Origin of the sequence: Kitasatospora sp. NPDC058478 (genome assembly GCF_042720345.1) — a bacterium.
GTDB lineage: Bacteria > Actinomycetota > Actinomycetes > Streptomycetales > Streptomycetaceae > Kitasatospora.
This window is the reverse complement of the sequence record NZ_JBHXML010000032.1, coordinates 1-57,008: the sequence shown is the minus strand read 5'-3', so window position 1 is coordinate 57,008 and position 57,008 is coordinate 1. Positions and strand designations below refer to the sequence as shown.

General features: G+C 72.7%; 48 protein-coding genes and 1 pseudogene (1 of these 49 running past the window's edge). 27 read left to right on the top strand and 22 right to left on the bottom strand.

Features of this window, described 5'->3' with window-relative positions; genetic code table 11:
• The 4 genes in view from ACFWPT_RS19360 to ACFWPT_RS19345 are tightly spaced (at most 36 nt apart) and all read left to right on the top strand, a layout consistent with a single transcriptional unit that may run on beyond the window.
• Window positions 1-623, top strand: partial view of an NAD-dependent epimerase/dehydratase family protein gene (locus ACFWPT_RS19360; protein ID WP_380483014.1) — the 3' portion only. The gene continues 373 nt to the left of window position 1, outside the view; 623 of the gene's 996 nt are visible here — the last part of the coding sequence; its start codon lies beyond the left edge, outside the window; its stop codon occupies window positions 621-623.
• Window positions 624-659: 36 nt separating this feature from the next.
• On the top strand, window positions 660-932 hold the full coding sequence (locus ACFWPT_RS19355) for an acyl carrier protein (RefSeq protein WP_079136475.1): 273 nt from the start codon (window positions 660-662) through the stop codon (window positions 930-932).
• Window positions 929-2,152, top strand: coding sequence for a beta-ketoacyl-[acyl-carrier-protein] synthase family protein (locus ACFWPT_RS19350; protein ID WP_380369311.1), 1,224 nt, complete (start codon window positions 929-931; stop codon window positions 2,150-2,152). Before ACFWPT_RS19355 ends, ACFWPT_RS19350 begins: the two co-directional genes overlap by 4 nt.
• Window positions 2,124-4,376, top strand: a complete 2,253-nt coding sequence (locus ACFWPT_RS19345) for an MMPL family transporter (RefSeq protein WP_380483011.1) — start codon at window positions 2,124-2,126, stop codon at window positions 4,374-4,376. The genes ACFWPT_RS19350 and ACFWPT_RS19345 overlap by 29 nt, the downstream gene beginning before the upstream one ends.
• Window positions 4,377-4,500: 124 nt before the next feature.
• On the opposite strand, the gene ACFWPT_RS19340 is transcribed toward ACFWPT_RS19345, so the two are convergent.
• Entirely contained in the window at window positions 4,501-5,568 is a 1,068-nt protein-coding gene (locus tag ACFWPT_RS19340) for a hypothetical protein (protein WP_380483009.1), read from the bottom strand.
• A gap of 225 nt (window positions 5,569-5,793) precedes the next feature.
• The gene (locus ACFWPT_RS19335) at window positions 5,794-6,354 is read right to left on the bottom strand and encodes a hypothetical protein (protein WP_380483007.1); all 561 of its coding nucleotides are present in this window, start codon (window positions 6,352-6,354) and stop codon (window positions 5,794-5,796) included.
• Between the two features lie 224 nt (window positions 6,355-6,578).
• Between ACFWPT_RS19335 and ACFWPT_RS19330 the strand changes: the two genes are divergently transcribed.
• Window positions 6,579-7,496, top strand: a complete 918-nt coding sequence (locus ACFWPT_RS19330; RefSeq protein ID WP_380483005.1) for a hypothetical protein — start codon at window positions 6,579-6,581, stop codon at window positions 7,494-7,496.
• 170 nt (window positions 7,497-7,666) lie between these two features.
• Here the strand turns inward: ACFWPT_RS19330 and ACFWPT_RS19325 are convergent, their stop codons facing one another.
• Together ACFWPT_RS19325 and ACFWPT_RS19320 are read right to left on the bottom strand one after the other, a co-directional pair.
• Window positions 7,667-8,386: a hypothetical protein gene (locus ACFWPT_RS19325; protein WP_380483003.1), complete on the bottom strand. Its 720-nt coding sequence runs from the start codon at window positions 8,384-8,386 to the stop codon at window positions 7,667-7,669.
• 51 nt (window positions 8,387-8,437) lie between these two features.
• Window positions 8,438-9,748: an MFS transporter gene (locus ACFWPT_RS19320; protein WP_380369294.1), complete on the bottom strand. Its 1,311-nt coding sequence runs from the start codon at window positions 9,746-9,748 to the stop codon at window positions 8,438-8,440.
• A 619-nt stretch (window positions 9,749-10,367) separates the two neighbouring features.
• On the opposite strand from ACFWPT_RS19320, the gene ACFWPT_RS19315 reads away from it, so the two are divergent.
• The gene (locus ACFWPT_RS19315; RefSeq protein WP_380483001.1) at window positions 10,368-11,441 is read left to right on the top strand and encodes a hypothetical protein; all 1,074 of its coding nucleotides are present in this window, start codon (window positions 10,368-10,370) and stop codon (window positions 11,439-11,441) included.
• A 38-nt stretch (window positions 11,442-11,479) separates the two neighbouring features.
• Here the strand turns inward: ACFWPT_RS19315 and ACFWPT_RS19310 are convergent, their stop codons facing one another.
• Window positions 11,480-12,808: a tol-pal system YbgF family protein gene (locus ACFWPT_RS19310; protein WP_380482999.1), complete on the bottom strand. Its 1,329-nt coding sequence runs from the start codon at window positions 12,806-12,808 to the stop codon at window positions 11,480-11,482.
• Between the two features lie 336 nt (window positions 12,809-13,144).
• On the opposite strand from ACFWPT_RS19310, the gene ACFWPT_RS19305 reads away from it, so the two are divergent.
• The 12 genes from ACFWPT_RS19305 to ACFWPT_RS19250 all read left to right on the top strand — a co-directional run bounded on the left by ACFWPT_RS19305 (window position 13,145) and on the right by ACFWPT_RS19250 (window position 24,771).
• Entirely contained in the window at window positions 13,145-14,236 is a 1,092-nt protein-coding gene (locus ACFWPT_RS19305) for an acyltransferase domain-containing protein (RefSeq protein ID WP_380482997.1), read from the top strand.
• Complete coding sequence (locus tag ACFWPT_RS19300) at window positions 14,233-16,212, top strand: hypothetical protein (RefSeq protein WP_380482995.1); 1,980 nt, start codon at window positions 14,233-14,235, stop codon at window positions 16,210-16,212. The genes ACFWPT_RS19305 and ACFWPT_RS19300 overlap by 4 nt, the downstream gene beginning before the upstream one ends.
• 17 nt (window positions 16,213-16,229) lie before the next feature.
• Window positions 16,230-17,312, top strand: a complete 1,083-nt coding sequence (locus ACFWPT_RS19295) for a 3-oxoacyl-ACP synthase III family protein (RefSeq protein WP_380482993.1) — start codon at window positions 16,230-16,232, stop codon at window positions 17,310-17,312.
• A 29-nt stretch (window positions 17,313-17,341) separates the two neighbouring features.
• Window positions 17,342-18,181, top strand: a complete 840-nt coding sequence (locus ACFWPT_RS19290) for an SDR family NAD(P)-dependent oxidoreductase (RefSeq protein ID WP_363630894.1) — start codon at window positions 17,342-17,344, stop codon at window positions 18,179-18,181.
• Window positions 18,178-19,278 (top strand): beta-ketoacyl-ACP synthase 3, encoded by a 1,101-nt coding sequence (locus tag ACFWPT_RS19285; protein ID WP_380482991.1) that lies wholly within the window; start codon window positions 18,178-18,180, stop codon window positions 19,276-19,278. The genes ACFWPT_RS19290 and ACFWPT_RS19285 overlap by 4 nt, the downstream gene beginning before the upstream one ends.
• Complete coding sequence (locus tag ACFWPT_RS19280) at window positions 19,275-19,586, top strand: acyl carrier protein (protein WP_380334520.1); 312 nt, start codon at window positions 19,275-19,277, stop codon at window positions 19,584-19,586. The genes ACFWPT_RS19285 and ACFWPT_RS19280 overlap by 4 nt, the downstream gene beginning before the upstream one ends.
• A complete protein-coding gene (locus ACFWPT_RS19275; RefSeq protein WP_380369275.1) occupies window positions 19,583-20,827 on the top strand; it encodes a beta-ketoacyl-[acyl-carrier-protein] synthase family protein in 1,245 nt (414 codons plus the stop codon). Before ACFWPT_RS19280 ends, ACFWPT_RS19275 begins: the two co-directional genes overlap by 4 nt.
• Before the next feature lie 81 nt (window positions 20,828-20,908).
• Window positions 20,909-21,262 carry an antibiotic biosynthesis monooxygenase family protein gene (locus tag ACFWPT_RS19270; protein WP_380334514.1) on the top strand — a complete coding sequence of 118 codons (354 nt, stop codon included), beginning with the start codon at window positions 20,909-20,911 and terminating at the stop codon, window positions 21,260-21,262.
• A 139-nt stretch (window positions 21,263-21,401) separates the two neighbouring features.
• Complete coding sequence (locus ACFWPT_RS19265) at window positions 21,402-22,220, top strand: maleylpyruvate isomerase family mycothiol-dependent enzyme (protein WP_380482989.1); 819 nt, start codon at window positions 21,402-21,404, stop codon at window positions 22,218-22,220.
• 130 nt (window positions 22,221-22,350) lie between these two features.
• Window positions 22,351-22,917: a Uma2 family endonuclease gene (locus tag ACFWPT_RS19260; protein WP_063352015.1), complete on the top strand. Its 567-nt coding sequence runs from the start codon at window positions 22,351-22,353 to the stop codon at window positions 22,915-22,917.
• 204 nt (window positions 22,918-23,121) lie between these two features.
• Window positions 23,122-23,463, top strand: coding sequence for a hypothetical protein (locus tag ACFWPT_RS19255; RefSeq protein WP_380482987.1), 342 nt, complete (start codon window positions 23,122-23,124; stop codon window positions 23,461-23,463).
• 201 nt (window positions 23,464-23,664) lie between these two features.
• Window positions 23,665-24,771: a hypothetical protein gene (locus tag ACFWPT_RS19250; protein ID WP_380482985.1), complete on the top strand. Its 1,107-nt coding sequence runs from the start codon at window positions 23,665-23,667 to the stop codon at window positions 24,769-24,771.
• A gap of 135 nt (window positions 24,772-24,906) precedes the next feature.
• Here the strand turns inward: ACFWPT_RS19250 and ACFWPT_RS19245 are convergent, their stop codons facing one another.
• From ACFWPT_RS19245 to ACFWPT_RS19225, 5 genes are all read right to left on the bottom strand, one after another.
• A complete protein-coding gene (locus ACFWPT_RS19245; RefSeq protein ID WP_380482983.1) occupies window positions 24,907-29,217 on the bottom strand; it encodes a trypsin-like peptidase domain-containing protein in 4,311 nt (1,436 codons plus the stop codon).
• Window positions 29,217-29,588 (bottom strand): CU044_2847 family protein, encoded by a 372-nt coding sequence (locus ACFWPT_RS19240; protein ID WP_380369261.1) that lies wholly within the window; start codon window positions 29,586-29,588, stop codon window positions 29,217-29,219. The genes ACFWPT_RS19245 and ACFWPT_RS19240 overlap by 1 nt, the downstream gene beginning before the upstream one ends.
• A gap of 253 nt (window positions 29,589-29,841) precedes the next feature.
• On the bottom strand, window positions 29,842-30,717 hold the full coding sequence (locus ACFWPT_RS19235) for a pyridoxal-phosphate dependent enzyme (RefSeq protein ID WP_380482981.1): 876 nt from the start codon (window positions 30,715-30,717) through the stop codon (window positions 29,842-29,844).
• 702 nt (window positions 30,718-31,419) lie between these two features.
• On the bottom strand, window positions 31,420-33,156 hold the full coding sequence (locus tag ACFWPT_RS19230) for an amidase (protein WP_380482979.1): 1,737 nt from the start codon (window positions 33,154-33,156) through the stop codon (window positions 31,420-31,422).
• A 151-nt stretch (window positions 33,157-33,307) separates the two neighbouring features.
• Window positions 33,308-34,183 (bottom strand): APC family permease, encoded by an 876-nt coding sequence (locus tag ACFWPT_RS19225; RefSeq protein ID WP_380483063.1) that lies wholly within the window; start codon window positions 34,181-34,183, stop codon window positions 33,308-33,310.
• Between the two features lie 284 nt (window positions 34,184-34,467).
• Between ACFWPT_RS19225 and ACFWPT_RS19220 the strand changes: the two genes are divergently transcribed.
• Entirely contained in the window at window positions 34,468-35,097 is a 630-nt protein-coding gene (locus ACFWPT_RS19220; protein ID WP_380482977.1) for a TetR/AcrR family transcriptional regulator, read from the top strand.
• A gap of 209 nt (window positions 35,098-35,306) precedes the next feature.
• The gene (locus ACFWPT_RS19215; RefSeq protein WP_380482975.1) at window positions 35,307-37,622 is read left to right on the top strand and encodes an LPXTG cell wall anchor domain-containing protein; all 2,316 of its coding nucleotides are present in this window, start codon (window positions 35,307-35,309) and stop codon (window positions 37,620-37,622) included.
• A 174-nt stretch (window positions 37,623-37,796) separates the two neighbouring features.
• On the opposite strand, the gene ACFWPT_RS19210 is transcribed toward ACFWPT_RS19215, so the two are convergent.
• From ACFWPT_RS19210 to ACFWPT_RS19195, 4 genes are all read right to left on the bottom strand, one after another.
• Complete coding sequence (locus tag ACFWPT_RS19210; RefSeq protein WP_380482973.1) at window positions 37,797-39,161, bottom strand: nitrate/sulfonate/bicarbonate ABC transporter ATP-binding protein; 1,365 nt, start codon at window positions 39,159-39,161, stop codon at window positions 37,797-37,799.
• 30 nt (window positions 39,162-39,191) lie between these two features.
• Window positions 39,192-40,868, bottom strand: coding sequence for an ABC transporter permease (locus ACFWPT_RS19205; protein ID WP_380482971.1), 1,677 nt, complete (start codon window positions 40,866-40,868; stop codon window positions 39,192-39,194).
• A 690-nt stretch (window positions 40,869-41,558) separates the two neighbouring features.
• Window positions 41,559-42,104: a hypothetical protein gene (locus tag ACFWPT_RS19200; RefSeq protein WP_380482969.1), complete on the bottom strand. Its 546-nt coding sequence runs from the start codon at window positions 42,102-42,104 to the stop codon at window positions 41,559-41,561.
• Window positions 42,105-42,178: 74 nt separating this feature from the next.
• Complete coding sequence (locus ACFWPT_RS19195) at window positions 42,179-42,577, bottom strand: hypothetical protein (protein WP_380482967.1); 399 nt, start codon at window positions 42,575-42,577, stop codon at window positions 42,179-42,181.
• Window positions 42,578-42,848: 271 nt separating this feature from the next.
• Between ACFWPT_RS19195 and ACFWPT_RS19190 the strand changes: the two genes are divergently transcribed.
• The 3 genes from ACFWPT_RS19190 to ACFWPT_RS19180 all read left to right on the top strand — a co-directional run bounded on the left by ACFWPT_RS19190 (window position 42,849) and on the right by ACFWPT_RS19180 (window position 44,681).
• Complete coding sequence (locus tag ACFWPT_RS19190; protein WP_380482965.1) at window positions 42,849-43,139, top strand: hypothetical protein; 291 nt, start codon at window positions 42,849-42,851, stop codon at window positions 43,137-43,139.
• Window positions 43,140-43,691: 552 nt separating this feature from the next.
• Window positions 43,692-44,084: a hypothetical protein gene (locus tag ACFWPT_RS19185; protein WP_380482963.1), complete on the top strand. Its 393-nt coding sequence runs from the start codon at window positions 43,692-43,694 to the stop codon at window positions 44,082-44,084.
• A gap of 285 nt (window positions 44,085-44,369) precedes the next feature.
• A complete protein-coding gene (locus tag ACFWPT_RS19180; RefSeq protein WP_380482961.1) occupies window positions 44,370-44,681 on the top strand; it encodes a transposase family protein in 312 nt (103 codons plus the stop codon).
• Between the two features lie 581 nt (window positions 44,682-45,262).
• Here the strand turns inward: ACFWPT_RS19180 and ACFWPT_RS19175 are convergent.
• From ACFWPT_RS19175 to ACFWPT_RS19155, 5 genes are all read right to left on the bottom strand, one after another.
• The gene (locus tag ACFWPT_RS19175; RefSeq protein WP_380482959.1) at window positions 45,263-45,601 is read right to left on the bottom strand and encodes a hypothetical protein; all 339 of its coding nucleotides are present in this window, start codon (window positions 45,599-45,601) and stop codon (window positions 45,263-45,265) included.
• Between the two features lie 303 nt (window positions 45,602-45,904).
• Window positions 45,905-46,165 (bottom strand): hypothetical protein, encoded by a 261-nt coding sequence (locus ACFWPT_RS19170; protein WP_380482958.1) that lies wholly within the window; start codon window positions 46,163-46,165, stop codon window positions 45,905-45,907.
• 400 nt (window positions 46,166-46,565) lie between these two features.
• Window positions 46,566-46,787 (bottom strand): hypothetical protein, encoded by a 222-nt coding sequence (locus ACFWPT_RS19165; RefSeq protein ID WP_380482956.1) that lies wholly within the window; start codon window positions 46,785-46,787, stop codon window positions 46,566-46,568.
• A 445-nt stretch (window positions 46,788-47,232) separates the two neighbouring features.
• Window positions 47,233-47,679 carry a transposase gene (locus ACFWPT_RS19160; protein WP_380482954.1) on the bottom strand — a complete coding sequence of 149 codons (447 nt, stop codon included), beginning with the start codon at window positions 47,677-47,679 and terminating at the stop codon, window positions 47,233-47,235.
• A 363-nt stretch (window positions 47,680-48,042) separates the two neighbouring features.
• Window positions 48,043-48,507, bottom strand: coding sequence for a hypothetical protein (locus tag ACFWPT_RS19155; RefSeq protein ID WP_380482952.1), 465 nt, complete (start codon window positions 48,505-48,507; stop codon window positions 48,043-48,045).
• 796 nt (window positions 48,508-49,303) lie between these two features.
• On the opposite strand from ACFWPT_RS19155, the gene ACFWPT_RS19150 reads away from it, so the two are divergent.
• The gene (locus ACFWPT_RS19150; protein ID WP_380482950.1) at window positions 49,304-50,050 is read left to right on the top strand and encodes a glycine-rich domain-containing protein; all 747 of its coding nucleotides are present in this window, start codon (window positions 49,304-49,306) and stop codon (window positions 50,048-50,050) included.
• A 262-nt stretch (window positions 50,051-50,312) separates the two neighbouring features.
• Here the strand turns inward: ACFWPT_RS19150 and ACFWPT_RS19145 are convergent, their stop codons facing one another.
• Window positions 50,313-51,467, bottom strand: a complete 1,155-nt coding sequence (locus ACFWPT_RS19145) for a hypothetical protein (protein WP_380482948.1) — start codon at window positions 51,465-51,467, stop codon at window positions 50,313-50,315.
• A gap of 694 nt (window positions 51,468-52,161) precedes the next feature.
• Between ACFWPT_RS19145 and ACFWPT_RS19140 the strand changes: the two genes are divergently transcribed.
• From ACFWPT_RS19140 to ACFWPT_RS19130, 3 genes are all read left to right on the top strand, one after another.
• The gene (locus tag ACFWPT_RS19140; RefSeq protein ID WP_380482946.1) at window positions 52,162-52,572 is read left to right on the top strand and encodes a hypothetical protein; all 411 of its coding nucleotides are present in this window, start codon (window positions 52,162-52,164) and stop codon (window positions 52,570-52,572) included.
• Between the two features lie 590 nt (window positions 52,573-53,162).
• Window positions 53,163-53,885: a glycine-rich domain-containing protein gene (locus ACFWPT_RS19135; protein ID WP_380482944.1), complete on the top strand. Its 723-nt coding sequence runs from the start codon at window positions 53,163-53,165 to the stop codon at window positions 53,883-53,885.
• Between the two features lie 448 nt (window positions 53,886-54,333).
• Window positions 54,334-54,882 carry a hypothetical protein gene (locus tag ACFWPT_RS19130; protein WP_380482942.1) on the top strand — a complete coding sequence of 183 codons (549 nt, stop codon included), beginning with the start codon at window positions 54,334-54,336 and terminating at the stop codon, window positions 54,880-54,882.
• A 235-nt stretch (window positions 54,883-55,117) separates the two neighbouring features.
• On the opposite strand, the gene ACFWPT_RS19125 is transcribed toward ACFWPT_RS19130, so the two are convergent.
• Window positions 55,118-56,305, bottom strand: coding sequence for a hypothetical protein (locus ACFWPT_RS19125; RefSeq protein WP_380482940.1), 1,188 nt, complete (start codon window positions 56,303-56,305; stop codon window positions 55,118-55,120).
• Between the two features lie 368 nt (window positions 56,306-56,673).
• Window positions 56,674-56,872, bottom strand: a pseudogene (locus ACFWPT_RS19120) (IS5/IS1182 family transposase); the annotation flags it as partial.
• Window positions 56,873-57,008: the final 136 nt, after the last annotated feature.

Below are 57,008 nucleotides of genomic sequence, written 5' to 3'. Positions count from 1 at the left end.
AGTCCCTGCCCGGGCCCCGGCACCACTCGGCCGCCTACCCCCGTACCAAGGCCGAGGCCGAGGCGGCCGTCCTCGCCGCCAACGGCCCGGACCTGGCCACCACGGTGCTGCGGCCCCACCTGATCTGGGGGCCCGGCGACCCGCACTTCCTGCCCGCCCTGCTGCGGGCGACCGAAACCGGGCGACTGCTGATGCCGGGCCGCGGCACCAACCTCGTCGACACCTGCCACCTCTCCACCGCGGCCCACGCCCACCTGCTCGCGCTGGACCGGCTGCGACCGGGCCACCCGGCGGCCGGGCAGGCCTACTTCATCGCCCAGGGCGAACCGCGACCCCTGCGCGAGGTGGTGGCCAGGCTCCTCGCCGCAGCCGGACGCCGCGCGAGCTGGCGCCCGGTGCCCTACCCCGTCGCCCTGGCCGCCGCCGTACTGGCCGACGCCACCACGACGGTGCTCCGCCGCCACACCGACCACGGCCTCAGCCGGTTCCTGCTCCACCAGCTCACCCGGCCGCACTGGTTCGACCTCACGTCGGCCCGGCGCGACCTCGGCTTCGAGCCGCCCACCACGTTCGACCAGGCCATGGCCGAGCTGACCCGTCACCACCGCACCACCGGCGGCTGAGCCCGCCCCCTCACACTCCGGAAAGGAACCACCGCTATGGACACGACGCTCTCCGTGGACGACGTCTGCGACACCGCCCAGACCCTGCTCGTCGAGCGGTTCGGCGTATCCGCCGACGCCATCAGCCCCGACGCCACGTTCGAGGAGATGGACGTCGACTCGCTCGCGCTGGCCGAGTTCGCCTTCGTGCTCCAGGACGAGTTCGGCATCCTGATCAGCCAGGAGGACGCCGACCGGCAGAGCACGCTCATCGACGTCGCCCGGATCGTCCAGGCCCGACTCGGCGACGCGACCGAACCGGTCGCGTGAACCGCCCCGAGATCGCCGTCACCGGCCTGGGGCTGGTCACCCCGGCCGGGTTCGGCGCTGAGGAGACCTGGCAGCGGGTCTGCGCCGGCACACCCACCGCGTCACCGGACCCGGACCTCGACGCCGCCCCGGTGGCGTTCTCCTGCCGCATCCCCGCCATGGACCTGGACACGGCGGTCGGGCGCAAGAAGGCCTGGCGGATCGGACGGTTCAGCAAGCTCGCGCTGCTCGCGGCCCGGGAGGCCGTCCAGAACGCGGGACTGGACACCGGCGGGTGGGACGGCGCCCGGGTCGCCGTCGTGCTCGGGGTGGGCTTCGGCGGCGCGCCGCACTGGGAGGACCAACTGCGCCGACTCCACCAGCGCGGGCCGGCCCACGTCTCGCCGACGGTGATCCCGATGGTCATCGGCAACATGGCCGTCGGCGAGGTGGCCCAGGAGTTCGGCGCGCGCGGCCCCACGCTCGCCTGCGCCACCGCCTGCGCCTCCGGTGCCACGGCGCTGGCCATCGCCCACGACCTGCTGGTCGCGGGGTCCTGCGACATCGTCCTGGCCGGTGGCGCCGAAGCCGCCCTCAGCCCGCTGGTGGCGACCGGGTTCCACCGGATGGGCACCCTGTCGGCACGCGGGCACGACGTACCGGGCGCCTCCCGGCCGTTCGCCGCCGACCGGGACGGCTTCGTCCTGGCCGAGGGCGCCGCCGTGCTCGTCCTGGAGCGCGCCGCGGACGCGAGGGCGCGCGGCGCCCGGGCGCGCGCCGTGCTCGCCGGACACGGCGCCAGCAACGACGCCCACCACCCGACCGCGCCGCCCCAGGGCGCCGCCGGTGCGGAACAGGCGCTGCGCACGGCGCTGCGCAGCGCGGGCCTGGGCGCCGGCGACATCGGCCACGTCAACGCCCACGGCACCTCCACCCCACTCAACGACGCCGCCGAGGCCGGCCTGATCGCTCGCGCCCTGCCGCACCAGCCCAGCGTCACCGCCCCCAAGGGCGTGCTCGGCCACAGCCTCGGCGCGGCCGGCGCGATCGAGGCGGCGCTCACCGTGCTGACCATCGAACGCGGGCTGGTGCCGCCGATCGCAAACCTCACCCCCGACATCGCCGAGTTCGACATCGACTGCGTCACCGGGACGGCGCGCCGGCAGCGCATCGACGCGGCGCTCAGCCACTCCTTCGGCTTCGGAGGCCACAATGTCGTCCTCGCCCTGCGCCGGGACTGACCCCCGGGCGGGTACGGTCCGAGCCACCCCGGCGCCGCCCGACGGCACCGGGGCCCGGCTCGGCGCACTCGTCGCCCGCCACCGCTGGGCGGTGCTGTGGACCACCGCCCTGCTGCTGGCCGTCGCCGCGGTCGTCGGGGCCGGGCTGCCCGCGCGGCTGTCCCACGGCGGCTTCACCAACCAAGGGGCCGAGTCCAGCCGGGCGCTCGAAGCCATCGAGCACCACTACAACGCGGGCGGGACCAGCACGATCGTGGTCTTCCGCAGCGAGACCCTCACCGTGGACGACCTGGAGTTCGGCGAAGCCGTGCGCTCCGCGCTCGCCGAGGTGCCCAGATCCGTGCTGACGGGTGCCCAGCACTACTGGAACACCGGCAAGCGGGAACTCCTCTCCACCGACGGGCACGCGGCCTGCGTGGTCGTCGGACTGGCCGGCACCGGCGACCAGGCCAAGACCGCCTCCTACGAGCGGCTGCGCCGGCTGCTGCACGCCGACGGACTCACCGTCGCCTACGCCGGGCAGGTCCCGCTCCAGGCCGACCTGGACCGCACCGTCGACGACGACCTCACCCGGGCCGAACTCTACGTCTTCCCCCTGCTGTTCCTGCTGCTGCTGCTCTTCTTCGGCAGCCTCGCCGCGGCCCTGCTGCCGCTGGCCGTGGCCGGCGCGAGCCTCACGCTGTCCTTCGCGGTGCTGCGCGTGCTCGCCCCACTGGTGCCGGTCAGCTACGTCACCCGCAACGTCGTCGTCATGATCGCTCTCGGGCTGTCCGTCGACTACGCCCTGTTCGTCGTCGTCCGCTTCCGGCGCGAGCTGCGCCACCGGGGCGACCCGCACCGGGCCGTGGCCGCCACCATGGCCACCGCCGGGCACACCGTGCTCTACTCCGCGACGGCCATCTCGCTCGCCGTCCTGGGCCTGACCCTGCTTCCGTTCCCCATCACCCGCTCCCTCGGCATCGGCGCCGCCGTCACCGTCGCGCTGGCCGGCGCCGTCAGCCTCACCATGCTGCCCGCCGTACTGGCCGTGCTCGGCCCGGGCGTCGAGGCCGGGTGCGTCCGGCTGCCGGGCTTCGGACGGGCCGGTCTCGGACGTGCCTGGGCGGAGGGCGAGGAGACGGGGTTCTGGTACCGGCTCGGCCGGAGCGCCGTCACCCATCCGTGGGCCTGGCTCACCGCCGCCGTCGCGATGATCGCGGTGCTGAGCGCCCCGGTCGTCGGCCTGCACCTGGCCGCGAGCGATCAGCGGACCCTGCCCGCCGGGGCGGCCAGCCGCAGAGCCCAGGAACTGCTGCACGAGGACTTCCCGGCGGCCGCGCTCGACCAACTCCAGGTCGTCGCCCACCTGCGGGACGACATCGGCGGCCAGCCGGGCAAGGCCGCACTGGCCCGCTGGCAGCAGCGGCTCGCCGGACTGCCGAACGCCCAGGACGTCCGGCTGCGCGTCAGCACCGCGCACAGCGCCATACTGACCGTCACCACCGACGCGGCTCCGGACGCTCCCGCCGCCGGGCAACTGGTGCGCGCCGTGCGGGCGCTCGACCCGCCCGACGGCGGCCGCGTCCTGGTCGGCGGACCGGCCGCGGCCAACGTCGACGTCCTGGACACCCTGAAGGCCAGGCTCCCGGCACTGGTCGGGTACCTGCTGGTGGTCACGCTCGGCCTGCTCTTCCTGGCCTTCCGGTCGCTGCTGGTCCCGCTCAAGGCGGTCATCACCACGACGATGTCCCTCGGCATCGCCTTCGCGGCCGTCACCTGGACCGTCCAGGACGGCCATGGCGCCCGGCTGCTGGGCCTCCAACCCACCGGGTACGTCGGCGCGTTGGAGGCCGCCATCATGCTGATGTTCGTCTTCGCGCTCTCCGTCGACTACGAACTCTTCCTGATCGCGCAGATCCGCGAGCTCCACCGCGGCGGCATGGACAACGCGAGCGCCGTGGTGACCGGCCTCGGGCGCACCGGCGGGCTGATCTCGGCCGCAGCGGCCCTGATCGTGCTGGTCGCCGCGGCCTTCGCGACCAGCCCCGTCGTCACCGTGAAGGAGATCGCCCTCGGTGTCCTGGTGGCCGTCGCCGTCGATGCCACCGTGGTGCGCATGCTGCTGGTCCCCGCCACCATGCGCCTGCTCGGTGAACTCAACTGGTGGGCACCGCGCTTGCGGCGGCAGGCGGCGCCCAGCGGGCCCCGTCCGGCGCCGTTGCCGGGCCTGGAAGCGGTGGAGTGAGCGCGCGAGCGGGTTCCGAGAGGGCCCGGCGCTCGGAGGCGTGCGGAGCGGGCTCGGAGTACTGGTGTCCTGCGCCGGAGGTCCGGCGCAGGACACCGGGAGCAAGGCCGGTGATCCGACCGGGCTACACGGCGGTGTTGATGACGGAGACCATGCCGAAGTGGTGGTGGGCGATGGTGAGGTCGCCCTGGGTGTCGCCGCCGGTGGGGGTGATCATGGCGGAGGAGACGGTGTACTCCCTCGGGCCGCCGCTCTGCATCAGGAAGGGGATGCCGATGGTGGCGGGGGTCTGCGGGCCGAGGGAGCCGAGTCCCGGGGGGACGGAGAGCCGGTAGACGGAGGGGATGGCGGGGTCGTTGTTCTCGTAGAGCGCGGTGAGGCCGGGCGGGCGGCCGGCGGTGGGGACCTGGGTGTAGAAGGGGGTGGAGAAGGTGAAGTTCGCGGGGCTCTGGGTGCCGTCGAACAGGGTGCCGGCGCCGTTGAAGAAGTGGAACGGGATCTCGGCCGACGCGCCTCCGGCGATCAGGGGCAGCTGGGGGGAGGTGAAGTAGAGGTTGGCGTTGCCGGGGGGCGGGGTGGCCAGGCTGGAGCGGACGAAGCCGAACTCCCACACGTTGCGGGTCAGATCGCTGTCCATGTCGGTGGTGTTGTTCGCGTCGGTGGTGAAGATCGCCCGGCCGATCGGGGGGATGTTGGGGGCGGCGGGCAGCAGGGTGAAGGTGACGGGCACGGTCACGGCCGCGTTCGCGGGGAAGCCGTTGAACGAGACCTGGATGACGGAGGGCACGTCGGGCGCGCTGTTCTGGTACAGCCAGCGGGAGGTGGCGCCGCTGACGGAGGGCAGCGACGCGACGTTGGCGTGGAACGGGGTGATGACCTTCAGCGACACCGGTCCGGTGGCCGCGGCGCTGCTGAAGTTGCCGACCGTGACCTGCACGGTGGCCGTCCCGCCGCCCATGTAGGTGCCCGCGTCCGCCGAGCAGTACAGGTTCACGCTGTTCAGCACATCCGGCCGGCGGGTGGTGCCTGCGGGGGTCGCGGACCGGTCCTCGGCTGCGGCTCCCGCAGGCACGGCTGCGCCCAGGCCCACCACGGCGGCACCCAGTCCTGCGGCCCGGAGGAGGCTTCGGCGTGCCACCGGTGCTGCCCCCGGCCCGCCGGACTCGTCCTCTTCGCGGATTCCATCGACCATGTCTGCACCTCCATCGGCACGTAGCGGTGAAGCGGGCTCCAGCCCAACGGTTCGTACCATGACACGTAGTCATGTCGCAGCTCGGTCAACGCGCTTGACGGCATCCGGTCCGTCACCGTGCCGGAGTCGACGCGGCAACGGTGCCCTTCCGAGCAGTGGCCACTGGAATGGCGAGCCCCCGGGCGTCGGACGGTGCCCGGGGGCGCGGGAGCGCGTGCTGTGCGCTCAGAGCGAGGCGAGGCTGAAGTCCACCTCGTGCTTCCCGGTCAGGGCCGTCACTCCGGTGTCGCAGGAGCCGGTGATGCCGGACAGGTCGAAGCTGCCCTGGTAGCTGTTGAGGGGCAGGAGGGTGCTGGTCACGTCCGAGATGCCGGTCTCGTCGTTGGTCACCTCGCTGCCACCCGAGTTGCCCTTCTCCCCGCCCTTGAAGGAGACGGTGGTGCGGCCGAGGACCCTGTTGTTGACGTCGTACCAGGTGAAGGTCGCCGTTCCGGAGAAGGGATGGTAGGACTCGCAGGAGAACGTCCCGGTGGCGACCGAGGAGATCGTGCCATGGCCGACGTTCGAGTTGGTTCCGGCGGCGCTGTAACAGTCGTCGAGACTGCCTTCGAGCGTGTACGAGTTCGATGCCGCCGCGTCGGTCACCGGGTTCTTGAACGTCAACGTCGCCGGCCCTGTGCAGGTCAGGTTGTCCAGGACCTCCGTCGCCTGTGCGGTTCCGGCCACGCCGGGGATCGCCACCGACAGCAACCCGCCCACGAGGGCCGCCACCATCAAACGTCTCATCAGTCGTCCTTACTCTCTGTCCATCGGCGCTGTGCCTTGGGGCCAAGGATCGTCGGTACTCGATCAACCGGCATTTGTGCGGCACCGGCGCGCTCCGTGTCTCACTCGGACAGCGGGACGGGGCGGCCAGGTGGCCGGTGCGGGCGCCCCGCCGCGGACGGGTCGGGTCACCCGATCCCCACTCCGGCGTCGCGGGAGGACCGCGGCCACAGCACTGTTTGAGCATGAGCTACGACGATTGGGTGACAGCCGGAGCCCGTGTGAGGCCTGCCCGCCCCCGGAGGGTGCGCGCCGCCCTCGGTTCCGGCTGCCTCGCGGGGGCGCTGGTGCTGCCCGTCGGTGCAACCGCGCCCGCCCGGGACGCGACCACCCGGACCTTCACCACCGACGCCACGTTCACCGTCCCGGACGGTGTCACCGGCATCACCGTCACCCTCGTCGCGTCGGGTGCCGGGGGAGGCGGCGGGGGCGGCGGAGGTGGCACCGGCCTCTTCAAGAGCGGCGGCGGGGGCGGGGCGGGAGGCGGCGGCGGAGGAGGGGCCCGGGTCACCTGCACCCTGGCCGTCACCCCCGGCGACGTGCTGACCCTCACCGTCGGCAGCGGCGGAGCCGGTGGAGCGGGAGGTGTCGCCGGTGAGGAGACCGACCCGGGCGCCGACGGCGGCGCCGGGGGCGCCGGGGGCCGATCCACCCTCACCGGCGGCGCAGTCGTCCTGGCAGCCGTGGACGGCGGGTCAAGCCCCGGTGGCGGGGGCGCGGGCAGTGTGCTCGGAGGCGCCCGGGGCGAGGGAGGCCACGGCGGAGGGAGCGTCCCCGCCTCCGCCTGCAAGGGCGGAGGGCCCAGTGGCACGGGCGGATCCGACGGTGACCTCGGCGCCGGTGGTGAGGAAGGCGTCGACGTGACACCGGCCACCGTCGGCGACACCGTCCCCGGCAGCACGGGCGGCGTGGGCGGCGAAGGCGGTGCAGCGGGGGCTCCTGTGTCGGCCGCCTGCCCCGTGGGCACCGGCGACGGCGGGGACGGCGGGGACGGTGGCGACGGCCAGGACTACGTCGGCAACTTCGACGACCCCCAGACCCCCGGCGAGGACGGCACCGAGGGCGCTGCGGGCGGCAACGGCTGCATCACCCTCACCTTCTAGAACAGCGGACTGGGCCCCGGCGCCGCTTGATCGGCGTCGGGGCCCAGCGCTTCGTCAGGCCGCCGTGTCCAGGAGGCTCGTCCCGCCCGGCCCGAGTTCGCCGGGCACCGCCCTCTCCGCAGCGAGGGGCGGGGCTTGCGGGAGCGCGGCGGTGGGGCGCCCGTTCGGGATCAGGCGTCCTGCGCGGGGACGAAGGGGACGGGCATGGGCCTGGCCGTGGGGGTGGCCGTGGGTGTGGCGGTGGGCGTGGGGGTGGCGGTGGAAGTCGGGCTGGAGGTGGAGGTCGGTGTCGGCGTGGGGGACTGCGTGCCGGTGGGCAGCGTGATGGTGACCGTCCCGTCCAGCGTCATCGACTTCAGGCCGGTCGGGGTGCTGCAGGCCGTGAGGTCGATGTTGGACTTGACCGGGTCGAGGACCACCGTCCAGGTGGCGCCCTTGTAGCGGCCCGCGGTGATGCCGCCGCTGAGGGGGTTGCTCGACTTGAGCAGGTCCTGGATCGGCTGCATGTCCCAGGTGAAGTCGGTGGTGCCCGGGTCCTCCGTGGTGGGCTGGCCGTTCGCGGTCTCCCAGGTGACGCGCTGCAGGGTGCCGGGCGCGTTCTGGTAGCTGCCGGCCGCGCAGGTCACGCCGTTGCCGAGGCCGGTCCCCACGTAGTCCGCCTGGGTGATGGGGGCGTCACCGGTGCAGTTGAGCAGTTTGGGGTTGCCGAGGGTGGCCGTGATGTTGTCCTGGGGGACGAGGGTGAGGCCGGAGCTGAAGGTCATCGTGAAGCTGTCCTCACAGGTGATGACCTGGGGCACTCCGACGGCGGAGGTGTCGAACACGAGCAGTCCGCCGACCAGGGTGCCGGCCGTGAGGGCGGCGGCCGCGATACCGATGGGGTGTTTCATGGGGTCGTGCCTTTCTTGGGGTGGGGGAGCCCGGTGGTGCTGGGGGCCGGCTCACCCGGGGAGTCCGGGGGCCGGGGCTGTGGGACGGCTCGACGGGGTGGGGAACCCGGAGTCCGAGGGCCCGGCCGCTGCGGGGGAGCCGTCGTCCTCGCCGTGGCGCGCGAGGGTGAGGAGCGCCGTACCGCTGACCACCAGGACGGCGAGGACGTAGAGCGGGGTCACGGACGGGGACTTGAACCAGTCGGTGGCCTCGGCGGTCAGGTAGGTGGCGAGGGTGCCGCCGAGGAGTCCGCCCAGTTGGTAGCCGACGGCGGTTCCGCTGAGGCGCACACGGCTCGGGAAGAGCTCGGAGACCAGGGCAGCCTGGGGGGCGTACATCGCGGCGAAGCCCACCAGCGACAGCAGGTAGGCGAGCACCAGGACCGGAGGAGAGCCGAAGCGCAGCAGGGGCGCGAACGCGGCGGCCCAGACCGCCGTGGTGATGGTCCCGGCCAGGCAGACGCGCCGTCTCCCGTAGCGGTCCGAGAGCGCGCCGAAGAACGGGATCAGGGCGATCAGCGCGAGCGGGGCGAGGAGCGAGAGCGCGATCAGGGCGTTGAGCGACAGGCCGGCGACGCGCAGCAGGGTGAGGACGTAGTTGAACGAGAAGCCGAAGAGCACGACGTCGGCTCCGGCGGTGATCGCCGTGGTGATCAGCAGCTTCCTGCGGTGCCGGGCGATCAGTTCGATGACCGGCCGCCTGCTGCGGGCCCCGGTGAGGGTGAGCGCCCGGAAGGCGGGGGTCTCCTCGATCCGCGCCCGGGCCCACAGCCCCACCACCACCAGCACGGCGGAGAGCAGGAAGGGCAGTCGCCAGCCCCAGGTCATGAACTGGGCGGGGGTCAGCGCACCGGAGACCGCCGTCATGGCCCCGAACGCCAGCAGGTTGCCCGCCGGCGCGCCGATCTGGGCCCAGCTCGACACCAGCCCCCGGCGACCCGGTTCGGCGCACTCGTGCGCGACGACGGTGGCGGCCCCCCACGCACCGCCCAGGCCGAGCCCCTGGAGCAGGCGCAGCGTGACCAGCAGGAGGGGGGAGGCGAAGCCGATCTGGCCGTAGCCGGGCAGCAGCCCGACCAGGCCGGTGGAGGCCCCGGTCAGCAGCAGCGCGCCGACCAGGGCGGGGCGCCTGCCGTGGCGGTCGCCGAGGTGCCCGAAGAACGCCCCGCCGACCGGCCGTGCCACCAGCGCGGCCCCGTAGAGGCCGATGCCGGTGAGCGTCGCCGCGAAGGGCGAGAGGTAGGGGAAGAACTGGTGCTTGAAGACCAGTACGGAAGCGTTGACGTAGAGGAAGAAGTCGTACCAGACGAGCGTGGTACCCATGAGGCTGACGATGACCGAGCGGCGGACATCGCGCGTCGCGAAGCGCACATCGAACTCCATTGCGTGTGACTGCCGTCACTTCTAGCAATATTCCAGCGCCGGTGGCATCGCGCCACGCAGGCCGTCGCGGGCTGGACTATTCGCGTGCGCACGGAACCTTTGCCCCGAACTCCGGGGGTTCGCCGGGGCGTCCGGCGTGACCGGTCGGAGGTTGGTTCAACTCGGCTCGAAAGTAAGGGAGTTCGTGGTTCGTGTGGTCGACTCGACTTCTTGTCCGAATGTGGCGTTCAGGTTAATCGTGTCGCCGGTGAATCGTCGTGCTGTGGAGTGGATTCCGGCCGTCCGACCGCCAGGACAATGCGACTTCCATTCGCATGTGGCTCACTGGCGGGTCGGATTCATGGAGAATCCGACTTTCACACCCGGCCCGTCGCCCGCTCCGGCCCCCGCTGCCGTCGCCGGAGTGCTGTCGGACGCCCGTCGGCGACACCTCTGTCCACGGCGCTGTCCGCAGCTCGCCGGCGCGGCTTCACCGGGCACACTCGGAAGATCACCAACGGCATCCGCGATCTTCGCCGGAGCCGAACGACGTGGCCAGCCACCCTTGGGAGGAGCCGGCATGAACCGGTCCCGGTTGACGGAGCAGTCCGACGTGGCATCGGGCCCTGACGGTCCGATCACCGTCTTGTCCGGCTACGTCCATCCGACGCGCGGACCGGTGACCTGCCCGGCGGCCCCGCTCGTGGCCGGGTGGCTCCACGAGCGCGGGTTCGCCTCCCGGATCGGTGCCGGCGGGATCCTGCCGGCGGGCCGGGGCGGGCGGCTGTTCGCCACGACCTACATCGACCTGGACGGGGCCGTGGTGGGGATCGCCGTGATCGCTCCGGCCCGCCAGGAGGCGGTGGCGGCGGAGGCCGTCCGGGTCTGGTCGGCCACGGTGCGGACCAGACGGCTGATCGTCTGCGCGTCGGAGCCCGCGTGCGGACCGACCCCGGTCGTCCCGTCCCAGCCCCTGAACCGGCTTCCCCCGTCCGCAGGGGGCGCGGGGCAGGCCGAGTGTCCGCGGGCGGCCGCGACGTGGGCCGCCGTCCGGCAGTACGAGGCGCGCGGGGACACGGTCCTCGTGCTCGGCTGCGGCGGTTTCGCCCCGGCCGGCCCCGCCGCGCAGCAGACGGGCGCGCAGCAGGCGGGGTGGGTCCGGGTGCCGGATGCGGCCGGGGCGCGGGCCCTGCGGTCCGTCGATCCCGAGCGGTTGTCCTTCGTCCAGCACCCGTGCTCACCGGTCGAGGAGGTCGCGGAGATCCTCGGGGTGCTGCGCGTGCGGTTCCCGCTGCTTCGGGGCCAGCACCCCGATCAGTGGTGCTACCGCTCCTCCGACCGGCGGCGCGCCGTCCGCGCGGTGGCGGAGTCCAGCGACCTGGTACTGGTCTCCGCCAGCAGCGCCGTGGCGGCGTCGATCCGCTCCGGCGCGTTCGTGGCGTTCAACGGTCTGAACGCCCTGCGGCCCGAGGAGATCGCGGCGGCGGCGACTGTCGGTGTGATCGCCCCGCTGCGGGCGGCCGAGGGCGCTGGAGACGCGACGGACGCGGTGGTCGGGGTGATCGGCGGCCTGGGGCCGGTGAGCGTGGCCTACCACCGTACGGTCACGGAGGTCGCGACCGACGTCCTCGCGCGGACTCCGCGCCGGCCCTGACGGGGAGAAGGCCCGGACGGTGCCGCGGGCGCGAATCGTCAGACGCGCCCGAGGGCGGTGGCCCGTTGGATGAGGTGGTCCGCGGCCGGCCGTCGGCGGTGGGGGAGCAGGAGCCCGGGCATCCGCGCCCTGGCCAGATGGGCCCGGCGGGAAGCCAGCAGCGGGTAGACGTCGAGGAACTCGTGCCAGGTGGCGCAGGCGGCTTCGATGTGCCCGGCCGCCAGCTGCCGTTCGGCCAGCCTGCTGAGGATGACGGCACGGGAGCGGGACTCGCCCCGGGGCCTGCGGGCGGCGGACACCTCCAGGAGCTTGATCGCCCCGGCGGGGTCGCCGAGTTCGACTCCGACGAGGGCCCGCTGGTGGTCCCACGAGGCGCGGTGGTAGTCGCCGATCGGCGGCGGCGGGCCCGTGGCGTTCGTGAGGAGGTCGCGGGCGTCGCCGATGTGGCGCAGCGCGGCCGTCCGATCGCCGACGGCGGCCTCGGACAGGGCGAGTTGCCCCAGGACGGAGGCGCGCAGCCGCGGCGCCGAGGAGCTGATGCGGCAGTCGGCGGCGGCTTGCGCCAGGCGCAGGCTCTGGCGCCGGTGGCCGAGTTCGTAGGCCTGGGTGGCCATGGCGCGCAGGGTCATCGCCTGGGCGGCCGTGTCGCCGGCGTGCCGGGCCAGGTCGAGGGCGAGGCGGTAGTACTGGCCGGCGAGGCCGTTGAGGTCGTCGTCGACGTGCATGAAGGCGCACAGGTAGCACAGTCGGGCGGTGGCTCCGAGGATGCCGAAGTGCCGGACGGGCGGGGCGGGTGCGGCGAGCATGGGCGCCGCCGTGGTCGAGAGGAACGCGGCGAGTGCGGTGCGGGCCTGGCCTCCGCCGTGGACGCGGTCGATCGCGGAGAAGACGGGCAGTAGCAGGGCGAGCGCGTCCGGCTGGGGCGGGGGCGCCTTTGCGCCCGCGGGTACCGACGGGCCGCTCGGGGCTTCGGTCAGGCCGGTCGGGCTTCCGGACGGGGCGGGCGGCGGCTGGTAGGAGAGGAGGCTCCCGTGGCGATCGGGTGTGACGGCCGCCGCAGCGAGCCGTGCGAGCACCGCCGGGGAATCCGGCGGCGGGGCGTCCGGTGGCGGGCCGCCGAATCCGGCGTCGGCCAGGGTGACGGGCCGTCGGAGCCGACGGCCCAGCGCCGCGCAGACGAGGTGGGGGACGGGCTTGCGGGGAACAGCTCCGGTGAGCCACTGGTGCACCGAGGCGCGCCCGTAGGCCCGGGCCCATCCGGATTCGGTGCCGATCTGATTGACGGCCCGGGCCAGTTGCTCTCCGGTCCATTGGGCTTCTTCGAGGAGTTCGCGAAGGCGGGCGTTGGGCACACGGCGGACGGCCATGTCTCTCCCGGCGGGTCGTCGACGCCGCGCTCACGGCGGCCCGGTCCGGCCTCCGCGGTACGCGGTCGCGCTGCGCACATCCCGCCATGCTATCCGCTCGCGGTGCCGCCGGGATACCCGAATGGGATTCTCAACTCGGTTTAATTCTTTGAAAGTTGACGCCCGGAAAAGCTTGACGGGCCGGCCGTCGAAAAGCGCCCGCGAGCGCGGCCGCAGACTCCACCATCAGTGACGTCGGGGCGTTTCCTTCGAGCGTGCCCCAGGGTGGAGGCGGAATCCGTGATGTCCGGCCCGCAGCGTCCGCAGAGTCCCACGGCCATCGAAAAGTTCGTTCACATGTTCCCCGGGCAGGGGGATTTCAGTCTGACCCCGCTGTTGCGGACGCTTCCCCGCGTCGGGTCGCTGGCACGCGCGGTCGCCGAGGTCTTCGAGGAGGCCGACGTGGTCGCCGCCGAGTTCGGGGTGGCACCGATCGGCCCCCGGCTGGCAGGCGGCTCCCAACTGACAGGCGGCTCCCGTTCGGGTGGTGGCTCCCAACTGACAGGCGGCTCCCCGCTCAGCACCGGCGCGCTGGCCGCCGAGCCGCCCGGGACCGTACAACTCGCGCTGTTCGGTGTGTCGTTGGCGGTGCACCGGGCACTCGAAGCCGACGGCTGCCGGGCGCACCGTCTCCTGGCGGTCAGCTTCGGCGAGATCCCCGCGCTGACCGCGGCCGGATGCTGCTCGGTCGCCGACGGGGCCCGGCTGGCCTGCCGGCTCGGGCAGTTGCTGACCGGCCACGGTGGCGGCATGACACTGCTGGGCACGGGCCCGGCCACAGCCCGCCGGCTGCTCGCGGCCGCCGGGCCGGGCACGGGCGTGGTGGTGGCCTGTGTCAACCACGGCGGGGAGACGGTGGTCTCCGGCCCGCTCGACGGGCTCGCCGTCGTCGAACGGTCGGCGACGGCGCACGGCGTGGGGGTGCAGCGGCTGCGGCTCCCGTTCATGAGCCACCACCCGGCTCTCGTCCACGAGGCCGGTGCGTTCGCGTACTTCGCCCGACGGCTGCGCCTGTCCCCGCCGCGCCGACCGGTGTACTCGGCGGTGGCCGGCCGGCTCTACCGCGCGGACAGCGACCTGCCGAGCGCGCTGTCCGCCTGCCTGGTCAGGCCCTTCGACCTGCCCGCGGTGTTCGGCGCGGCGCTGGCGGACGCCTCGCTGGTCGTCGAGGCGGGCACCGGCAGCACGCTGACGAACAGCGTGCGCAGGATCGACCCGCGGCAGGACGCGCTCGCGCCGGTCGCCGACGGTCCGTGGCCGACCGGCCCTCCGTCCCCGCCCCAGTCGCCGCTGGAGCCCCCGCGCTCCTGCCCGCCTCCCGCCGCGCCGGGGGAGGGCACGTCGCACCACCACCACCCGACCACGACGGCCGCACGGGGAGACTCATGAACACTGAACGGAGGCCTGGCGAGGAGGCCGACGCGATCGACGTCCTGACCCGCCTCTCGGCGTTGCTCCCTCCCCGGCGGGCCGCGGAGTTCAGACAGCTCCTGGCGGACCACCGGGCCGAACACGGGGCGTCAGCCCTGCGCACGGACGTCAGCGCGCACCGGCGGCTGGCCCGTCTGGCGGCCTCGCTGCCGCCGGCGGCCGAGGTGGTCGCCGACGCGGAGCTGCTGGCCGCACTCAGCGAGGCGACGGCACTGGCGGATCCATCGCTCTACCAGACCTTCCTCTCCCACTACACCCTGTGCGTCGGCTCGCTGGTTCTCCTGGGCGGCAAGGCCGCGGACCCGGACGGCGCCCTCGCGCACGCACGCACCAAGGGCTCCTTCCTGGTCACCGAGATCGGCGACGCCGGCAGCCACCTCGGGATCCGTACCGAGGCCCGGTTCGACCCGGTCCGCCGCGCGTTCACACTGCACACCCCGGACCACCGGGCCGCGAAGTTCTCCTCCGTCGCGGCGCTCGGCCTGCCCCAGCAGGCGGTGGTCTGCGCACGGCTGCTGACGGGCGCCCGGGACGGGGGAGTGTTCTCCTTCCTCGTCGACATCACCGGGGCCGACGGCCGCCCGGCACCGGGTGTGTCGGTCTCCGGCCCGCTCCCGGTGGGCGCGCTCCCGCTGCCCTACGGCCTCGTCCGGTTCCACGGCGCCCGAATCCCGTACGACCGCTGGCTGGCGGACGGGGCCGGGATCGACGCCACGGGCGTGCTGCACGACCCTCAGCCCAGCGCCGACGCCCGCCTCCAGCGGACCCTGAGCTGCGGCCAGGGGCTGTGGGCCACCCTGCCGTCCGCGATGGCCGGCCTGGCGGGCCGCAGCGCGGCGATGGCCTGGCGGTTCAGCGCGGGCCGCCGCTCGCACGGCCGGCTGGCGCCCGGGAGCCCGGTCCTGGAGTACCGCACCCAGCAGCACGCCGTCGTCGGAGCGCTGGCCGCCGCCTTCTCCCTGCGCTGCACCGCCCGGGCGGCCCTGTCCACGTGGGCGGGCCTGCGCGCCGCAAGCCCCTCCGACGGGCCGGGCACGGCGATGACCTTCTCGCCCTGGGCCGCGGTCGACCGCTCGCTCGCCCTCTACAAGGCGCACAGCACCCGGGCCGTGGCGGACCTCGTCGACTCCCTCCAGCACCGCTGCGGGGTGTCGGGCCTCTTCGACCACAACCGGCTGCCGGGCTACCTCGGCTTCGCCCGCGCCTTCGACAACGCCGGCGGCGACAACACCCTCATCCTGCTCGACGCCGGCCGCGCCCTCGCCGAGGAGCGGGCACGCCCCGATCGCGGGCCGGCCGGCCCGGGCCGGTTTCCGTCAGACCAGGGCCAGTTCCCGTCCGATCCGACCGACGCGGCGTGGTGGCCCTCGGTCGTCACCGCGCTGCAGGACCGGCTCGCCGACGACCTCGCCGCCGCGGCTTCGGCCCGTACCGAGGCGCTGCGCCGCTCGCCCCACCGTTCGCTCCACCGCGACCTGGACCTGTGGAACCCGCTGCTGGAGGACGCCCTGGAGCTGGGGGACGTCCAGGCCCGCCGGCTCGCGGCCGAGGCCGCGGTGGAGGGGAGCGCCGCGCACGGGCGCGGGTGGCCCGTTCCCCGGGCGGCCGACCTCGCCGCGCTCGACGGCCTGCGCCAGGCCCGGTGCCTGGCCGGTCCCCTGCTGGCGACCGGCGTGCTCACCCCCTCGGCGGTGCGCGCCCTGCCTGCCGCCATGGACGCCCTGTGCGACCGGCTGCGTCAGGCCTTGCCGGACATCGTGGCCGCCCTCGACCCCGGGGCCGGCCTCGCCCGTACCGCCCTCGACGAGCCCGACTACGCCGCCGCGCTCCTGGCCGCCCATGGTGCCTCCGCCGGCGCCCCCGCCAGTTCCTCCACCAGTTTCTCCACCGGCTCCTCCACCGGCTCCTCCGATCGCACCGGGAGCACGTCGTGAACCGAAGGAAGCCCCCCATGACCGGCGTCCTGGGCATGGGCACGTACCTGCCCGCCGAGGTCCGAGGCAACCACGAGGTCGGCCCGCCCGCCGGGGTCTCGGCCACCTGGATCACCGAGCGCACCGGCGTGGTCGAACGGCATCGGGCCGCACCCGACGAGGCCGCCTCGGACCTGGCAGCGGCCGCCGTACTGGCCGCCTGCGAGGCCGCCGGTATCCCGCCGGAGCGGCTCGACCTCGTCGTCGCGGCGACCTCCACGCCCGACGAACTCGGGCCGGCCACCGCCTGCCGCATCCAGGCCCTCACCGGCGCCGGCAACGCCGTCGCACTCGATGTCAGCGCGGCCTGCTCCGGCTGGCTGTTCGCGGCCAAGGTCGCGCACGCCTGGCTGGCCACGACCCCCGGCGCCCGGTACGCGGCGGTCGTCGGCGTCGAGGCCTACTCGAAGTTCGTCGACCCCGCCCACCGAGCCACCGCCGTCCTCTTCGCCGACGGCGCCGCCGCAGCCGTCCTGGGCCCCGTCCACGACGACGCCGGCTTCCATGGCTTCCGCCTCGGCTCGGACGGCCGCGGCGCGCACCACGTGCTGATCCCCGCCGGTGGCAGCCGGATACCCGCCGGCCCCGAGAGCCTGAACGCCGGGCTGCACCACATCCACATGGACGGCCGGGTCGTGCGCGACTTCATCACCGAGATCTTCCCCCGCCTCGTCGACCAGACCCTCACCGACCACGGCCTCGACCTCAAGGACATCGACGCCTTCATCACCCACCAGCCCAACCCGCTGCTCCTGCGCGCCGTCGCGGACCGGATCGGCATCCCGGCCGAACGCCTGCACATCACCGGAGACCTGACGGGCAACATCGGCGCGGCCTCCGCCCCCTTCGCGCTGGCCGACGCCGCCGCCCGCGGCCTGCTGGCCGACCGGGCCCGCGTGCTCGTCTGCGTCTTCGGCGCCGGCCTGACCTGGGGCAGCGCCCTGCTCACCTGGACGGGCGCCCGCTCCTTGCGCGCGCCCGTCCGGTCCAGCAGCGACCTGAAAACCCTGGCCCGGGACACCCCCGCCCGGGACAGCACCGCCCGGAACGCCACCGACTGACGCCCCGCCGGAACCGGAGGAACACCCCCATGACCATCCTCAACCGCTTCCGCCTCGACGGCCGCCGCGCACTGGTGACCGGCTCCTCGCGCGGCATCGGCCAGGCCGTCGCCGTCGCGCTCGCCCAGGCCGGGGCCCGGCTCGCCCTCTCCGCCCGCACCGGGCCCGCGCTGAAGCACACCGCCGACCAGGTGGCCCGCTACGGTGGCACCCCCGTCCTGGTACCCGGGGACCTCGCCGACACCGGGCAGGCCGCCATCGTCGACCAGGCCGCCCAGGCCCTGGGCGGTCTCGACATCGTCGTCCACAACGCCGGCATCCTGCCCACCAACCCCGACGGCAGCACACTCCTCGCACCGCTGCAGCACCTCCCGCAGCACGTCTGGGACGAGGTGGTCGCGGTCAACCTCAACGCCACCGCCGCGATCTGCCGGCACGCCCACCCGTACCTGGCGCAGTCGGACGGCGCCAGCCTGGTGCTGATGTCCTCGGTCGCGGGTCTGGTCGGCACGCCCATGATGGAGGTCTACGCCGCGACCAAGGCCGCCCAGGTCTCCCTCGCCCGCAGCCTCGCGGTCGGCTGGGCCCGCAGCGGGATCCGGGTCAACGCGCTGTGCCCCGGGTGGGTGCGCACCGACATGACGGCCGCCGTCCACACCAATGCCGCGCTCACCGACTGGCTGCTGGCCCATGTGCCCATGGGGCGCTGGGCCGAGCTGGAGGAGGTCGCCGCAGCGGCGCTGTTCCTGGCCTCGCCCGCCTCCGCCTTCCTCACCGGGCAGGCAATCGCCCTGGACGGCGGCCTCTCGGTCCCCGACGGCGGTCTTGCGGGCACCCCCAAGCCGCCCTCCCCGTTCGCCGCGGCATGACCTCCCCACCCTCCGCCCCCGGCCACCGCGCCACGGCGGTGATCGCCGGCCTCGGCTCCAGCCTCCCGCCCCAGGAGGTGACCAACACCCAGATCATCGCCCGGGGCGGCCTGGACACCACCGACGAGTGGATCACCGGCCGGACCGGCATCCACCGCCGGCGCCTGGCCGGACCCGGCGTCAGCACCGGGGACCTGGCCACGGCCGCCGCGCGCGCCGCGATCGACTCCACCGGCTCCCCGGGCCTGCGCCCGGACCTGCTCCTGCTGGCCACCACCACGCCGGACCGCCCCTGCCCGGCCACCGCACCGGAGGTCGCCCACCGCCTCGGCCTCGGACCGGTCCCCGCGTTCGACCTCGCAGCCGTCTGCTCGGGCTTCCTCTACGGCCTGGCCACGGCCTCCGCCCTGCTCCGCAGCGGCGCCTGCCGAACCCCCCTGGTGGTCGCGGCCGAGAAGTACTCGGCCATCGTCGACCCCTTCGACCGCGACACCGCACCGCTCTTCGGCGACGCCGCCGCCGCGGTGGTGCTCCGCCCCGGGGACACCACCGAACCCGGGGCCCTGCTGGAGACCGACTGGGGCAGCGACGGGGGCGGGAGCGACCTGATCACCGTGGCCGCAGGCGGCCCGCGACTCCCCGCCACCGAAGCCCCCGGGCGCGGCGACCGCTACTTCCGGATGCGCGGGCGCCAGGTCTACGCCCACGCCGTACGCCGGATGGCCGCCTCCGCCGGGGCCGCCCTGGCCGCGACCGGCTGGCAGGCCCGCGAGGTCGAGGCCTTCATCGGGCACCAGGCCAACCAGCGGATCCTGGACGCCGTCGCCGACCGCCTCGGCATCCCGCCGCGGCACCGCTTCGGCAACATCCGCGACGTCGGCAACACGGCGGGCGCCTCCGTACCGCTCGCCCTCGCCGACGCCGCCGCCCGAGGGGCCTGCCGCCCGGGCGCCCCGACCCTGCTCACCGCCTTCGGCGGCGGTCTCACCTGGGCCTCCGCCACCCTGCTGTGGCCGGACGCACCCGTACGGACGGCCGCCCCGGAACCCCGGCCCCCGCGCCACGACCACGACCACGAGGAGGTCAGCCCACCGTGAACCCCGTCCGCGAGCACCTGGTCACCCTGCTCACCGAGAAGTTCGACACCCCCTCCGACACGATCGGCGACGACGCCGCCCTCGACGAGCTCGACCTCGACTCCCTCGCCCGGATCGAACTCGTCGTCACCCTCCAGGAACACTGGGGCGTCGCCCTGGACGACGACCTCGACTCCGCCGCCGACGTGACGGTGGGCCAGCTCGTCGACCGCATCCACGCCCTGCTCGCGCAGCCCGTCCGGCCCGTCGCCTCCGTCCGGCCCGACCCGTCCGTCGACCCCGAGCAGCCGCCCGGCCCAGCCGCATGAGTGCGGCCCGCCCACCGCTCGCCGTCACCGGGATCGGCCTGGTCACCCCGGCCGGTCACGGGGCGGAGCCGACCTGGCGAGGCGTCCTCGACGCCCGCAGCACCGCCGCACCCGATCCGGCGCTCGCCGGGCTCCCCGTCGTCCTCTCCTGCCGGGTCCCCGGCGACTCCGCCGCGCTGGTCGGCGGCCGTCAGCCCTGGAGGCTGGACCGCGCCACCCGCTTCGCCATCGCCGCCGCGCGGGAGGCCGTCGCCGACGCGGGCCTCGAACCCGCGCGCTGGGACGGCGCCCGGGTCGCTCTGGTCCTCGGCTCCGCCGCCGGAGGAGTCGGCAGCTACGAACACGCGGCGGAACGACTCCGCACCCTGGGCCCCTCCGCCGTGTCCGCACTGGCGCTCCCCGCCTTCCTGCCGAACATGGCAGCAGCTCAACTCGCCATCGAGCTCGGCACGACGGGCCCGGTGCTGCACACCGCCACGGCCTGCGCCTCCGGGGCCGCCGCCATCCACACCGCGGCCCTGCTGCTCCACACCGGAGCCTGCGACATCGCCCTGGCCGGCGGCACCGACGCCATGATCACTCCGGTCTGCGTCGCCGGATTCGCCCGGATGAAGGCGCTCTCCCGCAACACCGACCCCGCCCGCGCCTCCCGCCCGTTCGACGCGGACCGCGACGGCTTCGTCATCGGCGAGGGAGCGGGCTTCCTCGTCCTGGAACGCCGGCCGGACGCGACGTCGCGGCAGGCCACGCCCAGGGCCCTGCTGGTCGGCACCGGAACCGCCGCCGACGCCTACCACCCCGTCGCACCGCACCCGGAAGCCCGTGGACTCGAAGCGGCCGCCCGGCTGGCCCTCGCCGAGGCCGGCGCCGGCCCCGACGACGTCGACCACGTCAACGCCCACGGTACGAGCACCCCGCTCAACGACTCCGCGGAAGCCCGCCTGATCGACCGGCTCTTCGCCCTGCGCCCCCCGTCCGTCACCTCCGCCAAGGGCGCGCTCGGCCACACGATGGGCGCCGCCGGTGCCATCGAAGCCGCCCTGACGGTGCTCACCGTGCAGCACCAACTCGTCCCCGCCACCGCGGGGTTCGCCCTCCCGGACCGGGACACCGGCGCGATCGACCTGGTCCACGACGGCCCCCGCCGCCAGCGCCTCCACCTCGCACTGAGCACCTCGGCCGGATTCGGCGGCCACAACACCGCCCTCGCCTTCGCCCCCGCCGCCACCTCCGGGAGCTGACAGCGGGACGAGGACGCAAGGCGCATCAGCTGTTCAGGAAAGAACTGGATCATTCGGCGCGTCCCGCCTTACGGTGGCGCCATGAGCGATCACCCCGAAGCACCTGTCGTGCCCGTCGAGGCCTATGAACCCCCCTACTACCTGGCCGTCTTCACGACAGTGCGGACCCAGGACCAGAGCGGTTACAGCGAGACCAGCGCACGCATGGAAGACCTGGTGAAGGACGTCCCCGGGTACCTGGGGATGGACCACGCCCAGACTCCCGGCGGCCTGGGCATCACTGTCGGGTACTTCCGCGACGCCGACGCCCTCACGGAGTGGCGGAGCAACGTCGAGCACCGCGCGGCGCAGAAGCGCGGGCAAGCCGAGTGGTACCAGAACTACACGCTGCACGTGGCGAAGGTGGAGCGCAGCCACGGCTTCAGCCGAGCGTAGGGCGGTTTCCAGGGTCCGCGGGGCCCGATAGCGGGCTGACCGGCTCTCGTCGTCCAGGCGGGCCGCGATGGTCAGGGGCCGGACCGAACCGTGTCGCGGGTCTGGACAGCGGTGCGGGGGTCGGCCAGTCTTCACCAGCATGACCCTCCCGCTCCCCGAGCACGTCCCCGGTGCCGCGCGCACCGCGCTTTTCGAAGCCGTCACCGCCGTCGGCGACGAGGCCGTCGCCCTGCTCGCCGGCGGCCGCGGCGACACCCCGATACCCGGCGCCGAGTGGACGGTCGGCGAGGCCGCCGCCCACCTGGCGATGGCCAACGAGCTGATGGCCGCACTGGCCGCCGGCGAGGAACGGCCGTACGGGGACGGCAGTCCGGGTTCGCTGGCCGCCGCGAACGCGGCCTCGCTGGCCAGGCGGCCGGAGCGGGACCTGACCGTGCTCGCCGGGGAGATCGCCCGGCAGGCACGGCAGTTCACGGCGGCGGCCGGCGCGCGCGGCGGCACCGAGCCGGTGCTGACCCCGCTCGGCCCGATGGACCTGGACACCCTCGGCGCCTACCTGCTGACCCACATGCTGGGCCACCTCTACGACATCGCCGTCGCGCTCGGGCGGCCGCACCCGCTCGACCGGCACCGCGTCGGGCTGACGATGCCCTTCCTGCAGATGGCGATGCCACGGGTGCTGGACGCGCGCGCCGCGGCCGGCCACAGCGCCTGCTACCGGCTTCGGGTGCGCGGCCTGGGCGGGTTCGCGGTGACCTTCACGGACGGTGCCGCCGTGGTGAGCCAGGAGCCGCCGCGCCGCCCGGACTGCACGATCCTCACCGGCCCGGTGGCGTTCTTCCTCATCGCGCTGGGCCGCTACACCGCCACCGGCGCCCTCGCCCGGGGCAAGGTGCTCGCCTGGGGCCGCCGGCCGTGGCTGGCACCGGGCTTCCCCCGGCTGTTCGCGGCCCCCTGAACACGGCCGCCGGCCGCCGCCGGTGTCACGCCGGCGCATCGTGACGTCATGTCGTGGCGCCCAGGGGCGGACACGTCAGACTGTCACTGGTCCGTTCTGCGGGTTGAGATCCCGGACAGGAGAGCAGCACGTGAGTACAGCGCACGCCGGCCCAGGTGACTACAGCCAGGTGCCGAATCCGGAGCAGGCCCTGAAGTATGCAATTCGGCATATTGCGGGTGACCGTGTCGAGATCGTAGAGGGAGTCATCACCCCGGTGTCACCGTCCTGGGCCCACGAGAGCGCTGTCGACCTGATCCGTGAGCAGATCGGCCCTCGCATGCGCGAGCTCGACCTCCGTGCCGGCTCCGGGAACCTCGACCTGCCCGGTACGGAGAACTTCTACGTGCCGGACCTGGCCGTCGTACCCGCCGAGCTGGCGAAGACGGAGGGAGCGCTCCTCCCGGACCAGACCGTGCTCGTCGTCGAAGTGACATCACCGTCGAACGGTGAAACCGACAGGACCGCCAAGCGCCGGCGCTACTCGCAGTTCGGCGCGCCCGTGTACCTCCTGGTCGACCGGCAGGAACGCACCTGCACGCTGCTCTCCCAGCCGGGCCGGCTCGGCTACACCCGGGTGGAAGGACCGCACCCCTTCGGCACCCCCCTGCAGCTACCGCCTCCGCTGAGCCTTGAACTCGACACGGCGGGTTTCTGAGTCGGGGAGTCGGCCGGGCGGTGGGTCGGCTTCGTAGCCTGATCGGGGTCCGGTGAGCCGACTGCCCTGCGGTGACGGCCCGTCAACCCTGGGTGAATTGGGTGAAATATTATCGAGTTTTACGATTTAACCGCCCTGCCGTGCGGTGGTGGCATGCGTGGATTCCGCAGCATGAAGCGAAGTCACCAACCAAGAGGTGGAGAGATGATCAAGAAATTCGCTGTCGTTGCAGCTGCTGCCAGTGCTCTCGTTCTTGCGGACGCGAGCTGGGCCGTCGCCGACTCCGGTGGCCATGGCGGCACGGACAGGCGTGGCGGAGACGTCGGCATCGCATGCGTGGTCGGCCAGGACGCGGGCTTCTCGAACAACTGCGGCAACACGTACATCTACAAGCCCAACCTTCTGGGCGACCTGCTCAACCTGCTCTCGCCGCCTCCCACCACCGGTGGCGGTGGCGACAGCGGCGGCGGTGGCAACAACGGCGGCGGTAACAACGGTGGTGGTACCGGCAACAACGGCGGTGGTAGCAGCGGCGGCAACAGCTGATCCGTTCGACACCGGCGTGTTCTCCTCCTTGACCACGCCGGCGGGGCCGGGGACGCACCGGGCACAGCACGGGTGCGCACCCCGGCCGTTGCGTGCCCTTTGGAGCACAGATCGGTGCCCGATCGTCCGTTGTGCTGCGCGGCGACAGTCCGGCCGGATATGCCAGAGGGAACACCTGTCGCGCCTCCGGAGGGGTTCCCCATGCACGCGAAAGACCCCGGCAAGCCGTCGGAGCCGCAGCGGCGCCGCGACCTGCCGCGCAAGGTCGCTCCGGCGGCCGACGGGCTGGGGTTGAGCCTCGGGGGCGTGTCTGCGCAGACGGTCCTCGCCTTGCAGCGCGGCATCGGCAACGCCGCGGTCTCGCGGGTGATCGAGCGGTCCAGGCACCAGCACGGTGCGGGGTGCGGTCACCCGCAGGCCGTCGTCGGGGCGGGCGCACCGGTACAGCGGTCCCCCGTCCAGAGGAGGACGGGGGACGCGCCGGCCGCCCGTCCCGGTGAGCCGGTCGTGCAGCGCGCCATCACCTACGCCAAGGCCGACTGGTCACGGCAGCACCTCTCGCCGGACCGTTTCGCGGAACTGCTCCAACAGGCGTCCGGCGAGCAGGAAGGTGACGGATTCAGCGTCCCCTACCGGGAGTTGTTCAAGGCCTTGGAGGAGTCCGCGATCACCATCGAGATCGACGAGCAGACGGACATCAGGGGTGCGCGCGCGTTGTTCGCGCTCAGCAACGAAGGAGAGGGCGGCGCGCTGCGGATCACCCCGCCCAAGGACCAGGCCTCACCGCTCGAACTGCGGGAATTCGCCGCGACCGTGACCCATGAGATGCAGCACGCGCTCGACTCGGTCACCGGCCGTTTCAAGTCCCAGGAGAAGCCGCAGACGATGGCGCAGCGGAAGATCTCCACCGAGTTGCGCGCGTTCGGCGAAGAGGCGGCCGCGGCGCTCAAACTCGCCATGGGCGACGGCTACAGCAAGAGCCAGGGGAAACTCTCCGCGATCCTGAAGACGATCCCCGGGGACCGGCTCACGCCCGAGCGCAGCCGACTCGCCGGCGAGTTCCACACGATGGACAGCTACCGCGCCGCCGGCCGGGATCCCCTCGACGCCTTCGGGGCGGCGATCCCGATCCCCAACAGCGTGCTCCTGGAACGCGTGGCGGGCTACCTGTCCTTCTACAAGCTGGTCGCCGACACCCCGACCAGTGCGGAGGCACTCCAGTGGCTGCGCGCCACGCCGGCGGTGGTGGAGAAGGGGCTGGTGGAGGGGACCGTCCTGTTCCACAACCACCGCCCGCAGCCGGAGTGAGGGCGCGGGCGGTCGGGAGGGCGCGGGTGGTCGGGAGGGCGACAAGCGCGAGATCACGTCCAGCCGTTGCGGGTGGAAGCCCGGATCTGCGCGTTCACCGCGCAGTCGGCGTCGATTCCGGGGCCGTCCGCAGCTTCAGGGCTTGGGGGGAGGGCAGAGGGGGCGGTCGGGTACCCGGACCGGCAGGGTGCGTCGTTCATCGGTGGTGAAGGAGCGGTAGCCGATGATGCGGCACAGGCTCCGCTGCCAGGCGTCGGGGTCGAGGACGATCCGGTGGACGTAGTCGTTCTCGGTGCGGATGAGGAGGGTCTTTCCGTCGTTGGTGGCGTCCAGGAACGTGAGCGGCTCCTGCAGACTGTTGTCGGTCACGTTGCGGAAGTCGTAGGAGTCGACGGAAGGTTGGCCGCTGACCTGGTAGATCCGGATGGCGTTGTCGGCCGCGATCATGAAACGGCCCTGGGCGTCGACGAAGCGGGTGATGGCCGAGTTCTGGCCCGGTGTGCTGGTGGTGGGGAGGGGGCCGATTTCCCTCTGCAGGGGGTCGAGCCGCCACAGTTCGATGACGCTGTTGCGGCGGAGAACGGCCAGGTAGCGGCCGCTCTCGTCGAACCGGGCCGCGATCAGGTCGGTGATGCCCGGGTTCAGCGACGTGACGGTGTGGCCGGTGCCGATGTCGACGACACGGATCACGGGGTCGTCGTGCACGACCACGGTCACCTTTCCCTCCTGCCAGTACGGGCCGACGTACATCTGCGGCGTGCCGGGCTTGTCGGCCCGGGGGTGGAACGCGGCCGCGTCGAACTGCGCCGACCGGAGGCCGGTTCTGGCCTCCCACTGCTGGATCCGGGTGCCGGAGACCGTCACCAGGCGGTCGGCCCCGTCGAAGAAGTAGCTGAAGCCGTCGGCTGCCGAGGCGCCCTGGGGCGGTGGTGCCACTGTGATGCGGGCGACCGCTCGCAGGGTGGAGGCATCACGGACGGAGACGGTGTTCGGGCCGTCCCGGAGCGCGATGAGCGTGTCGTCCCGGTTGGACATGAGGCGGTCGCCTTTGCCCTTCCAGGCGGGCTGTGGCAGGGCTGTTCTGGTCAGGAGCCTTCCGGGGTCGAGCCCGGGCTCGCGGAGTTCGAGGTCGGTGCCGCCCGTCAGGCGGGTGGTGAGCTTTCTGCCGTCCCGACTGAGGTGGACGGTGTCGGCCGCGGCCGTGTCCTCCTCGCCCGCGGGGATCTCGGTGTAGGAGATGGAGCTCCGTCCCTGACCGGCGAGGTACTCCTTCCCGCCGTTGGAGAGGAGAACGGACGCGTGCTCGTACAGGCGGCCCGGTTCGTCCACCAACGCGACGGCTTTTCCCCGGTCGAGGTCCAGGACCGTCAGTTTGGCGGCTTCGTTGATCACGATCCGGTGGCCGTCGGCGCTCGCCGCGGTCAGTTCGGCCGCCGGGGCGATCGTCTCCGTGGTTTCGTAAGGTTTCCCCACCACGGATCCGTCGGACACCCGGATCAGTCGTACGGTGCTCTTCGTGCCACTGCCCTGTCCGGGGTCGTGGGTCTGGACGACGGCGACGGTGGTCCGGTCCCCGGAGGGCAGGATCCCCTGGTGATCAGCAGGCATCACCACGGTCCGCGCGGCGCCGCCGGCCATGTCTACGGAGGCCAGTCCGGTACTGCCGTTGCTGGTCTTCACGAGCAGGGAATGCCCGTCGGAGCCGAACCACAGCCCGCTTCCCATGTTCTGAGGTGCGGGAACGCGGCCGGCGATCGTCCCCGCGTCCAGATCCCACCAGACCAGGCTGTCGCGGGTCGGAACCGCGATGTAGCGCCCGTCGGGTGACATCGCGGTCGCGTCGGCAGGAGCCGAGGAGATCTGCAGCACCCCGTCCACCCGGGGCAGTTGGTGCACCTGGCCGATGGGCGCGGTGCTCTCCTTGTCGACGTCGAACCAGCCTCCCGTCCCGTCGTCGGCCACGAATCCGGCTCGGCGTCCGTCCGGGGAGACCATCAGGTAGAAGGCGTACTGGGCCGGGACCGGCCAGCTGTGGACGGTGCCGTCCCGGCCGCGGACGAACAGGACGACGTGGGCCATGGCGTCACGGGAGAGGACGACGTCACCGTCTCGGCTGGTGCTGAACGTCCCGCCGGTTCCGGACAGGCCCGAGAACAGGGAGTCCGCGCCGGCCCGGAGGAGGTACTGCCGCATCAACTGGTTCCGGGCCTCCGGCGTGGGCTTCGTCCGGTACGCGGCGAGGGCCATCATCACGGCCCGGACCGGGTCGTAGGCCATGTCGTCCTGGGAGGCCTGGACGAGGGCGCGGGAGTCGGAGTCGGCCTGGCGCTCCGCGGCATCGCGGCGGGCCGTGGCGAACAGGACGCCCAGGGCGAGGGAGACGGTGATCACCCCGACGAGGACGGTCCGGAAGGTGCGGCGCCGGCGGCCGCGGGCCCGGTGGTGCCTCCTCGCGAGTTCGAGGTAGCTGCGTTCGGCCTCGGACAGCTCGGCGCCGCGCTCGCGCTGCCAGGTGCGGGCGGTGGCGAGGGTGGGCCCGGTGGGGAGCAGGTCGGCGGGTTGACCGGCGTGGTCCCAACGCCGACGGTCGTGCCGGACGGATTCCCGCCACTCCAGGAACGCACGGTCCTCGCCGACCCAGTCGCGCAGCCGGGACCAGGCGGTGATCAGGGCCTCGTGGGCCAGCTCAACGGTCTCGACGCCCTCGGCACTGTGATCGATGACCAGGAGCCGGGTGCCGGCCAGACGTTGGGCGATGTGCCATTCGTCCTCGGCGAGCTCCTGGCGGGGAACCGTCCGGCGGGTGGCACCGGGTGCGCCGAGGGGGACGCGGACGAGGCGGGTGAAGAGCCGGCGGGCGGCCGGCTCCTCCCCGGCGGAGACATGTCTGTCCCAGGCCTGCTCGGCGTACTCCCCGAGGGCTCCGCTGACGTGACCGATCTCCTCGTACGCACGGTGGCTGAGAACCCCGGCCGCCTGACGCTTCCACAGCAGGTCGAGGGTGAAGCCGAGGAGCGGCAGGGCACCCGCCTCACCGCCCGCATCGGTCAGGATGCGGTCCACCAGGTGGGCCTCGTAGCGAACCGACGGAATCGCCGCCACCGGTGCGGTGACGACCTCCCGGAGCTGGTCACCGGTCATCGGCCCCAGAGCGTAGACCTGCCGGCTGCAGGCCCGGCCAAGACTCGGATGGGCCAGCGCGGTCTCCAGGTAGTCGGCCCGGAGCGTGGTGAGCACGTGCACGGTCCCAGGGAGCGACGGGCCGAACAGCACGGCCGCCAACTCATCGACAGCCGCCGGGTCGGCTCCGGTGAGCATCTCCTCGAACTGGTCGACCACGACGATCAGTTGATCGGTGCCGAGGCGGGACAGCAGGAGGGCCGCGAGATCTCCGAGCCCCTGGGCGCGCAGCAGGCCGGTGAGCGCCGGAAGGCGTTCGAGACGTTCCAGTTCGGTCAGATCCGGTTCCAGCAGCGGAGACAGCGCGGCGGCGAGCGCGGACAGCGGGGTGGCGCCGGCGCTGGGCCGGATCACCACGGCGGTCATGCCCTGGGAGTGCAGGCGGGGTATGATGCCGGCCATCGCGAGGGAGGACTTGCCCGAACCGGATGGGCCGACGAGGGTGGTCCACCGCTCCCGGGCGACCAGGGCGGTGACTTCGGCCGTCTCCGCCCGACGGCCGTGGAAGACCGGGGCGTCGGATTCCTGAAGCGGGCGCAGACTCCGGAACGGTGACGGCGGCAGCGCCAGTTCGCGAAGCTGCGGCCACACGGCGGCGAGGCCCTCGGCAGGGATCAGGTAACCGGATGGAGGATCTCCGGTCTCCGCGACCGCCATCATGCCGACGACACCGTCGAGTTGTTCGTCCCACACCGGGCCGCCGCTGAACCCGGGGGAGACCCGGTAGCCGTTGGCGGCCAGGTCGGCCTGGATCCACCCGTTGGCCTGCCGGGCCCTCAGGACACCGGAGTGCCAGACACCGCCCGGGCGGCCGCTCGGCAGGCCGTACGCCCGCACGGTGTGTCCCCAGACGTCGGAGGACTCCACGATGCGGATCGGCCGGGCGCCCGGAAGCGGAGTGGACAGGTGCAGCACGGCCACGTCCCCGGCGCCGTGCGGGTGGGCGGGCGCCCACCGTTCAACGGTCGTGGGCACGCGCGTACCGCCTGTGCCGTCAGCTGCGGCGGGCGGGTCGGTGAGCGGGTCGGTGAGCGGGTCGGTGAGCAGCGGGAGGTCGACGTCGACGCGGGCGTCGGCGTCCGGCTCGGCTCCCGGAGGGAGGCCCAGCGCGGCGGACACCACGTGCGCACACGTCAGTATCCGATCGGCGGTCACCAGGAAGCCGAGGCCGACCGGGACGCCTCGACGGTCATGGATACGGACGACGGCGGAGGCCAGTGCGTCGGGCCCGGCCCCGTCGACGGCGTCGGCGCGGGACGTGGACACTAGGCCGGGTCCGAGGCCGCCGGAGGCGCCGACGCCTCGGTGGTCTGCCGGTTCCAGGTGAGCGAGACCTTGAAGTTGGCCTCTGCGGCGGTGCTGGAGATCACCACGTCGGCCTCGGCCGACAAGGACAGGCCGAACTCGATGCTGATCTCGTCCGGGGCGTGCGCCAGGTCCCGGAACCCCTCGACGAAGTTCTGCGCGACCGGACGCACACCGGCCAGCATGTCCCCGAGCGAGCGTGTCGCCCGAGCCACCACCTGTCCGGGCCGGGCGACCTGCACCAGCCCTTCCCCGACCTGCTCGATCTCCACCCGGACCACGTCCTGCCCGTCGCTCACCGAGCCGACGGGCAGTTCCACGAAGTACGCCATGATCCCCCCGGATCTGGTCAAAGTCCCCGAACAGCACACCGCTTGTGAGGTGTCGCCTGCTCACCGTAAAGGCCTACCGGCCTCCGCGTCCCGGAATCATGACTGCCAGTCAGCTCGGGCTTCCCGTCGCCGGCGGTCCGCGCGGCGGTCCCGCTGGTGCCGGGAGCCGGCCCCGATCGCGACGGAAATCCGTGAACAGGCCCCGGAACGGCTGCACCGCCGTTCCGGGGCCCGCTCGTCGGCGCATGGGCCGTCAGATGTTCCACAGGACGGTCGTGGGGCGGGGCGTGGGGGGAACGGAGGTGGGCGGGGCCCAGACGCCGTTCTCGAAGAAGTCCTTGATGGTGGTGTACCAGGGCTTGTAGACGATCCCCTGCGTTGCCAGCCAGGCGTCGTTGTAGTACTCGTTCGTGTAGCGGTCGCCCGGGTCGCACATCACGGTGGCGACGCTTCCGAGTTGGGTGCCCTCGTTCATGCCGAGCAGGATCCGGATCGCGACGAACACGCCGGTTCCGGTCGAGGGCCCGGCGTGGATGCCCAACTCCGTCCGGTCGGAGAGGTAGCGCATGGTGGCGACCGACGCCGCGTCGGCGACGCGGATCATGCGGTTGACCGTGGTCGGTACGAACGAGGCCTCGACCCTGGGCCGGCCGATGCCCTCGATGTGCGAGCCCTGGTCGGTCACCGTGGGGTCCTGCCAGTACCAGCCGTCGAAGTACGCGGAGTGCTCCGGGTCGGGCACGCACACCCGGAGCTTCTTGCCGGTGTACCGGGCGTACCGGGCCACCGAGGTCGTCGTGCCGCCGGTGCCCGCGCCCATGGCGAACCAGTCCAGGTCCGGCAGGACCTTCAGCAGTTCCGCCGCGAGACTGTGGTCGCCACGCCAGTCGTAGGACCGCTCCGCGTACGTGAACTGGTCCATGAAGTGGCCGTCATAGCGCTTCGCCACCCGGCGGGCGTACTCGACGATGTCACCCGCCACCGGGACCACGGTGCCGCCGTACTGCTCGATCAGCTTCTGCTTCTCCGGGGCCGTGCTCTTCGGCACGACCGCGTAGAAGTCGATGCCGAGCCTTTGGCAGTACCACGCCTCGGAGATGGCCGTCGAGCCGCTGGACGCCTCCACCACGGGGCGGCCCTGCTGGCCAGCGCGTGGGTGAGCAGCGCCGCCGCGAGCCGGTGCTTGTGGCTACCGGACGGCTGGTCGGCCTCTCGCTTGATGTACAGCTTCAACCCGTTGAGCTGCGGGGGCAGCGGAATCTCGTTCACCGCCGTCTCCTTGGGCGCGAGTTCGCCGCGGATGCGCTGGATGCAGGCGTTCACCCACTCCCGGTCGTCCGGGTAGACGTCCGACTCGTCGTCCCCCTCCACCGCCAGGACCCTCTCGTCCACGCGTTCCATCACACTCATCAGCAGTCTCCGTCCAGCTCATCGAGCTCCACCCGCCCACGCGGGGCGGCATCCGCCCCAGCATGGGAGGCGCGAAGGCCCCTGGTGGAAACGCGGTGCTTGCGACACGCACTATTCGTCGCGACAGCGCAACGTGCGCGGCCCGCCCGTGAGCTGGAGGAGCAGCTCCGGGCCGAGGGGGCCGGCCGCCCACGGCTGGGACCAGGACCAGGCGCCTCTCCGGGTGGTGGTCGGTACACCGGCACATCGGCATCACATTTCTGACGTACCGTCAGGGACGGCTCCCTGCGTGCGGTGCGGAGTTCGGCAAGCGTGCAAAGGCCGGAAAGGCCGCCTCCACCTTCTGGTGGAAGCGGCCTCTTCGTTGTGTGAAGTCGCGGGGGGCATTGGGAACCCGCGATCCCTTTGTCCTGGCTGTCCGTCAGCCGACCGGAAGGCGCGGGGTGCGCGGCGGTTCCGTGCGGCGTTGCCCGGTCGTCTCGAAGGCGGCGGCGAGCTGGAGCAGGGTGTTGTCGTCGTAGGAGCGCCCGGCGAAGGTCAGCCCGACGGGCATGCCGGTGTCCGCCATGGTGCCCATGGGGACGGTGACCGTCGGGATGCCGAGGTGGCGGGGGACGAGGTTGCCGTTGGCGACCCAGACGCCGTTGCGCCAGCCGAGGTCCGCGGAGGACTCGTTCACGTCCATGTCCGCAGGGCCGACGTCGGCGACGGCGGGGAAGACCACGGCGTGCAGGCCGAGTTCGTCCATCCACGTCTCCAGGTCGATCCGGCGGGTCTCCTCGAGCCCGCGCAGTCCCTGCTCGAGGTGCGGGATCTCGGTGATCGACGCGTAGGGGCGGTCGCGCACCAGCCGCGGGTAGTCGGCGATCACGTCGTCGAAGCCGGCGTAGCGGTCCGGCAGTTCGCCGGGGTGCTTGGGCCAGATGAGTGCGCTGTCGACGTCGGCGAGGGTCGCCAGTGCGGGGTCCGCGTTGGCGCGCAGGAAGTCGTCCCAGGCCCAGGCGGAGAGGTCGAGGATCTCGTGGGTGAGGAAGTCGCGGCTGACGAGGCCTCGGGTGAGGAGGGAGGGCGCGCCGGGGCGGTCGGACTCGTAGTTGGTCACCACGGGGAACTCGACCTCGACGACCTCGGCGCCGGCGGCCTCCAGGTCGCGGCGGGCGGCCTGCCACAGGGCGATCACCGAGGCGCGCGTGTCGATCGGCTGCCCGGTCTGGCCGCCGATGCCGCCGTCGGGGTTGGTGCCGGCGTCGGGGTCGGCGTTGATGTACATCCGGGGGACGCCGACGCGCCGGCCGGCGAGCGTTGCGCGCGCCGCTGCCGCGTCCGCGGGAGCCAGCGCCGGGTACGAGGCCGGACGGACCTGGGACGGCGCGGGCAGCGGGATCCAGGGCTGTGCGCGCCACAGGTCGCCGCGGGTGTCCGGGTCGTCGGCGACGATGACGTCGAGCAGTTCGAACAGGTCGGCCATGGTGCGGGTGTGGGGGACGACGACGTCCATGGTCGGTACGAGCGGCCAGTTGCCGCGCACCGAGATCACGCCGCGGCTGGGCGTGTAGGCGCACAGCGCGTTGTTGGAGGCGGGGGCCCGGCCCGAGGACCAGGTCTCCTCGCCGAGGCCGAAGGCGCCGAACGAGGCGGCCGTGGCGGTGCCGGAGCCGTTGGAGGAGCCGGAGCCGTAGGCGCTGGTCAGCCAGTCGGCGCTGTACGGGCTCTCCGCGCGGCCGTACACGCCGCGCTGCATGCCGCCGTTGGCCATCGGCGGCATGTTCGTCAGGCCGATGAGCACGGCCCCGCCGGCGCGCAGGCGCTCGATGGCGAAGGCGTCGCGCTGGGCGACGAGGTGCTCGAAGGCCGGTGAGCCGGCGGCGGCGGTGAGGCCCTCGGCGAGGTAGCTGTCCTTGGCGGTGTAGGGGATGCCGTCGAGGGGACCGAGGGTCTCGCCGCGCGCGCGGCGGGCGTCGGAGGCCTCGGCCTCGGAGCGGGCGTGCGGATTCATCACGACCATCGCGTTGAGCGCGGTGGCGGTGCCGGGCCGGTCGTAGGCGTCGATCCGGGCGAGGTAGGCGTCGAGCAGGCCGACCGCGGTGGTCTCGCCCTTCTCCAACGCCGCGCGCAGGTCGGCGATATCTGTCTCGACGACGTCGAATGCGCGTGTCATGCGGGTGCCTCCAGGGTTTTCGGTTGAACGGTCCGAGGCGTTCGGCCTCGAAGGTGCGGCGCTGGGCCGCTGGTGGGACTTGGCCCCGCCCGGGGGTGGGGACGCAGCTTCGCACGTGTCGGCCGAGCGGTGTCGGCCGGGTCGGCGCCGGCTACAGGACGGCGGGGGCGAGTTCGTCGGTGCGCGGGTGCTCCTGGTCGGTGTCGGCCATGCGGCGGTCGGGGCGGCGCGCGAGCAGGTAGGCGAGGCCGGCGAGGGTGACGGTGCCGACGCCGAGCGGTGCCGCCCAGATCTGGTACCAGGGTGCTCCGGTCGGGGCGAGGATGGTGCGCGGCCAGCATATGTTGACCAGTTCGAAGCCGGTCCACAGCACCGCGAGGACGTTGAGCGGGGTGCCGAGGCGTCCGTAGCCGACCGCGCCGGCGGGCTTCCAGGTGCCGCGCAGGCGGGCGATGAGGGCGACGAGGGCGAGCAGGAAGAACGGCACGAAGATGGCGGCGCTGCCGAAGGTGATCAGGCTGCCGATGGCCGAGGTGTTCAGGCCGAGCACCAGTGCGGCGCAGCTGACCACCGTGGCCGCGACGAGGCCGCCGATCGGCGCCTTGTGCCGGTTGACCTTGCGGACGTGGCGGGAGAACGGGAAGACGTCGTCGCGGGCGAGGGAGTAGAGGCCGCGGGCGGCGCCGCCCTGGGAGGCCATCAGGCAGGCGGTGAAGCTGATCAGGACGACGAGGACGAAGGGCTTCTCGGCCCAGCCGCCGAAGGCGTGGGTGACGGCGGTGGTGACCGGGTCGAGGTCCTTGGCCGCGACGACGGCGGCGGGGTCGGGGTGGGCGAGCTCGACGGAGACCGCGTTGAGGATGACGACGAGTCCGACGCTGAGCAGCGACCACCACATCGCCTTGGGGACCTGTCGAGCGGCGTTCTTGGTCTCCTCGGCGGTCGACACACAGGCGTCGAAGCCCATGAAGGCCCAGCCGGCGACGGCCACGGCGGCGAGCAGGGCGCCGGTGTCGCTGATGCCCAGCCCCTTCGGCGCGTTCAGGAAGTCGGTGAGCAGGGAGAAGCCGTGCTGCCGGAAGAAGCCCCACGACCGGGGAGACGACGGCGAAGCCCATGGAGATGTTTCCGAGCACGCTCAGGCTGCGCCGCAGCTCCTGCTGGTAGCCGAGCGCGGCCAGCCGGTCGGCATCGGTCGGGGTGTTCTCGGCCACGGGCTGCGCCCTCCAGATAAAACTAACTTTGTTAGCAACTGCTGTCGGTCTGGCACGATAGCCCCCGGACACGGAGAGCGGAAGAGGGGAATTTTCGGTGGGCCGACCTACCAAGGCACTGCTGACCCGCGAGCGGATCGCGCTCGCCGCGCTCCAGGTGGTGGACGAGGACGGCCCCGACGGCCTGACCATGCGAGCACTGGCGGAGCGGCTCGGGGTCAAGGCGGCCTCGCTCTACAACCACATCCAGAGCAAGGACGCGCTGGTCGACACGGTCTCCGAGCTGGTCAACGACGAGATCGACCACACGCCGCTGGGCGATCCCGACTGGCGGGCCGGCCTCGCGGCGTACGCGCGCGGCTACCGCGCGGTCTTCCTGAGGCACCCGAACGCCATCGCCCTGCTCGCCCGCCGCCGCGTCGAAGCAGCCAGCGCGCTGCGCGGCTACGACGCGCTGCTCGCCCTCCTCGGCCGGGCCGGTCTCGGCCCCGCGGACGCGGCGGAGGTCGCCGCGGCGCTGGACTACCTGGTACTCGGCTCCGCGATGGAGACCTTCACGGCCGGCTTCACCCGGGCACCGGCCGCATACCGGCCGGAGTACCCGGCGCTCGCGGACGCCCTGGACGGCTCCTTCGCCCGCGGCGGTGGTGCTACGGGCCTCGACGACCGCGGGTTCGAGCTGGGGCTCGGTCTGCTGCTCGACGGCGTGGAGCGTCGGACACCGTAGGGCCGGGGCGGGTCGTCGCGTCCCCCGGGAGGGGAGTGAGGCTCCCGATCGCCGGGCAAGCCCGACTTCGCCACAGCGACCACACCCCGGGCGTTGCGGCCACTGGTGCTGCGCCGGGCAGGTGAAGAAACCACCCGTCAGGCTTGGATTCGGGCCGGCGCAGGTACGTGGTCCTGCTGTCCGTGCCGTCTGCCGACATCGAGGTTCCCGTGTCATCTGTCCGACGGTTGCGGCCGCGCCCGCCGCACGTCCTGTCCGCGCTGCTGGCGGTGGTGCTCGGTGCGGGCGCTGCCGCGCTGACCGTTCCGGCCCCGGCCGCCTCCGCGGGGACACCGAGGCCCGGTCACGCCCAGTCGGTTGCGGAACCGGCGACCAAAGCAGCCAAAGCAGCCAAGGCGGCCAAGCCCAAGCCACGGGGAGCCGGCACGCAGCGTCCGATCGGCCCGGACCCGGTGGTCGACCTGCTGGCGCACGGCAACCTCACGATGGCCTCCAACTCGGTACTGACCTGCGACGACAGCGACGGCACGGTCTGCTCGGACACCGAGGGCTCGAACAACGGGCGGACCAAGTTCATCAAGGTCGACCCGAACGCGCCGGGCCCCAACGCCGCCTCCGCGCAACTGCTGCTGCCGGCCGGGGCGAACGTCCTCTCCGCCCGCCTGTACTGGCAGTTCAACCCGACCGGGACCAGCACCAACGGCACCTCCGGGGACATCAACAAGGGCAACCAGGTCTTCTGGAAGGTCCCGGGCGCGAGCGGCTACCAGCAGGTGACCGCCGACACCTACGACTGGTTCGACCAGAAAGTCGGCGGGAACCCGCCCGAGCCGCTGCTGGCCGGCGGGGCGGTCAAGGACGTGACCGCCGAGGTCAAGGCGGCCGGCCCCGGCAGCTACACCGTCGCCGACATCCAGGCGTGCAGCGGACGCTCCTCCGCGCAGAACTACGGTGGCAACAACGTGGGTTGCTGGGGCGGCTGGTCACTCGTCGTCGCGTACGAGGACCAGGCCGAGCCGCTGCGCTACCTCCAGGTCTGGGACGGCTACCAGCTGCTGCGCGACCCGGACAACTCGACCACGCTGACGCTCGGCGGCATCCGCACCCCCGCCACCACGGCCCCGCGCGCCACCATGGGGATCACCGTCGGCGACGGCGACGCGCCGATCGCCGGGGACACCCTGGCCGTCGGCTCCACGCCGGAGAACCTGACCCTCCTGCCGATGCCCGGCCCCAACGGGGTCGGCACCGACAACGCGTTCACCAGCCGGATCGACCACGTCGCCGCGGACGGCACCGGGACCAACATCACCACCCGCGACCCCGACCCGATCAACAACTACGGCTACGACGCCCGGATGATCGACGTGACCGGCAAGATCCCGGCCGGCAGCGAGCAGGCCCTGGTCCGGATCAGCGGCGCCGGCGACGCCCTGGAACCGCAGGCGGCCTGGCTCGCCCTCGACGCCCTCGAACCCGACCTGCGGATCACCAAGGCCAACACCCCGCCCGGCAGCCCCGACGACAACCCGCCCGGTCTGGTCGGCCCCGGCGAGACCATCACCTACACCTTCGCGGTGACCAACCGCCGCCAGGACGGCAGCAGCACGGACCTCGACACCGCGACCGACGTCACCGTGACCGACACGATCCCGGTCGGCACCACCTTCGTCCCCGCCTCCAACCCCGCCTGCCGGGCCAGCGGACAGACCGTCACCTGCACCGTCCCCGACCTGCCCCCGGGCGCCGAGGCCGACGTCGCCTTCCAGGTCACCGTCGACGCCTCGGCCGCTGTCGGCACCCACCTCGACGACACCGCCACCCTCCACTTCCAGGGCAGCCAGACCCAGAGGGTCCAGGAACGCACCAGCAACACCGTCCGCAACACCGTCGCCGCCGAACCCGCCTACACCATCACCAAGACCGCCGACCCCGGCACGGCCAAGCCCGGTGACACCGTCCACTACCGGATCCAGGTCACCAACACCAGCCAGACGGACGCCCCCGGGGTCACCCTCACCGACGACCTGTCGGGCGTGCTGAACTCCGCCGCGTACAACAACGACGCCACTGCCGACCGCGGGCAGGTCCAGTCCGTCGGGACCACGCTGACCTGGAGCGGGGACCTGCCCGTCGGCGCCACCGCGACCATCAACTACTCCGTCACCGTGCGCTCCCCGCTGGCCGCAGACGCGGTCCTGCGCAACACCGTCTCCTCCGACACCTTCGGGAACAACTGCCGCCCCGGCTCCACCGACGCGCACTGCCGCGCCGAGGTGCCGGTGACCGTGCCGAGCCCGAGTCCCAGCCCGAGCCCGACGTCCTCGCCGAGCCCCGGCCCGACCACCAGCCCCAGCCCGGCGCCCAGCCCGAGCCCGACCCACACCCCTCCGCCCGGACACGGCGGCCAACTCCCTGAGACCGGCAGCAACATGGGCCGGGTCCTGCCCTTCGTCGGCTTCTCCGCGCTCGGCACCGTCGCGGCGGGCGCGCTCCTGCTGCTGAGGAGCCGCCGCACCCGCTGAGCCCCGCACCCGCTGAGCCCCGTAGCCGCACGACCCCACGGCCGCACCCACGCCCCCCGCGTGGGTGCGGCCTCGTACTGCCGGACGGCGCCGGACGGACCGGGGAGTGAAGGGCCGGCCGAGCCTGCTCGCCGACGCGGCGGCCCACCGGAAGGACTGAGGCACGCACCCCGCCTACAGGGCGTCCTGCGCGCCGGGGTCCAGAGTGAGTTCGCCGTCGCCGGAGTCGTAGTCGAACAGCTCGGCGTAGCGGCCCCAGTCGATGGCGGTGTCCAGCTGGCGGCGCGCGTCCTCGGCGGAGAAACCGCGCCGCAGCAGGTCGAGGAACAACCCTTCGCGCAAGGTGTGACCGTCGGTGGCGGCCAGGGCCTGGACGATGGCCCGCACGAGCGGGGCGCGGCTGGCGGCGTGGTGGGCGAAGAGCTGCTTGCTGGTGAGGATGTCGGCGGCGGCGAACTCGCGGCCGGCGTCGGTGACGCGGATGCGGGGGCCCTCCGTGCGCGCGAGGTCGAGCAGCTCGGCGGCGTCGACCAGGGGTAGCAGGTCGTCGATCTCGAAGTTGAGTTCGTCGGCGATCTCCGCCAGGCCGTCCTCGCCGCCGCGGGCGACGAGGATTTCCAGCAGGCCCGCCAGCCCGCCGACGCTGACCTCCGGCAGCGGCGTGCTGGTCGGGGTCGGGGCGGGCCGCTCGGCACCACCGGTCGTCGCAGGCTCTACCGCGGCGACGGCAGCATCCTCCCGGCCGGTGAGGATGCCGTAGACGGTGTCGACGATGGATTCGAAGTGCGGGTCCTGGCGGTTGCGGGGGCGGGGCAGGTCGACGCGCAGTTCGGCCTGGATGCGGCCGGGGTTGGCGGCCAGCACCAGGATGCGGTCGGCCAGCAGGACGGCTTCCTCGATGTTGTGGGTGACGATCAGGATCGACTTGACCGGCGCCTCATGCCCTTCCCACAGGCCGACCAGCTCGTTGCGCAGGTTCTCGGCGGTCAGCACGTCCAGAGCGGAGAACGGCTCGTCCATCAGCAGCGCGTCCGGTTCGACGACCAGGGCGCGGGCGAAGCCGACGCGCTGGCGCATGCCACCGGACAGTTCCTTGGGGTAGGCGGACTCGAAGCCGTCCAGACCGATCAGGTCGATCGCCTTCAGCGCCCGCTCGCGCCGCTCCTGTTCACCGACGCCCTGGGCGTGCAGGCCCAGTTCGACGTTCTGCTGCACGGTGAGCCAGGGCAGCAGGGCGAAGGACTGGAAGACCATCGACACACCCGGGTTGGCACCGGTCAGCGGCTCGCCCCGGTAGGCGACGGTGCCCGAGGACGGGGCGATCAGCCCGGCGATGCACCGCAGCAGGGTCGACTTGCCGGAGCCGGACTTGCCCAGCAGCGCGACGATCTCGCCCTCCGCCAGGTGGAAGCCGATGTCGTCCAGGACAGGCAGCTCCCGGCCGTCGGGGGTGGTGAACGTCTTGGTCACCCGCTCGGCCCGCACGATCGTGGCGCCGGTCGGGCGGGGGCCGGGGGTGCGCGGGTGGTCGGTGGTCACGGGTCCTGCCTCGCTCGCTGGTACGAAAGGTCAGAGGGAGTAGCGGGTCTCGGCGATGCGGTAGAGGCGGCGCCAGAACAGCCGGTTGAGGGCGACGACGTACAGGCTCATCACCACGATGCCGACCAGGATCTTCGGGAAGTCCCCGGTGGCGGTGGCCTGGGTGATGTAGGAGCCGAGGCCGGTGGCGGTCAGCGTGTGGGAGCCGTAGGTCACGACCTCCGCGACGATGGAGGCGTTCCACGCTCCGCCGGCCGCCGTGATCCCGCCGGTGACGTAGGAGGGGAAGATCGCGGGCAGGATGAAGGTGCGCCACTTCAGTCTCCCGCCGACGTGGAAGGTGGTCATCGCCTCGCGCAGGTCGGTGGGGATGGCCGAGGCGCCGGCGATCACGTTGAACAGGATGTACCACTGCGCGCCCAGCGCCATCAGCAGGATCGCGCCGACGTTCAGCGAGATGCCCAGCGCGACGAACGCGGCGGTGGCGAACGGGAAGACGAAGTTCGCCGGGAAGCTCGCCAGGACCTGCACCACGGGCTGGGCGAAGCGGGTCACCCGCGGGTTCATGCCGATCCACACGCCGATCGGCACCCACACCACCGTCGCGAACGCGATCAGGACGATCACCCGGCTGAAGGTCGCCGCTCCCAGGGCCAGCGCGTGTCCGAACTCCGCGAGCCCCACCGTGGATCTGACGTAGGCGAACGCCTTCCACGCCCCGAAGAGCACCAGCACGCTGACCGCACCGGCGAAGAACACGTCCCCCGTCCGCTCGCGCGCCGCCGACCCGCCGATCGGGTGCTCGGCCAGCCCGAACGGCCGGCTCGCCCGCTCCAGCGCGCGGCCGATCGGCAGCAACGGGCGGCCGAGCCGTTCGGGGACGCTCGAGCGGCGCAACAGATCGAGCACCAGACTGCGGGGGCGCTCGGCGGCTTCCGACTCCTCCACCCGGAACCGCTCCGACCACGCGACCATGGGCCGCCAGAACAGCACGTTCACGCCCATCACCATGACCACCATCACGGCGATCGCGATGCCGACCTGACCCAGGTCGCCGGCGGCGATGGCCGCCGCGGCGTAGGACCCCATGCCGGGCAGCGCGTAGCGGTGGTTGAGGACGCTGATGGTCTCGGAGGCGGCGAGGAAGAACCAGGCGCCGCCGAAGCTCATCATGCCGTTCCACACCAGCGGGATCATCCCGGAGGGCACGTCGAGCTGCCAGAACCGCTGCCACTTCGTCAGCCGCATCACCCGCGCGGCCTCGTCCAGCTCCTTGGGCTGGGAGACGAGGGAGTAGTAGAAGGCGAAGGTCATGTTCCAGGCCATCGCGGTGAAGATCGCGAAGATCGAGGCGCACTCCAGGCCCAGGATCGAACCGGGGAACAGGGCGATGAACGCGGTCACCGTCACCGACAGGAAGCCCAGCACCGGCACGGACTGCAGGATGTCCAGCACTGGCAGCAGCACTTTGTCCGCCCGCCGGAGCCGCGCCGCGGCGGTGGCGTACACGAAGGTGAACACCACCGACGCCACCAGCGCCGCGAACATCCGTACCAGCGAGCGCACCGCGTAGTACGGCAGGTTCGCCGGGTCCGTCGACACCGTGTCAGGAGCCGTGCTGGGCAGGAACGGCGCGTTCAGCGACGGGGCGAGCCGCAGCAGGCCGTACAGGAACGCGACCAGTGCCACGACCACCAGCACGTCCACCCACCGGAATGCCGGCCGCCGCCACACCCCCCGCGAGGGGAACCCGCCCGGACCCGCCACCTGGCCTCCCGTGTCACCGTCGGCTCGCTGCCTCGGCCAGGAAACCATGCCCGGGAAACTCCGGACGAGTCCCCGCCGAGCGACACGCGAACACGCACCGACAGAAGATCCAGAGCAGCCGCGGGGCTGGGCACCCGGTCCACACGTACACCGCCGGGGCCGCGGCCGACAGGGAGTAGGGAAGCCCTTCGGGTGTGGAATCTGACGGCTGAGCGGCCAACCGACACAATCCGCTGACCTGTGGCTGTCTCCAGGCTGCGGCGTGGCCGTTCCCGGATGCCACAAGATCAATTCCCCGCACAGGGGTATGGCCGTGGCGGATGCGACGGCAAGCTACGGCGAGGTCGGGCTGCCAGGAGCGCGTACATCCCGTACGTGGCTTCCCCGGCGCGGCCGGAGGCTCAGTGCGTCCGGCGGCCGGACGGAACATGGCACTTCTGCACCGGCGACATCTGGGGCACCACCCTGGTCCTCAGGGCGTGTGGGGTGTCACGGTGTCGGCCGGGCCGGTGGCTGGCGGTGCGTGCCGGGGCGTCCGGTTCGGAGAAGGGCTGTGCGGCTGTGGCCCGGACACGGCCTGCCCGCGGTACCTGCGGGGCGGGTGTGTCCGGGCCCGGGTCGCCGGTGGTGTCAGCGGCAGTCGGTCTCGATGTTGAAGCTCGTGACGGAGCGGATGGCGTCGCTGTAGGAGGGGCCGAGCTGACCGAAGTTGCGGTCCACGGTGGTGCCGCCGCAGCGCAGCTGCTCCGTGAACATGCTCTCCTGCCAGCCGGACCCCTTCTCCTGGCGCAGGCCCTGGTGGTAATCCACGGAGGGGTTGGTGCCGCCGGCGTACCAGGTCACGCGCCCTTCGACGTTCCAAGTCGCCACCTCGTCCCGGGAGGCCGCGTACCAGATGCCGGCATAGTCCTTGGACATGCTCTTCCGGGTGTCGGTGATCAGGCCCCAGGTGCCGTTGTCGCGGACCTTGAGACAGGTGCGGATCTCGACGTAGGTGCGCTTCTTCGGGCCGTACTTCTGGAGCCACTTCGAGCAGTACATGCCGGCCTTGACCTGGTCGGGGTAGGCGACCCGCGGCTGGGTGGCGGCGGCCGCAGGGGAGGCGGCCGGGGCGGCGAGCAGCGCGGCTGCGGCGGCGGCGCCGAGAAGGGCGGACAGGCGGGGCGGGGCGAACACGGGTGTCTCCTGGTGTGTGCGGGGTGCGGATTTCGGTGCGGGTGCGGGGGTTTCCGCGGCCGGGCCCGGTGTGCTCAGGTGGTGGCGTGCTGGGCGCCGTCGTCGCCGGGGTCGTCGTCCTCGCCGGGGTCGACGGCGGCGGGTCCGGCGGGCAGCGGGGTGCAGCCCGACGTGGTGATGTCGGTGATCTCGGGGTCGTCCTGGTCGGCGGCCACGGTGCTCTGGACGCTTTCGCAGGTCCAGCTCTGGCCGGTGTAGAAGGAGTGGACGGTGGCGGGGCCGGTGTAGTCGGCGGGGCCGTCCAGGCAGGCGGACGCCTCGGCGAGGCCGTCGTCCTCGACCATGGTGAAGCAGTCGAAGACGACGTCCTCCTCCGCGGGGGCGGCGTGGGCGGTGGCGGGTCCGCAGGCCAGGGCCAGGGCGAGGGCGGCGAGGGCGAGTGCCGTCCGGTTGGGGCGGGCGGTACGGGGCACGGGGGTTCACCTTCGGTCGTGGAGGGGGTTGCGGGAGTCGGGCCGTGGGCGGCCGGGCCTGGCGGGTGCCCGCACCGGCCCGTCCGGCGGCCTGCTCGGGCCCTCCGGACAGGACGGCCACGCACGGTTCTCCCATACCGGAAACGTCGCAGGAGGCACGGGACACGTACGGGGCCGCAGGTTCACCCGCACGACCGATGAGCGAGGACGCTGCGGGGCCCGGCGGCGGTGCCTCGGTCGGGGCGACGGCCCGCCGGTACGCGGGCGGTCGATGCGCGGTCGGGCCTCCCGGGGCCCGCCCGGCGCGACCTGGCCCGTTCCCGGCGCTCCACGCCCGGGAACACCGCTGCTCGCCGTCGAGCGGGCCCCGCTCCTCGACCCCGACACCACCGGCGCCCCCCGCACCGGCGCCCGCGGTGCCGCCTCGCGGGTTACCCACGACGGCCACATCCGGGTGTGCGGCGCCTGTGCCCTGGACGAAGCCGTCCGCGACGCCTTTGGCCAGGCTCCGATCCCGCCCACCGACTGGCCCCTCAAGGGCCATGTCAACCAGGCCTGGTGACCGCCACTCACGACGAGGGGCCCTCGCCTTCGGCCGGCTTGGGTCGAGGAAGGGCCGCGTTCTGTCCTGGCCCGAAAGTGCCCATCGACGCGGACACCGGTCCGGGCCGGGCTCCGGTGTCGGTCGGTGTTGGTCTCGTGGGGTGCATTCGGCAGAAGGTCCTGCCGGTGCTGGGGCCGGCAGGTGGAACCGGGGGTGTGACGGATGTCGGGGACCGGGAGACGCCCGCCGCCTTGTGGCGGGCCGCGGATCTGACGTCGGCCTACCTCACCCTCGACGCTGCCGCGGTGGAGGGCTGCCTCGCCGGCCTGGGTGCCGACGCGCCGGAGCGCTTGCCGGCCTGGCTTGGTCCTGAGGTCGTTGACGTTGAGGTAGCCCGCTGCTCACCCCTGCGCAGCAGCTGACCCGTCGTCCGGCCGGAGCCGTCGGCGGTGAGGGGCCGTACGGCTCAGGTCGACCTGCCCTCCGCCGGGTGACACGCCGTGCCCGGCAGTGGAGCAGCGCCGACCATGCCTGCAGCGGGGGAGGGCTCCCCGCGTTCAGGAGGTCTCCATGCGCTCCCGCGCCATTGCCGCACTCGCCGCTTTCGGCTTCGCGCTCACCGCGCAGATCGGCACCACTGCCGCCGCCTCTGCCCTGCCGGCCGACGAAGGGCAGTCCCGGCACTCCGGCAGCCGCGCCGGCGAGGTCGGCCCGTTCGGGCTGATCCCGGTCAACGCCCTCAACGATGTGAACGTGAGTCCGAACCTCGGGTGCCTCGGCCAGAATCTCGGCAAGAACCTCACCGCGCAGTCGTTGATCGGCCTCGTCCCGGTGGGCGTCACCGCGCCCGAACTGCTCGCCGACGGGCTGGACCTCGACCTCCCGTCCAACGGGAACGGCCACAAGCACATCACCGACAACTCGTGCACGGCCCACCAGCAGGCGGCCGGTCCTGCATCCTGAGGCGTGCGGGCCCAGCGCCCGCCGGCGGGCGGATCGGCAGTTCGTCGCAGAGCGGGCGGGGAGTTCGGGCAGGGCAGGGCCGGGCCGGGTCGTCGCAGGCCGCCGCGCCGCCGGCAGCCGCCCGGCCCCTCGGCCCGAACCTGCGTGGGCCCGCTGGGGGCGTGGCCCTGCAGCTCGGCGGTGCGCGGCAGCGTCGCCGTCCACGGGTGGACGACTTTCCGTTGACGGTCCGCCGGTGGGGGATCCGATCGGCACCTGACCGCGTGGTGCCGATCGAGGTTCGGCGTGTGCGCCCGTGTCGGGCGCCGCCACCGGGAGCGGGGCTTGATCGACGCCTGCCAATCACACGGGCGGACGGCGCCCCCCTCGTACGCGGCATCCCCTGCCGACAGGAACGGCACGAACCGTCGCCGGCGGCGCCCGCCCGTGGCCGGGCGCCGCCACCGTCCCGCCCGGGTGCACAGCAGCTACGTGCGGCGGTTGGACGACAGTGCGGCGGGCGGGCGTCGGGTGGTGGTCGAGTTACGGGTCCGCCGGTTCCGCTGCCGTGAACGAGCTTGCCCCGGGCCACGTTCGTCGAGCAGGCGGCGGGGCTGACCTTCCGTCACGGGCGGCGGAGCCAGGGTCTGCAGACCGCGCTGCAGCAGCTCGCCCTGGCCCTGGCCGGCCAGGCCGGCTCCCGTCTGGCCGAGACCTTCGCGGTCCCGGTGAGCCGTTCCACGCTCCTGCGGCTGATAGGCGCCCTGCCGGATCCGGCGCGCGCGGTGCCGCGCGTCCTGGGTATCGACGAGTTCATGATCGCGGCTCCGGTGACCCTCCGTGGCTCTGGCACGGAAAGTGATCCAGAACCCGCGTTCGACCGTCGCCGAGACCACCGCCGACCTGCCTGCTGGGCGGCTTTCTCGACCGGGCCGGGGGTTTGCGCGGGGGCGCGCAGCCGAGGCTGCTGTCACGAGAGTGGCACCCCGCACCTGTAGTACCGCTGGTGAGTAGCCGTCCGGTGCTGTCGTGGTCCTGGCGCCCGACCCGGGGCGTTCCTCTGTGGCTGCCGGATGGCCTGTTGCCCGGTATGGCGTGGGGCTGTGGTCTTCATCGGGCCGGTGCGTCGTCTTCCGGGGGCCATGGCCTCGTTGGGCGAGAGGGAACGGCGGGTCCGCTGCCGGTCTGGGGTCTTTTCGTCATCGTTCGAAGATGTCATTGACGAAGCTCTTGAGGATCGCGAGGGATCTGCCGGCGGCGCGGGTGTTGCCGACACTGTCCAACGCTGTGACGGTGGCGTTCAGGGTTTGGGCGACGGCGATTTCCTGCGGGACCGGGAAGGGTTCGTTCGCGCAGTCCCCTGCCGCAGCGGTGAGGTCCGCCGTGACCTTGTTGTCGTCGGTGAGAGCGGTGCCCGCGTCGCCGGCGGTGTTGGCGGCTTCTGCGGCGGCGATATCGACTTGTGCGGTGGCGATGTCGCTCCGGCAGGCGGGGGCGGTCAGGCGAACGGCTGCGGCGTGGGCGGTGGTGGCGCCCATGAGCGGCGCCAGGGTGAGAACTGCGGCCACGGCTACGTATCGGAGCGGGGGGTAGGACATCGGCGGTCTCCATTCTTGAACCGTGCACAGGGCGGCATGCCGACCAAACGATCAGCACATATCGTCACTTAACTGTCACCCTAGGCTATGGCTTGGGTGTTGGCCTGGGGGCTTGAGGGGCGCGCCCTTTGCCCGACCGGCGCGAACACCGTCGCCTACACCCGGGGTCACCGATCAGGCCCAACAGATCGACCTCTCCTTCACCGGCAACTCCACCACCTGCCTCTTCAACGGCCTCTCCGTTCACACCGTCAGCTTCAGCGGTACCGGGGCGGGCAGCCTCAGCTGCCTGGTCGGATCGTTCACCGCCTCCGGCAACGCGCTCTGGGACGGCAAGGACACCAGCACCTTCACCGTCTCCTCCACCATCGACGTCGGCGGGGCCCGGTCGCCCCGGTCGCGGTGGCCACCGGTACTTTCACCTCCGGCAAGCTCGCCGGCGACAGCATCGCCGTCACCCTGGAACTCATCCCCGACAGCCCTGTGGGCTGTGTCAACGGACAAGGCGTCACCAGCGCCACCGGCGGCGTCACCTTCACCGCTACCCGTCTCTGGTGCTCCGACCAGGAAGGCTGCGACCGCGAAGGTCCACCGGGTCGGGTAGCCGCAGGGATGCGCGCTTCCTGCCCCCTGGCTCCGCCGCCGAGTGGAAGTCCTCCCCGCTGTACGGCCCTGGTTGTCCGATCGACAGCCCGTGGGCACGCACCGTCTTTCGCTGCTGGGCGTGCGCAGTGGGGCAGGTCCCGGCCGGGAAAGGGGTCCGCCGGATCCTTGCCTGACAACCTGGCGGAGACTGATACTCAAGGACGCGTTGCGGTACCTGCTGTTCCAGCTGTGGTCCCGTCCGCGGGGTTGGGCGGGCGGGACCGGGAGACGGCCGAGGGCATGGCTGGCCTTGGTGTTGTCACCAGGTGAGCAGGACGTAGCCGGGGCCGCCTTGGGCTCCGGGGTTACCTGCCGTACCGGTGGTGCCGGGTTGCCCGGAGGCCTGGCTGCTCATGGTGCCGTTGCCGCCGTATCTGCCGGCCCCTCCGCAGCCCGTGTTGCCGTTGCCGCCTTCGTCGGCGGCGGTCGGCATACCGCCGACCTGGCCGGGCGCGCCGACGAGACCGTCGGCTTCCCGCACCGTACCGCCTCCCGAGCAGAACGTGATGCAGGTCGTCTCGCCGGGCAGTTGCCCGCGCCGCCGGGACGGGAAGCCCCGCCTGGCCCAGGCCTCCGGAACCCCCGCTCTTGGAGGGAATCTGACCTGCCTGTCAAAGACGGTAGGTCAGCAGCGAGAGCTACTCGTGCCTCGGGAAGCCGGGAGCCCGTCGCTCTGCCAGGCGGGGATGCTGAACGGAAAATCGAGCCTCAGCCGGGCAGGCGGCAGCGTCCGTTGCGCGTGAGCGGAACGGACGAGCGCGTGAGCAGGTCGGTCAGGCTGTGGGTGCGAGGGTGACCTGGTGGCCGAGGGCTTGGAGCTGGCGGGACGAGGTCTCGGGTCTTGCGGGCGGTGTTCAGGTGGCGTTGGTGCCAGTCCGCGCCGTGGTCCTGGTAGCGGGCGTCGGGGTCGTTGATGAGGTGCCAGGCTATGACGAGGATCGAGCGGGCGACGGCGACCAGCGCCTTGGCGTGGCCTCGTCGTTCGAGGCGCGGACCATGCCGCGCTCGGCGAGCTTGGCCAGCCACACGGCGTCCAACCGGTCGGTCTTCGGGCGCCCTGGGACGTTCTTCACCTCGCGGGCGTTGACCAGCCAGTACTTCAAGCCCCGGGCCTCCAGCAGGTAGAAGAAGGTCTTCCAGTAGCTGTCGGTCGCCTCCGTCACCACCCGCTGAACGCCGTGGATCCGCAGCCGGTCGCCGAGCTCCAGGACCGCGTTGGTCGTCGACGCCACCGTCCAGACCTCCTGGACCCGCCGACCTTCGCGCTCCTCGTGCGGCAGCCGCATGCACACCACCCCGGACGCCTTGGCGATGTCGATCGCCGCGACCCGGGCCACCGCCCCGTCGGCCAGGTCCTCCCTCGTCTCCTCCACGGTCATCCTCCCCTCGTACGCAGTTCTGGGACGGGGCTGTCCGGTAGGCCAGAGGGAGGCGGAGAAGCTGAACGGCGTGCTCGAGACGACAGTGCGTGGTCCCTCGGGCGGCCCCCTCACCAGACTCCTATGCGGGCTCAACAGCCCAAAGATCGTGCGGTGTCGGCGGACAGGCCCCGGACCGATTTTCACGCCCGCGAGGCGTCATCCGCAGGTGAACGGCTGACTACGAAGTCACGCAAGCCCGACCGGCCACGCGCCGGACGGTCGCCCGGTCGGCCGACGATTCCCCACAAGGACAACCGAAGGGTCAGTCAGGCGAAGGGTCAGACCTCCGGGCGATGCCATGGTCAATCCTCATTGTCAGGCGAAGGCGGTCTCGGCGGTGAGGGTGGAGTTGGTGATGGGCGTGCCGGTTCCGAGGAGGACGTCGATGCAGTTGTCCAGGATGGGCTGGTCGCTGTCGATGTTCAGCAAGGCGGTCAGTTTCTCGCCGGCCAGGCGTGTCGAGCCGTCGGTGACGGTGGCAGTGAGGGTGCCGGCTCCGTCGACCTGGGTGATGGCGATGCCGGTGAGCGTGCTGGTGGCCTGGCCGCCGTCTTTCAGGTTCCAGGTGAAGGCGGCCGTGGAGCCCTGGGCGAGTACGGCGGGTGTCGCGGGGTTGCAGCTGAGCGCGGTGAACTTGAGGGTGGCGCTGACGGTTCCACTGACGATGGTGCTGTCGCCGGTCTGCGAGTCCAGGCAGGTGCCCGCGGTTCCCCCGATGGTCACGGTGGTCGGCGGGGCCTGGGCCGACAGCGGCGGGCTGAAGGCGACGGCGGCGTTCACCGTGCACGTGAGGGTCTCCGTGGCCGCCGCGGGTGCGGCATCGGCGGCCGGCGCCGCAGCGGTGCACAACACCGTGAGAGCGGCGGCCACGGACAGAGCTGATCGGGAGGCGGGCATCATGGCTCGGCCTTTCTGGTCCGGGGATGATCGGGATGCACATGCGGGGCTGAGGTCCGCCGTGGTCTGGCCACCGGCCTTCGGCGTCTTCGGACGGCCTCGCCTGGAACCTCGTGAAGAGGGCGGCGGGACGCGCGATGCATGGTTCGTCACCATCCGCCGTGCCACTGAGGCTGAGGCTCGCACAGAGACGGGCGGAGGCTGGCAGTCGGCCGCCGGGGGCGTTCCGCTTTCCACCCGAACGGACGTGCCACCGGCGGAGGGCGCGCGGATCGGAAGTTCGCAGACGCCGGCTACGACGATCGTGTGACGTGCGTCCGGGCTCGTCATGCCTGATGAGGGGGGTGGCAGCCTGGCCACCGGCCACGATGGCGGGCTCCGCAGGGCCCCCGATCAGCGGGAGCACGTTCCGGGCGGGCATGTCGGCTCGACCGCACTGGTCCAGTGCACTGGCGACGGCGGCGTTGGCAAGCGCTCCGCCCGCTACCGGAACAGGTAGTTGGCCCGTCCGGTGTAGTACTCGGCGTGGGTCCCTTCGAGAGCGAGGAATGGTGCGTGCACTATCCCCACGAAGTCTGAGGGTGCGCCGCCGAATCATCCGGCCGCGACGGGAGCGACCTGTCCGTGTGCTGGCGATCCGGTGGCGCCCGGACACGAAGCGATACGGAGGAACACCTCGATGACATCCGTCCCGGCCCCGGCACTCCGCCGGTGGAGCAGAGCCTCGATGGCCGCCTGTGCCACCGTGCTGGCCGTCTGTGCCACCACCGTCGCCACCGGAACCGCCCCCGCCCACGCCACCACCGGTGTGCGCGAGTTCACCCAGAGCGCCACCTTCACCGTCCCCGCCGGTGCCACCGGCCTGCTGATCGACGCCTGGGGTGGTGGTGGCGGCGGCGCCGGCGGCGCCGCGCCCGTGACCGGTGGTGGGGGCGGGGGAGCCGGCGGATACGTCCACGGCGCGATCGACGTGCTCCCCCTGGAACAGGTCACCATCACCATCGGCGCCGGCGGTGCGGGCGGCGCGGCCAACACCGCGGGCTCCAGCGGCACCAGCACCACCATCGCGATCGGAACGACAGTACTGGCCACCGCCCGAGGCGGCGGCGGTGGCAGCCCGTCGAACGGAAACGTCGGCGGCGCGATCGCCTTCGGCGGCGCGGGGGGAAGCGGCGCCGCACCCGCCGAGACGGCCCTGGGCGGCGGTGGCTTCGTGCGTCCCGGTGGTGGTGGAGGCAACGCGGTCACTGCCAGCTACCCCAGCAACAACTCTCCGGGGGGCGGGGGCGGCCAGCCCGCGAACACCGGCAGCTCCAACCCGGGCGACGCGGCGACCGGTGGGCAGGGCGGCAACTCCAGTTTTGGTGGCAACTCGCCCGGCGAGGAGGGAGCCTCGGGATACGCGCTCATCCACTGGTCGTTCTAGCCGCCCGACCAGGCCGAGCCGGCGCGGTGCTCAAAGCCGTCCCGGCACCCAAGGGCGGGCAAGCGGGACGCGCCGGGCGATGTGCCGTGAGTGTGAGTGCCTGACGCTGTCGGGGAATCCCCGACAGCGTCAGGCACTCACCGCACCGCCAGGCAGACGACCACAGCTGACCACCTGTCCGGGGCGCCGCACGGCCCGGCCGTCCTGGCCCTCGTGACGGCGGTGCCCCGTCTCGACTGCCTCCGACGGTGGCGGTGCCGGTCTACGTGCAGGCCCCCGGGTAGGGGTTGGGCTGTTGCCCGGTGAGGAGGGGGGTTGCGGTGGTGGCGGCCGCGTCGAGGGTGCGGTAGAGAGCGCGTGCCGCGGTGCCGGTTGTGGTCATCTTGGTGGCCGCGGTGAGTTGGCTGCCGGTCATCGGGTCGTGTCCCGCTTGGATGACGGACTGCACGCCGTCGGCGCCGAAGGCCTGCACGGTGCTTTCCAGGTCGAAGACCGGGATCGTGGAGGCGCCGAGCCCGGCGAGCATCCTGACGTCGTCGACCACGGTGTTCAGGTTGTTGTACGGCGGGACCCCGGTGTTGCCGATGGAGACCTGTCCTGCGGCGCCGAAGCGGTTCTGCATGTCGGTGAAGTAGGACGCCACGTAGCCCGATCCCAGGTCGATGCCGAAGGCGCGGTAGGCCTGCACGAAGTACTGGTCGTATCCCGGGGGCGGGAACGCCGTGATGTTGAGCGCGGCCTGCAGCGCGATGCTGGCGTTCTCGAGGTCGTCCAGCGCGTAGGGCACCGGCGAGCCCGCGATCCGCATGCCGTTCTGGTGCGCCCAGGCGATGGTGGTGGCATAGGTGCGGATCGCGGCGCACTGTGTGGCGGGGTTGAGGCTGTCGGCGGTCAGCAGGGCGTCGAAGCCGGTCAGGTCGCCACCGGTCAGCGCCTGGGCCACCGCCTGGTCGCCGATCGGGGACTCCAGGTCCAGCACGGCCTGGGTGAACTGCAGGCTGTTCGCCGTCGACCAGTTGTGGAAGGCCTCGACGGCGTCCCGGACGAGGGCGGCGTTCTGCGAGGTGTCGAAGGTGCCCTCCGACAACGGCATGGTGATCCAGGCACTGACCGGGACACCCCGGGCGTTGGCCTGCCGGACGAGGGCGAGTCCGTCGGTGCGCTGGTTCTCCCCCGGCAGCGCGGGGCCGAAGTCCGAGCCGTAGATCAGGTCGAGGTAGAGCGGGCTGTTGCCGGTCGCCAGCGTGTTCCACACCGTGTCGGTGAACGCGCTGAGGTCCCGTGGACAGGTCAGCGGATCCGCCGCCACACAGGGCTGCACGTCCTGGCCCGCCCAGAATGCCACCTGCGCGCCGGGCGCCCGGACCCCGGTCGCGGCAACGGCACCGGCCGGCCGCGCGGCGGCTCCCGTGACCATGGAGCAGACGAGCGCACTCGCCGCAGCGAGCACGAACGCCTTGACAGCCGGCCGCGACCTCGTCGTTGCCCTGTTCACAATCACCACCTCCTGCACGCATCGTATTGGCCCCGCTACAGAGCGGCGCGACTTGTGCACCTGATGCTTCACGGTCCGTGACGATGCGGCCAAGCGGCACCCGGTACTCGCAGGTGAGCTGGCGGACGGCCGCCGGCACCGGGCGGCGGCCGGCCGCGTCGGGCGTCCGGTCACCGTGAGGTCGGGGTGAGAGTGACGGGCCGCCGGCTCCTGAGACGGTGCCGTCCCCGATCGGGCACAGCTCCGGGCCGGTCCCGGTGAGGCCGCCGGTGTCCGAGACGCTCTCGGCGGTGGCGCCTCCGTGGAGGCCGCGGATCCGGCCCATGCGCTGGAGTGCGAGGGAATCCGGCGGGCCGTCGCGAAGCCACCGGGATCCGGAGGAAGACGCCGCACGCCCCGCGCACTGGGCTCGTCGCGGATGGCGAGAGGTCGCCTCGGGTTCCTTCCGGCCACCGGCTCCCCCGCTTCCGGCACGCCACCGGCGACCGTGCGAACCGGATGGAGCAGCATGGGGCGCGCGGTGCCCTGGGGCGGTGTGCGATGGGTGGTGCAGCGGGCCCGGCCGCGGTGTGCGCTGCAAGTCGTGGCCTGTCGTTGCGATCGAAGGACTTTCTGCATGCGTGTGAATGTGAAGCTCACCGTGGTCGGTGTGGCAGCCGCCGGTTCCATCGTCCTGCTCGCTCCTGCTGCCGGTGCCGCCCCCCGCTCGCTGGCGCCGGGAGAAGCCGTGGTCAGTTGTGTCGACCGCGGCGCCGGCGGTCGGATGACCGGCGACAACCTGGCCGTCCTCACCCCCCTGGACGAAGAGGAGACGGAAGCGATCCCCGACGGGACGACCTTGCTGCACTGCACGAACAGCGCGCTCAGCACAGAGCCGGTGACGCTGTCCCTGTCCTCCCGGAATACCGGTGGAGCCCGCTCCGTCCGAACCACGCAGGCCACCCTCCGGCCCGGTGAAAGCGCTGACCTGGAACCGTCGTCCTCTGCCGCTAATTTCCTTGAACTTCTCGGAGTGACTGTTCCGTGATGACGTAGGCCCGATCTTTCGTGACGGTCCGCCCGTTCAACCGGCGGACCGTTTCGACGTGTTCGGAGTGGAGGCGGACGGGACGATAGCCGAGCAGCCGGGCGGGGATACCCGCGACCTCCGGGACGGCGCCGGCGGTCCGGACGCCGCGCCCGGCCGGCCGGGAACCGGCCTTTGGTGCGACCGGACTTGGACGACCCCGGTGGATCACCCCTGGCGCACCACGCAGCACAGCCTCCTGGGAACCGGCGGGAACCCGGAGCGGCCGCGGTGCCGGGCCAGTCCGTCGGGAACGGGGCTGAAGAGACCTGCCCTGTGGAAGTACGCGTCCGGCTGTCTGCCGGGAGGGGCGGGCCGGTGTCGCGGGCCGGGCCGTTCGGCGTAGCACCGACTGCGCGTTTCCTCGGGCACGCGAAAGATGGTGCGTGCACTTCCCACAGAGGTCTGACAGTCCGCCATCGCCCCGGCCGGCTGGGCGCCACCTGCCCCGGCCCGGTAGCCCGGTGGTGTGCGGCCGCGAAGCGATACGGAGGAACACCTCGATGATATCCGTCCCGGCCCCGGCACGACGCCGGTGGAGCAGAGCCCCGATGGCCGCCTGTGCCACCGTGCTGGCCGTCTGCGCCACCACCGTCGCCACCGGCACCGCCCCCGCCCACGCCACTACCGGTGTGCGCGAGTTCACCCAGAGCGCCACCCTTACCGTCCCTGTCGGTGTGACCGGTCTGACGATCGACATCTGGGGAGGAGGAGGCGGCGGTGCGGGCGCCTCGTCTGCCACCTACAGGATCGGGGGTGGCGGCGGTGGAGCCGGTGGATACGTCCATGGCGCGATCGACGTGCTCCCCTTGCAGGAGGTCACCATCACTATCGGTGGCGGCGGTGCGGGCGGTGCTGGTGGTGCGGTCGGCGCGCTCGGTACCGCGGGCACGGCCGGCACCAATAGCGCCGTCGCGATCGGATCGACGGTGCTGGCGACCGCCGCGGGCGGCGGTGCGGGCGGCGCGCCAAACCCGAACCCCGGTTACGCCGGCGGTGGCGCAGGGGGCGGCGGTACCGCGCCCGCCGAGACGGCTCTGGGCGGGGGCGGCTTCGTACGCCCCGGTGGTGGCGGAGGCAGCAGCACGGCCCCAGTGAGCTTCCCCGACGTCGAATCACCGGGCGGCACGGGCGGTCTGCCCGCGAACATCGGAAGTTCCAACCCGGGCGACGCGGCGACCGGTGGAGCGGGCGGCACTTCCAGCTCCTACAACGGCAATGCCCCAGGCGAGGGGGGAAGCCCGGGGTACGCGATCGTCCACTGGTCGTTCTAGCCGTTCGGCCGCACAGGATGAGCCGGGACGGTGCTCGACGCCGTCCCGGCAGCCGGATGCCGGACGGTCACCGCCCGGTGCCGGGTGGTCGACCCGTTGACGCGCAACAGCGATGCGCACGGCTCGCGCGGCCGCACCGGCCCCGGACCGTACGTGAGAAGCAGTGTCAGAGCTCCGCGGATGCCCCGACTCCGACCAGCTACATTCCTGTACGCCCCCAGAGGTCGACCACCGAACGACGCCGGCGACCCCCGCACGCCCCGTACCCGACGGCAGCTTCGTCGGGTACGCACGGGCGCCCGCCAAGGGCCACCTGACGGGCCCACGGCACCTGCTCCGGCTCACGGAGCGAGCGACACAGCCAGTCGAACAGTTCCGGGACGGGCCCTGGGCCCGTCCTACCCAACGGGCCAAGAGCCCGCCCCCATCACAGACAAGGATCCTCCGCATGTCACGTATCCCGTTTCTGCGCCGCCTGGCCGTCCGTGCCCTGGCCGTCACGGTGATCACCGCCGGTGTGTGGCTTCCGGCCGCTCCGCAGGCTTCCGCCGCCGTGCTGGACGCGAGCTGCCTGACAGGCACGAACGCCGTCTCCTACACCCCGGGGATCACCGATCAGACCCAGCAGATCGGCCTCTCCTTCACCGGTAGCTCCACCTCCTGTGTCTTCAGCGACCTCTCCGTTCACACCGTCAGCTTCAGCGGTACCGGGGCGGGCAGCCTCAGCTGCCTGGTCGGATCGTTCACCGCCTCCGGCAACGCGCTCTGGGACGGCAAGGACACCAGCACCTTCACCGTCTCCTCCACCATCGACGTCGGCGGGGGCCTGGCCGCCCCGGTCGCGGTGGCCACCGGTACCTTCACCTCCGGCAAGTTCGCCGGCGACAGCATCGAGGTCACCCTGGAACTGATCCCCGACAACCCCCTGGGCTGCGTGGACGGGCAGGGCGTCACCAGCACCACCGGCGGCGTCACCTTCATCGCCACCCACTTCTGACCCCGGCGCGCGGGCTCTCCCCGGCCTCTGCGACGAGGCTCTGGTCCGGTGGCCGGGGCGGGCACAGGCAATACCCCGTGATGGTGTTCCTGCCACCGTCGGGCCGGCTCTCGCCATCTGCACTCCTCTCGCGGCTGCCTGTCAGCCCGATCCCGGAGAGCGGACCGGACGGCAGCTGGAGACGGTGTTGGTGCGGCCGGCGGCCGCACCAACACCTACACGGTCGTGTGGCCTGTCACCAGGTGACCAGGATGTAGCCGGGGCCGCCGTTGCCACTGGCTGCGGGAGCGGTGCCGGCGGTGCCCGCGGTGCCGGCCTGGCTGCCGGGGCTGGGGTCGGGAGCACCACCGTGGCCTCCCGCACCCCCGGCGCCTCCCGCGCCGCCGGTTGCTCCGGTTCCGCCCTGTCCGGCGCCCGGGGGCAGGGTGACCGGCAGGGAGGCCGGGGGCGTGGGGGCCGCGCCGCCCGACCCGCCCGTGCCACCGGTTCCACCGGTGGTCGGCTGGCCGCCGTCGCCCACCCTGCCGCCGCTGCCGGTGCCGCCCGCTCTGGCCGAAATGCTGGAGGCCCCGGCGCCGCCCTGGTTTCCCGTGTTCCCCGAGAGCAGGACGGGATCGGCCCCCGTGCAGGCTGAGGCGAGGCCGCCGGCTGCTCCGCCGCCGCCGCTGCCTCCCGCTGCCGGCGTGCCGCCGGCCCCGCCGACGCCGCCGGTGCTGAGTTCGGCCCGCTCACCGCGCAGGCCCTCGCCGCCGCCCGCACCTCCACCACCGGAGCCGCCCACAGCACCGCCGAAGGCCTGCGCCCTCCCCTTGCTCGTCGCGGCGTAGACCACCGACTGCCCGCCGTTGTTGTTGTTGGTGAAGTCTCTGGTTCCCGCCCCGCCCGGAGAACCGTCGCGGCCGGGCTCGAACAGGCTGTCCGCCCTGCCACCGGACCCCGCACCGCCGCCGGTTCCCCCGCTGAGGATGCTTCCCGGCCTGCCGACGGTGACGTAGACCGGTTCTCCCGGCTTCACGGTGAGCGTGCAGGACACGAATGAGCCACTGCCGCCGCCACCACCCGCGCCACCACCCGCGCCACCGGCTCCGCCTCCACCACCGCCACCACCGGCGGGCCCCAGCGTGAAGCTCCCGCCACCGCCGCCGCCGCCACCGCCCCCACCACCGGCGGCGACACCCCCCGGGCCACCACCCGCCAGCACGTAGACCGTCAGCGACGTCACCCCTGCCGGGACGTAGAAACCGGTGTTGCCCGGCGTGGTGAACTCCTTCTGCCCGGAGACCTTCACCGCCCGCGCCGGCTCCTCAGAGGCGGCGGCCGGGGCCGGGAAGGCACCCGCCAGCATCACCAGTGCACCCAGCACCATCGGGGTGCCCACCGCCGCCCGCCGCAACCGCGCCGGTCCTGTACCTCGTTCAGTCACGTCAACGTCCTTTCATGAAGGGGAGAAGATGCCGGGGAGAACCCGCGCCAGCCGGCACGAATCAGCCCCGCCTCAGCGTTCAACAGGCTCGTTCGTGCCGCTACTGATGCCGCGCATACGCACTAACCGCCGCAGTCGCGCCCGCAAACGGTGTCCGATCCGCGCGGCTCCACGACGCCGGGCCGCCCCCTGGATGCCCGTCACGACGTGCGCCTCCCCAGTTGCCGGGGAGGGCCGCCGGTCCACAAGCGGGCGGATTGACGACCCTGGAGCCACTGCCGTGCGCGGTCATGATCAGCCCGGTGGCCACCGGGCTGGAGTGATCACGCCGCTTCCTTCGCCCGGGTCGGCGTCAGGCGGGTCGTCCGGCTGGGCTGCTTGCGGGTAAGGCACCGGGTCATCCGCGTGATCGCCGCCGATGTGATCAAGGATTCAACGTGCTGGATCAGCCTTTCGTGGTCCCTGGCGTGGCGGCGGGCGTGCATGATCCACTCGCTCCACGACCCAGCGACTGGGCAGGATGACGAACCCGACAGCGCTCTTGGGGCTGCTGACCGTCTTCACGGTCCCTACCGTTTCCAGGCCACCGAGGCCGAACGCCGGGCCGAGCCGACGTGCTGACAGGCGTGGGGGGGGGGGGGGCCCCCACCAGACCGGCCGCCCCCCCCCCCCCGCCCCGCGGGGAACCCGACGCGGCGCGCGC

Bases quoted from the DNA above. Each gene is read 5' to 3' on its own strand.
- ACFWPT_RS19355 (WP_079136475.1), top strand. From the start codon at position 660: ATGGACACGACGCTCTCCGTGGACGACGTCTGCGACACCGCCCAGACC.
- ACFWPT_RS19345 (WP_380483011.1), top strand. From the start codon at position 2,124: ATGTCGTCCTCGCCCTGCGCCGGGACTGACCCCCGGGCGGGTACGGTC.
- ACFWPT_RS19340 (WP_380483009.1), bottom strand. From the start codon at position 5,568: ATGGTCGATGGAATCCGCGAAGAGGACGAGTCCGGCGGGCCGGGGGCA.
- ACFWPT_RS19335 (WP_380483007.1), bottom strand. From the start codon at position 6,354: ATGAGACGTTTGATGGTGGCGGCCCTCGTGGGCGGGTTGCTGTCGGTG.
- ACFWPT_RS19330 (WP_380483005.1), top strand. From the start codon at position 6,579: ATGAGCTACGACGATTGGGTGACAGCCGGAGCCCGTGTGAGGCCTGCC.
- ACFWPT_RS19325 (WP_380483003.1), bottom strand. From the start codon at position 8,386: ATGAAACACCCCATCGGTATCGCGGCCGCCGCCCTCACGGCCGGCACC.
- ACFWPT_RS19320 (WP_380369294.1), bottom strand. From the start codon at position 9,748: ATGGGTACCACGCTCGTCTGGTACGACTTCTTCCTCTACGTCAACGCT.
- ACFWPT_RS19315 (WP_380483001.1), top strand. From the start codon at position 10,368: ATGAACCGGTCCCGGTTGACGGAGCAGTCCGACGTGGCATCGGGCCCT.
- ACFWPT_RS19310 (WP_380482999.1), bottom strand. From the start codon at position 12,808: ATGGCCGTCCGCCGTGTGCCCAACGCCCGCCTTCGCGAACTCCTCGAA.
- ACFWPT_RS19305 (WP_380482997.1), top strand. From the start codon at position 13,145: ATGTTCCCCGGGCAGGGGGATTTCAGTCTGACCCCGCTGTTGCGGACG.
- ACFWPT_RS19300 (WP_380482995.1), top strand. From the start codon at position 14,233: ATGAACACTGAACGGAGGCCTGGCGAGGAGGCCGACGCGATCGACGTC.
- ACFWPT_RS19295 (WP_380482993.1), top strand. From the start codon at position 16,230: ATGACCGGCGTCCTGGGCATGGGCACGTACCTGCCCGCCGAGGTCCGA.
- ACFWPT_RS19290 (WP_363630894.1), top strand. From the start codon at position 17,342: ATGACCATCCTCAACCGCTTCCGCCTCGACGGCCGCCGCGCACTGGTG.
- ACFWPT_RS19285 (WP_380482991.1), top strand. From the start codon at position 18,178: ATGACCTCCCCACCCTCCGCCCCCGGCCACCGCGCCACGGCGGTGATC.
- ACFWPT_RS19275 (WP_380369275.1), top strand. From the start codon at position 19,583: ATGAGTGCGGCCCGCCCACCGCTCGCCGTCACCGGGATCGGCCTGGTC.
- ACFWPT_RS19270 (WP_380334514.1), top strand. From the start codon at position 20,909: ATGAGCGATCACCCCGAAGCACCTGTCGTGCCCGTCGAGGCCTATGAA.
- ACFWPT_RS19265 (WP_380482989.1), top strand. From the start codon at position 21,402: ATGACCCTCCCGCTCCCCGAGCACGTCCCCGGTGCCGCGCGCACCGCG.
- ACFWPT_RS19255 (WP_380482987.1), top strand. From the start codon at position 23,122: ATGATCAAGAAATTCGCTGTCGTTGCAGCTGCTGCCAGTGCTCTCGTT.
- ACFWPT_RS19250 (WP_380482985.1), top strand. From the start codon at position 23,665: ATGCACGCGAAAGACCCCGGCAAGCCGTCGGAGCCGCAGCGGCGCCGC.
- ACFWPT_RS19240 (WP_380369261.1), bottom strand. From the start codon at position 29,588: ATGGCGTACTTCGTGGAACTGCCCGTCGGCTCGGTGAGCGACGGGCAG.
- ACFWPT_RS19230 (WP_380482979.1), bottom strand. From the start codon at position 33,156: ATGACACGCGCATTCGACGTCGTCGAGACAGATATCGCCGACCTGCGC.
- ACFWPT_RS19190 (WP_380482965.1), top strand. From the start codon at position 42,849: ATGCGCGGTCGGGCCTCCCGGGGCCCGCCCGGCGCGACCTGGCCCGTT.
- ACFWPT_RS19185 (WP_380482963.1), top strand. From the start codon at position 43,692: ATGCGCTCCCGCGCCATTGCCGCACTCGCCGCTTTCGGCTTCGCGCTC.
- ACFWPT_RS19175 (WP_380482959.1), bottom strand. From the start codon at position 45,601: ATGGGCGCCACCACCGCCCACGCCGCAGCCGTTCGCCTGACCGCCCCC.
- ACFWPT_RS19150 (WP_380482950.1), top strand. From the start codon at position 49,304: ATGACATCCGTCCCGGCCCCGGCACTCCGCCGGTGGAGCAGAGCCTCG.
- ACFWPT_RS19145 (WP_380482948.1), bottom strand. From the start codon at position 51,467: ATGGTCACGGGAGCCGCCGCGCGGCCGGCCGGTGCCGTTGCCGCGACC.
- ACFWPT_RS19140 (WP_380482946.1), top strand. From the start codon at position 52,162: ATGCGTGTGAATGTGAAGCTCACCGTGGTCGGTGTGGCAGCCGCCGGT.
- ACFWPT_RS19135 (WP_380482944.1), top strand. From the start codon at position 53,163: ATGGCCGCCTGTGCCACCGTGCTGGCCGTCTGCGCCACCACCGTCGCC.
- ACFWPT_RS19130 (WP_380482942.1), top strand. From the start codon at position 54,334: ATGTCACGTATCCCGTTTCTGCGCCGCCTGGCCGTCCGTGCCCTGGCC.